General features: G+C 29.9%; 45 protein-coding genes and 2 pseudogenes (2 of these 47 cut by a window edge). 5 read left to right on the forward strand and 42 right to left on the reverse strand.

Annotation, left to right across the window (positions count from 1 at the left end):
* The 5 genes and pseudogenes from era to AB8B23_RS08580 form a co-directional block, all read right to left on the reverse strand.
* Positions 1 to 833: the 5' portion of a GTPase Era gene (gene era, locus AB8B23_RS08560; protein ID WP_369712394.1), read on the reverse strand. The gene continues 52 nt to the left of window position 1, outside the view; the window shows 833 of its 885 coding nt (coding positions 1–833); its start codon is at positions 831 to 833; its stop codon lies beyond the left edge, outside the window.
* Positions 834 to 1,314: 481 nt separating this feature from the next.
* Positions 1,315 to 1,650: a zinc ribbon domain-containing protein YjdM gene (locus tag AB8B23_RS08565; RefSeq protein WP_021744002.1), complete on the reverse strand. Its 336-nt coding sequence runs from the start codon at positions 1,648 to 1,650 to the stop codon at positions 1,315 to 1,317.
* A gap of 133 nt (positions 1,651 to 1,783) precedes the next feature.
* Positions 1,784 to 3,397: a ComEC/Rec2 family competence protein gene (locus AB8B23_RS08570; RefSeq protein ID WP_369712395.1), complete on the reverse strand. Its 1,614-nt coding sequence runs from the start codon at positions 3,395 to 3,397 to the stop codon at positions 1,784 to 1,786.
* Positions 3,398 to 3,943, reverse strand: a complete 546-nt coding sequence (locus AB8B23_RS08575) for a type II secretion system protein (protein ID WP_369712396.1) — start codon at positions 3,941 to 3,943, stop codon at positions 3,398 to 3,400.
* A 314-nt stretch (positions 3,944 to 4,257) separates the two neighbouring features.
* Positions 4,258 to 4,509 (reverse strand): annotated as a pseudogene (locus tag AB8B23_RS08580) (PD-(D/E)XK nuclease domain-containing protein); the annotation flags it as partial.
* A 76-nt stretch (positions 4,510 to 4,585) separates the two neighbouring features.
* Between AB8B23_RS08580 and AB8B23_RS08585 the strand changes: the two are divergent.
* A complete protein-coding gene (locus AB8B23_RS08585; protein WP_369712397.1) occupies positions 4,586 to 5,629 on the forward strand; it encodes an ISAs1 family transposase in 1,044 nt (347 codons plus the stop codon).
* Positions 5,630 to 5,695: 66 nt separating this feature from the next.
* Here AB8B23_RS08585 and AB8B23_RS08590 read toward each other — a convergent pair.
* A pseudogene (locus tag AB8B23_RS08590) lies at positions 5,696 to 7,144 on the reverse strand (AAA family ATPase); the annotation flags it as partial.
* A gap of 108 nt (positions 7,145 to 7,252) precedes the next feature.
* On the opposite strand from AB8B23_RS08590, the gene AB8B23_RS08595 reads away from it, so the two are divergent.
* Positions 7,253 to 8,182 carry an IS30 family transposase gene (locus AB8B23_RS08595; RefSeq protein ID WP_369712398.1) on the forward strand — a complete coding sequence of 310 codons (930 nt, stop codon included), beginning with the start codon at positions 7,253 to 7,255 and terminating at the stop codon, positions 8,180 to 8,182.
* A 121-nt stretch (positions 8,183 to 8,303) separates the two neighbouring features.
* Here the strand turns inward: AB8B23_RS08595 and AB8B23_RS08600 are convergent, their stop codons facing one another.
* The 28 genes from AB8B23_RS08600 to AB8B23_RS08735 form a co-directional block, all read right to left on the reverse strand.
* Entirely contained in the window at positions 8,304 to 9,140 is an 837-nt protein-coding gene (locus AB8B23_RS08600) for an SDR family oxidoreductase (RefSeq protein ID WP_369712399.1), read from the reverse strand.
* Between the two features lie 25 nt (positions 9,141 to 9,165).
* Positions 9,166 to 9,537 (reverse strand): type II toxin-antitoxin system death-on-curing family toxin, encoded by a 372-nt coding sequence (locus tag AB8B23_RS08605; protein ID WP_369712400.1) that lies wholly within the window; start codon positions 9,535 to 9,537, stop codon positions 9,166 to 9,168.
* Positions 9,537 to 9,746: a hypothetical protein gene (locus AB8B23_RS08610; RefSeq protein WP_006805829.1), complete on the reverse strand. Its 210-nt coding sequence runs from the start codon at positions 9,744 to 9,746 to the stop codon at positions 9,537 to 9,539. The genes AB8B23_RS08605 and AB8B23_RS08610 overlap by 1 nt, the downstream gene beginning before the upstream one ends.
* A 57-nt stretch (positions 9,747 to 9,803) precedes the next feature.
* Positions 9,804 to 12,482, reverse strand: coding sequence for a leucine--tRNA ligase (gene leuS / locus AB8B23_RS08615; RefSeq protein ID WP_369712401.1), 2,679 nt, complete (start codon positions 12,480 to 12,482; stop codon positions 9,804 to 9,806).
* 296 nt (positions 12,483 to 12,778) lie between these two features.
* Complete coding sequence (dnaE, locus tag AB8B23_RS08620; RefSeq protein ID WP_369712402.1) at positions 12,779 to 16,336, reverse strand: DNA polymerase III subunit alpha; 3,558 nt, start codon at positions 16,334 to 16,336, stop codon at positions 12,779 to 12,781.
* A gap of 34 nt (positions 16,337 to 16,370) precedes the next feature.
* Positions 16,371 to 17,162, reverse strand: a complete 792-nt coding sequence (locus tag AB8B23_RS08625; RefSeq protein ID WP_369712403.1) for a Cof-type HAD-IIB family hydrolase — start codon at positions 17,160 to 17,162, stop codon at positions 16,371 to 16,373.
* 87 nt (positions 17,163 to 17,249) lie between these two features.
* Complete coding sequence (locus tag AB8B23_RS08630; RefSeq protein WP_369712404.1) at positions 17,250 to 18,386, reverse strand: cysteine desulfurase family protein; 1,137 nt, start codon at positions 18,384 to 18,386, stop codon at positions 17,250 to 17,252.
* A gap of 103 nt (positions 18,387 to 18,489) precedes the next feature.
* Positions 18,490 to 19,533, reverse strand: a complete 1,044-nt coding sequence (locus AB8B23_RS08635; RefSeq protein ID WP_369712405.1) for a DUF2207 family protein — start codon at positions 19,531 to 19,533, stop codon at positions 18,490 to 18,492.
* Between the two features lie 145 nt (positions 19,534 to 19,678).
* Complete coding sequence (locus tag AB8B23_RS08640; RefSeq protein ID WP_369712406.1) at positions 19,679 to 21,571, reverse strand: DUF2207 domain-containing protein; 1,893 nt, start codon at positions 21,569 to 21,571, stop codon at positions 19,679 to 19,681.
* A 106-nt stretch (positions 21,572 to 21,677) separates the two neighbouring features.
* A complete protein-coding gene (locus tag AB8B23_RS08645; protein WP_369712407.1) occupies positions 21,678 to 23,630 on the reverse strand; it encodes a DUF2207 domain-containing protein in 1,953 nt (650 codons plus the stop codon).
* Between the two features lie 34 nt (positions 23,631 to 23,664).
* Positions 23,665 to 24,231 carry a LemA family protein gene (locus AB8B23_RS08650; protein WP_021768382.1) on the reverse strand — a complete coding sequence of 189 codons (567 nt, stop codon included), beginning with the start codon at positions 24,229 to 24,231 and terminating at the stop codon, positions 23,665 to 23,667.
* A 16-nt stretch (positions 24,232 to 24,247) separates the two neighbouring features.
* Positions 24,248 to 25,420, reverse strand: coding sequence for a hypothetical protein (locus tag AB8B23_RS08655; protein WP_369712408.1), 1,173 nt, complete (start codon positions 25,418 to 25,420; stop codon positions 24,248 to 24,250).
* Positions 25,404 to 27,995 carry a DUF2339 domain-containing protein gene (locus AB8B23_RS08660; RefSeq protein ID WP_369712409.1) on the reverse strand — a complete coding sequence of 864 codons (2,592 nt, stop codon included), beginning with the start codon at positions 27,993 to 27,995 and terminating at the stop codon, positions 25,404 to 25,406. The genes AB8B23_RS08655 and AB8B23_RS08660 overlap by 17 nt, the downstream gene beginning before the upstream one ends.
* 198 nt (positions 27,996 to 28,193) lie before the next feature.
* The gene (locus AB8B23_RS08665) at positions 28,194 to 29,888 is read right to left on the reverse strand and encodes an AAA family ATPase (protein ID WP_369712410.1); all 1,695 of its coding nucleotides are present in this window, start codon (positions 29,886 to 29,888) and stop codon (positions 28,194 to 28,196) included.
* Positions 29,889 to 29,929: 41 nt separating this feature from the next.
* A complete protein-coding gene (speB, locus tag AB8B23_RS08670) occupies positions 29,930 to 30,781 on the reverse strand; it encodes an agmatinase (RefSeq protein WP_369712411.1) in 852 nt (283 codons plus the stop codon).
* Between the two features lie 30 nt (positions 30,782 to 30,811).
* Positions 30,812 to 31,654: a polyamine aminopropyltransferase gene (gene speE / locus AB8B23_RS08675; protein ID WP_369712412.1), complete on the reverse strand. Its 843-nt coding sequence runs from the start codon at positions 31,652 to 31,654 to the stop codon at positions 30,812 to 30,814.
* A gap of 137 nt (positions 31,655 to 31,791) precedes the next feature.
* A complete protein-coding gene (locus tag AB8B23_RS08680; protein WP_369712413.1) occupies positions 31,792 to 32,322 on the reverse strand; it encodes a glycoside hydrolase family 108 protein in 531 nt (176 codons plus the stop codon).
* 72 nt (positions 32,323 to 32,394) lie between these two features.
* A complete protein-coding gene (locus tag AB8B23_RS08685) occupies positions 32,395 to 33,858 on the reverse strand; it encodes an aminotransferase class I/II-fold pyridoxal phosphate-dependent enzyme (protein WP_369712414.1) in 1,464 nt (487 codons plus the stop codon).
* A gap of 604 nt (positions 33,859 to 34,462) precedes the next feature.
* Positions 34,463 to 35,326 (reverse strand): adenosylmethionine decarboxylase, encoded by an 864-nt coding sequence (speD, locus tag AB8B23_RS08690; RefSeq protein WP_369712415.1) that lies wholly within the window; start codon positions 35,324 to 35,326, stop codon positions 34,463 to 34,465.
* A gap of 363 nt (positions 35,327 to 35,689) precedes the next feature.
* The gene (locus AB8B23_RS08695) at positions 35,690 to 36,562 is read right to left on the reverse strand and encodes a hypothetical protein (RefSeq protein WP_369712416.1); all 873 of its coding nucleotides are present in this window, start codon (positions 36,560 to 36,562) and stop codon (positions 35,690 to 35,692) included.
* Between the two features lie 12 nt (positions 36,563 to 36,574).
* Positions 36,575 to 37,114, reverse strand: coding sequence for a hypothetical protein (locus AB8B23_RS08700; protein WP_021744026.1), 540 nt, complete (start codon positions 37,112 to 37,114; stop codon positions 36,575 to 36,577).
* Between the two features lie 230 nt (positions 37,115 to 37,344).
* Complete coding sequence (locus AB8B23_RS08705; RefSeq protein ID WP_178936145.1) at positions 37,345 to 38,307, reverse strand: AEC family transporter; 963 nt, start codon at positions 38,305 to 38,307, stop codon at positions 37,345 to 37,347.
* Between the two features lie 157 nt (positions 38,308 to 38,464).
* Positions 38,465 to 40,570 carry a glutamine synthetase III gene (locus AB8B23_RS08710; RefSeq protein WP_369712417.1) on the reverse strand — a complete coding sequence of 702 codons (2,106 nt, stop codon included), beginning with the start codon at positions 40,568 to 40,570 and terminating at the stop codon, positions 38,465 to 38,467.
* A gap of 260 nt (positions 40,571 to 40,830) precedes the next feature.
* Positions 40,831 to 41,220 carry a transposase family protein gene (locus tag AB8B23_RS08715; protein WP_369712418.1) on the reverse strand — a complete coding sequence of 130 codons (390 nt, stop codon included), beginning with the start codon at positions 41,218 to 41,220 and terminating at the stop codon, positions 40,831 to 40,833.
* Positions 41,141 to 41,623 carry a transposase family protein gene (locus tag AB8B23_RS08720; RefSeq protein WP_369712419.1) on the reverse strand — a complete coding sequence of 161 codons (483 nt, stop codon included), beginning with the start codon at positions 41,621 to 41,623 and terminating at the stop codon, positions 41,141 to 41,143. The genes AB8B23_RS08715 and AB8B23_RS08720 overlap by 80 nt, the downstream gene beginning before the upstream one ends.
* 277 nt (positions 41,624 to 41,900) lie before the next feature.
* On the reverse strand, positions 41,901 to 42,299 hold the full coding sequence (gene rpsI, locus AB8B23_RS08725) for a 30S ribosomal protein S9 (protein ID WP_369712420.1): 399 nt from the start codon (positions 42,297 to 42,299) through the stop codon (positions 41,901 to 41,903).
* A 13-nt stretch (positions 42,300 to 42,312) separates the two neighbouring features.
* Positions 42,313 to 42,747 (reverse strand): 50S ribosomal protein L13, encoded by a 435-nt coding sequence (gene rplM, locus AB8B23_RS08730; protein WP_021743094.1) that lies wholly within the window; start codon positions 42,745 to 42,747, stop codon positions 42,313 to 42,315.
* Between the two features lie 195 nt (positions 42,748 to 42,942).
* The gene (locus AB8B23_RS08735) at positions 42,943 to 43,278 is read right to left on the reverse strand and encodes a hypothetical protein (RefSeq protein ID WP_039900873.1); all 336 of its coding nucleotides are present in this window, start codon (positions 43,276 to 43,278) and stop codon (positions 42,943 to 42,945) included.
* A gap of 565 nt (positions 43,279 to 43,843) precedes the next feature.
* Here AB8B23_RS08735 and nagE point away from each other — a divergent pair.
* Positions 43,844 to 45,274: an N-acetylglucosamine-specific PTS transporter subunit IIBC gene (gene nagE, locus AB8B23_RS08740; protein ID WP_021743092.1), complete on the forward strand. Its 1,431-nt coding sequence runs from the start codon at positions 43,844 to 43,846 to the stop codon at positions 45,272 to 45,274.
* Positions 45,275 to 45,368: 94 nt separating this feature from the next.
* Here the strand turns inward: nagE and rlmD are convergent, their stop codons facing one another.
* Positions 45,369 to 46,802, reverse strand: a complete 1,434-nt coding sequence (gene rlmD / locus AB8B23_RS08745) for a 23S rRNA (uracil(1939)-C(5))-methyltransferase RlmD (protein ID WP_369712421.1) — start codon at positions 46,800 to 46,802, stop codon at positions 45,369 to 45,371.
* 30 nt (positions 46,803 to 46,832) lie between these two features.
* Positions 46,833 to 47,981, reverse strand: coding sequence for a pyridoxal phosphate-dependent aminotransferase (locus tag AB8B23_RS08750; RefSeq protein WP_369712422.1), 1,149 nt, complete (start codon positions 47,979 to 47,981; stop codon positions 46,833 to 46,835).
* A 154-nt stretch (positions 47,982 to 48,135) separates the two neighbouring features.
* Between AB8B23_RS08750 and AB8B23_RS08755 the strand changes: the two genes are divergently transcribed.
* Entirely contained in the window at positions 48,136 to 48,888 is a 753-nt protein-coding gene (locus AB8B23_RS08755; RefSeq protein WP_369712423.1) for a lipopolysaccharide biosynthesis protein, read from the forward strand.
* Between the two features lie 51 nt (positions 48,889 to 48,939).
* On the opposite strand, the gene AB8B23_RS08760 is transcribed toward AB8B23_RS08755, so the two are convergent.
* Together AB8B23_RS08760 and AB8B23_RS08765 are read right to left on the reverse strand one after the other, a co-directional pair.
* Positions 48,940 to 49,797, reverse strand: coding sequence for a histidinol-phosphatase HisJ family protein (locus AB8B23_RS08760; RefSeq protein WP_369712424.1), 858 nt, complete (start codon positions 49,795 to 49,797; stop codon positions 48,940 to 48,942).
* 202 nt (positions 49,798 to 49,999) lie between these two features.
* Positions 50,000 to 50,197, reverse strand: coding sequence for a cold-shock protein (locus AB8B23_RS08765; protein WP_015769847.1), 198 nt, complete (start codon positions 50,195 to 50,197; stop codon positions 50,000 to 50,002).
* A 243-nt stretch (positions 50,198 to 50,440) separates the two neighbouring features.
* Between AB8B23_RS08765 and AB8B23_RS08770 the strand changes: the two genes are divergently transcribed.
* The gene (locus AB8B23_RS08770; protein WP_021743086.1) at positions 50,441 to 50,953 is read left to right on the forward strand and encodes a hypothetical protein; all 513 of its coding nucleotides are present in this window, start codon (positions 50,441 to 50,443) and stop codon (positions 50,951 to 50,953) included.
* Between the two features lie 240 nt (positions 50,954 to 51,193).
* Here AB8B23_RS08770 and AB8B23_RS08775 read toward each other — a convergent pair whose 3' ends face one another.
* The 4 genes from AB8B23_RS08775 to AB8B23_RS08790 form a co-directional block, all read right to left on the reverse strand.
* Positions 51,194 to 52,075: a hypothetical protein gene (locus tag AB8B23_RS08775; RefSeq protein ID WP_369712425.1), complete on the reverse strand. Its 882-nt coding sequence runs from the start codon at positions 52,073 to 52,075 to the stop codon at positions 51,194 to 51,196.
* Positions 52,076 to 52,098: 23 nt separating this feature from the next.
* Entirely contained in the window at positions 52,099 to 54,264 is a 2,166-nt protein-coding gene (locus tag AB8B23_RS08780; protein ID WP_369713927.1) for a transcriptional regulator, read from the reverse strand.
* 209 nt (positions 54,265 to 54,473) lie between these two features.
* Entirely contained in the window at positions 54,474 to 54,632 is a 159-nt protein-coding gene (locus AB8B23_RS08785) for a hypothetical protein (protein WP_369712426.1), read from the reverse strand.
* A gap of 152 nt (positions 54,633 to 54,784) precedes the next feature.
* On the reverse strand, positions 54,785 to 57,671 hold the 3' portion of the coding sequence (locus tag AB8B23_RS08790; RefSeq protein WP_369712427.1) for a PAAR-like protein. Its footprint extends 1,112 nt past the window's final position; 2,887 of the gene's 3,999 nt are visible here — the last part of the coding sequence; its start codon lies off the right edge, out of view — the gene reads right to left on this strand; it ends in the stop codon at positions 54,785 to 54,787.

Genomic DNA, 57,671 nt, shown 5'->3' on the forward strand with positions numbered 1-57,671 from the left:
TTCTTCTTAACTTTTACCCACAATTTCAAATTAACCTTTAAATCAATCAGATGCTCAATCTCACGTCTAGCCTCTGTCCCAATTTTCTTAAGCATAGCCCCATCTTTTCCAATAATAATTCCTTTTTGGCTATCTCTTTCAACATAAATATTTATATCATATTTTCTAATTGTAGGCTTTGTTTCCACATTAATAATTTCCACAGCTACACTATGCGGAATTTCATCTTTTGTATGATGTAAAATTTTTTCTCTGACTGTTTCTACAACAATCTTATTTACTGGTAAATCTGTATAGTAATCTTCTGGATAAAACCATACATCATTTGATAAATATTTTTCAGCAACTTCAAATATCTTATGAATTCCAATTGCATATTCCGCTGTAAGAGTTATTATTTCATCAAACTCTCCCAATTTTTCACGAATTTCCTTTTTCTTCTCCTCAATTTCCTCATCCGACATTTTATCAATTTTGTTAATAACAAGTACAATTGGTGTCTTTACACTTCGCACATTTTCATTAACAAACATATCCCCAGTTGAAATTTCCTGTGTCCCATCCAGCATAAACATTATCAAATCCACATTTTCAAGAGCTTCTAATGCTACATTAGTCATGTGTTCCCCAAGCAAATGTTTAGGTTTATGAATCCCTGGCGTATCAACAAATATAAACTGATTTTCTCCAATATTTACAATACCTTTTATCTGATCCCTAGTCGTCCCAGCCTTGTCTGACACAATCGCAACTTTTTCTTTCACAAGCTTATTCATAAGCGTAGACTTCCCAACATTCGGACGCCCAACAATTGTTATAAATCCTGACTTCATTCTTTCTCCAATTCTATTTTTTTAATTTAATTATGATAATAAATTTATTTAACAATTTCAATTCTCAAATATTTAAATTAATCATTTTTCATACTATTTCAACTAATATTTCTTATTAGCATAACTATTTATAATTAAATCAAGACGTCTTGATTTTTTGGAAATAAAATCGACTGTTTGAGCGAAGTTATACGTACCGAGTTTCGATTTTGTTTTCAAAAAATGCTTAGACAAGCTGGGATTAGTGCGTAGCACTTTCGCCAAAATCTTCAGATGTTATAATTTGAAGAAATTGAAATAACTAATATTGCGAAATAAAAGGGGATAGCGATTGTTCCCCTTTGCTCTAAAACAAAGAAAAAAACATAAAAGTTATCAAATAAATATTTATTAGCCAAAAAAATTGAAATTCAAATAAATATTATCTAGTTGTATATTTAAGAAAAAAACTTATAAATTAAGTTATTAAAAAATCTATTTTTTATATTTTTTTAACAAATTCCGATTTTAGTTTCATTGCACCAAAACCATCTATTTTACAATCAATGTTATGAATCCCATCATCAATTAATCTTATATTTTTAACTTTTGTTCCTCTCTTCAAGTCTGACGATGCACCTTTTACTTTCAAATCCTTAATAATTGTAACACTGTCCCCATCCTGCAAAATATTTCCGTTTGAATCTTTCACAACGTTTTCATCACTGCTTTCTTCCCCATTTTCAGCCCATTCATAAAAGCATTCTGGACAAACTAGCATATTTCCATCCTCATAAACATATTCTGATCCACATTTTGGACAATTTGGTAAACTCATATTCTATCTTCCTTTCAAATTTTATTATTTTTTTATCATATCATTATACCACGAAACAGGAACTTATAAAATATGTTTATTATCATAATTTTCATTTATACTGCTAATAACGTTCTTAAATTCATTTCTATAATTATTTTATTGTTTCAGTATTAAAAGAACTTGAATACATATCAATTTTTGCAGTAAACAAGGGCATTACAAAAAATGTTATAAAAAATAACATTCCATAATATGCAAAAACCGTCCATAATGGTGCTTTTCCATTAATATTAAGCTGTAAAAGCGGAATTTTGCTTCCAGCGTAAATGAACCCTTCAAAAGCCTTAAAAATAACTTCTGTAATAAAAACTACTATTCCATTAAATAAAGATAATTTAAAAATATTTAGAAGTACAGCCAAAAATAAACATTGTATAACAACTGTTCCAATCGGTATTCCCACAATGTTTAATAAAAATGAAAATAATGGCAATTTTTCAAAATAATACAAAAATAAAGGAATGCTCGTAATTTGTATTGTTAAACTTAAAAATATCAAATCTACAGTATTTCTCAATACTTCGTTTTTTATTTTATCCAAAATTTTTTCCTGATAAATTTTCTTAAATTCAGGATTTACAAATATTATTGCCACAACTGCCGCATACGAAAGCTGCATTGAAATATCAAAAAGTGAATACGGATTTAGCACAATTATAACAATAAACGACACCAAAAGAGATTTTTTACTGTCTTCCTGTTCAAAAAGAACTCTTGCCAAAATCATCATCGCTCCCATAATATAGGCACGTAAAATTCCTGGAGAAAATCCGATTAATGCACAATAGAAAGTAAGTGCTGCAAGCGCCATCAGATATTTAAACCTATATCCTAGCGACAGCCCATCCAAAATTTTCACAATCCCAATCACAACCAGACTTATATGAGTTCCAGAAATTACAATTAAATGAGCCAGTCCTGTATACTTAAACTTATCCTTCATATCCTTAGAAACCTCCGCCTTTTCTCCCAAAACTGCAGCACGTGAAAAAGCATACAAATTTTCTTCAGTTATAAACAAATTATCAAAAATCTCCAAAATATATTTACGGACTCTATTTAATCGTGATTCTTTATATCCTAACACTTTCCCTTCAATCTTAATATTGCCATTTTTATTTACAACTTTCCTAATTTTGTACCGCATAAGGTAAAATCCATATTCAAGCCCCTTCTTATTCTCTATGCTCGCCTGACTTTTCAAATATTTGTTATTAACCTTCAAGACACTTCCACGATTTCCATCAATCTTCACATAAAGCGTTTTTTCTCCAGAAAGTTCCCCCTTAAAAGTAACAAAATTCAGATAAAACACAAACAAAAAAATCCCTGCCAAAATTAAAATTCCAAATTGCCAAGTTCTTTTCACTTCTTCAATTCCTATTTCTATATTAAAAAACCTTACTAAATTTTGTTTCCTGCGTGAAAGTTCAGATTTTATATACTTTTTTCTAGCTTCTTTTTCTCTGAATTTCTGCATTTCCAAAATATATTTGTCAAATTCCTTATTTTCAAATTTATTTACGTTTTCTTGAGTTTGACTATTGTCATTATTTTTACTCACTTTTATATTTCCATAATTTTTTATATTTTCATTTTTATTAGATTTTTTCACGATTTTACGAAATTTTATATTCTCAAAATCTATTTTTTTATTTCTTTCCTCAATTATCTCATTATTTTCAAAATTTCCCCCATTTTTCATCTAAATTTCCTCCTCCCATAAGTTAGCTTTTGAATAGTCATCCGAAAGATTAATTGGCTTTTTAGCCCTGTAAATACTTATAATCGGATATTTCGCCGCATTTATTGTGTTTGTGGAAATTCTATAATAAATTTTTTCTCCCTTTTTATCCAGCAAATAAACGGAAAATCCTTTTTCAAAATTCCCTTCATTTGTGGTACGTCTTCTAAAATCAGCATTTTTATTAGAATTATTTGTCATATAAGATAAGTTTTTGGAAATCTCCATTTTATCTATAATATCCTTTTTCCCATTTTTTTCATCCAAAAAATAGGCCCTCTTTTCAGATATTTTAAAATCCAGCACATATTCCTTCCTGTTGTGCTGTGCATACTGTTGAATTTTTCTAATAAACTGGCTAATATTCCTCTTCTGAATTGCGAACTCCTGATTCTGCCTCTGTTTCTGTAAATTCACAGAAACCACCATAAACAAAATCGCCATAATTGAAATATATAATAAAACCTCAATGAGTGTAAATCCATTGTTATTCCCCTTTATTCTCATTTTCTCCCCCTTTAAAAAACTATTTTTATGTAAATTTTAATTTTAAATTAATATTATTATACATCATTTTCTGAAAAAATCAAATGTTTTTTAATAAATTAATTTTATATCCTTAATATATCTTCAGTAATAATATTTTACTAAATTTCTTAGACTTTCGAAAAAAATATTTGCTGTTAGAGTTATGGAGCAATGAAGAGAAATAAATTTATAAGTACTTTGATTATTTAAATGGGGGTTAGTATTAGTATAAAAAGTCAGTATTTCTACTGACTTTACAAGTAAACTTATTTTATTTAAACTTCCTAAAAGAATTATACTTCTCTCTTAAATTTAACTTCCATTTCCTTCCCCAAAAACGCCATTCCAACTTTCAGAATATTGTTAATTCCAGCATTTTTAAGTACTGAAGCATACTCTTTTTCTTCAATTTGCTGTAATGCAACTTCACATTCCTTTTCCAGTTTTTCTTTAATTTCATTTTTATTCAAATTATTTCCAAAATCAACAATTTTGAGTTCCAGAATGATTCCTTCTTTTCTTTTTTCAAGATTTTTAGGCTTTAATCATGACAAACGCATGAAAAAAATCTAAAAAAAGGTATAATATTACTGAGATATTTTATGAAAGAAGCTGGTAAAAATGTCGGAAAATAACCAAAATCTAAAAGAATTGTTAATATATATTACTCAAATAGAGGACAAGCGACAGACTTCAAAAATAAAACACAAGTTAAGTGACATTGTTATGATTACTCTTTTTGCTATGCTTGCGAATGTTGAATATTGGGAAGAGATTGAGGAATTTGGGAAACTATATCTTAAAGCATTAAAAAGATACTTGGAGCTGCCAAATAGAGTTCCTTCGCATGATGCTATTCAAAGAGTCATGGCTACAATAGAGCCTGAAGTTACAGAAGTTCTTTTGACAAAATGGATGGAGTTAAAAATTTCCGGGGAATATAAAAAAATAAGAAAAATATTGAATATTGATGGGAAATTTTTAAACGGAATGAAGAATAAAAACAACAGCCCGTTAGACATAGTATCTGCGTATTCCAAAGAAGATGGAATCTGCTATTCACAAGTGGCGCTTGAAGGAAAAGGGAATGATATAGAAGCGATATTACGTCTGCTTGATAAAATCTCAGTAAAGGAATGTATAGTTACAATAGATGCGATAGGAACCCAGAAAGAAATCATAAAAAAGCTAGGAAAGAAGAAGGGTTATTTCTGTCTCCAGGTAAAAGGGAACCAGAAGACTTTAAAAGAAGATATAGAAGATTACTTTGCTGACAAGGGATTCAGAAAAAAATTAAAGGAAGAAGGAATGGAAGGAAGTAAAAGGGATAGGTGCATCATTTTAACAACAGAAGAAAATGGAAAAAAGCAGGAACAGAAAAGGTATTACATAACAAATACAGCAGGGGGAGTGGAAGAATTTGTAAGAGCGGTAAGAGGACATTGGGCAATAGAAAGTTATCATTGGATACTGGATATGACATTCAGAGAAGATGCAAATAAGACATTAAACAAAAATGCGGCAAGAAACTTAAATATTCTAAGGAAATTAGCAATCTCAATACTGGAAGAACTGCCGTTCAGAAAGAAATTTAGCAGAAGGATAAAGAGATATATCATATCATTAGATGTAAGAAGATATTTAAAATTATTTTTTGATATATAGAAATGCTGTTGTTAAAAAAATGGATAAATATAAAGAAATAGTTTAAAATATTCATGCGTTTGTCGTGGGCTTTAATAACACATCATATCTGCCTTTCCCTGCAAAATTATTTGAAGTTATTTCGTATTCTCGTTTTAGCATTAAAACTAATCCAAGCATTAATCAGTGATAAAACTGCTCCTTGTAAATCCCGCTCACATCAAATATTCCAACATTTTCAAGCAAAATTTTCCTTAATTCCAATTTAAATTTGTCAATATCTCCAATTCTCAAAGCATTTATCATACTTAAAAACAAATTATAGTTTTCAAAATACACATCAATAAACATTTTTGAAAACATTTTTAATATTTCCTCATTTGGAATTTTTAAATATGCGTCTTCATCATCTTCATCGTATTTTTGTGCTAGAGTTAAATATCCGCTGTGAAAAAATAAATTCCATATATTTTCCGAAAAGTTTGCTTCCAAATTTTCAAAAGTCATATTCTCATTGATTATTTTTAAAATACTTTTTTTGTTTAAAAGCCTTGAAAAATCATCAAATATTTCATCGCTTAACTTTTTCAAATACAGCTTTATAAGCTCATTTCCACTTGTGTTTACCCAATATGTCTTTAACTTCCCATCAGCTAAAAAGTTAATAATTGACCAAGGGTTATAAACTCTCACATCTCCAAATAAATATCCATTATACCATTTTTGGATATCTGCCAAATCGTATTCAAAATCAAAATCCTTCAACGCCTTTTCCACTTCAGACTCAGTAATTCCAAAATATTCAGTAAATTTATCATTTAGTATAGTATTCACCTTCAAATTATTCAGCCCTGAAAAGATATTTTCTTTTGCAACACGCAATATTCCCGTTATGACCCCCATTTCGAGATATTCATTATCTTTTAAAACTATCCCATAAAAACTTTTGAAAAAGTCTATCGCTTCTTCATAATATCCCTTTATATAGGCATCTATTATCGGCTGATCATATTCATCTATTAGAATTATTACTTTTTTCCCATAATATTCGTACAAACGTTTCGACAAATAAAATAAAGAAGATTTCCAATTTGCTGAGTCCAAGCCTCTTCTCACAGAATTAAATTCTTCAATTTCAATTTCATCCATTTTTTCAGTCAAGAATTTACAATCTGTATATAAATTTCTGATTATTTCTTTAACTCTTTTAAACCCATTTTCCCAATTTTTTTCGCCATAAGTTCTAAATGAAATGGAAATTACGGGATAATTCCCCTGTTTTTCAAAATATCTACTTTCAGAAATATCCAGATTTTCAAACAATTTTTTATTTTCATCTTTTTTCTCGATATCAAAAAAATATTTTAACATCGATATATTAAGCGTTTTCCCAAACCTTCTTGGACGAGTGAATAAATTAACCTTAAACCCGTCTTCCAAAAGATTTTCAATAAATTTTGTCTTATCAAAATAATAATAATTTTTTTTAATTATTTCTTTAAAATCTGATATTCCTATTGGTAATTTTTTTTTCATCATAGATTGTAAAATATATTGCGACAAACTAAAAAAATATAAAAACTCATGATAATTTCGTGTTAAAATGTTAGTAACGACAAAAACATTAACGAAAGGAAATATATCATGAGCCATAAATATTTTACCATAAATGAAAGAAATAAACTAGAGGTTCTGCTAAAGGAAAATTACAAAATTTCTAAAATTGCCAAAATCCTTAACAGGCACAGGGCTACCATTTACCGTGAAATCAAAAGAATTAATGGCGAATACTCTTCTGAGAATGCTCAAGAAAATGCCAATACAAAATCTGCTAATAAAGGAAGAAACTCAAAAATTACTGCTGAATTGAAAAATCTGATAGAGGACAGACTCTGTAAAACCTGGTCTCCTGAACAAATTGCTGGCAGGGAATTAAAGGGGAGACTGTCATTTAAAACTATCTATAACTGGTTGTACAGTAATTTTCTAGATGTTTCCCTGAATGTCTTGAGAAGAAAGGGAAGGAAAGCGAAAACTAAGGAGATGAGAGGAAAATTCAATATTGGGAAGACAATTGGCGATAGACCTGAAGAAGTCAAGAAAAAAGAAGTTTTTGGGCATTGGGAGCTAGACTCGGTAGTTTCATCAAGAGGGGAAAGCAAAGCCTGCTTTGCAACATTTGTGGAATTGAAGACAAGGTTTTATGTGGCAATAAAGATGAAAAATAGAAGTAAAAATTCAGTGTTAGAAGCAATAAAACGGCTGACAGCCAGTATTCCACAAGGAGCATTCAAGACTTTCACATCAGACAGGGGGAAGGAATTTTCATGCTGGGAAGAAGTGGAGAAGCTGGGAATAGAATTCTATTTTGCAGATCCTTACTGCTCATGGGAGAGAGGATGCAACGAAAACAGCAACGGTCTTCTAAGAGAATTTTACCCAAAGAAGACCGACATATCAAAAATAGATACAGAAGACTTGATAAGAACTTTAATGCTGATAAATTCGAGACCAAGAAAATGTTTAAACTATGCAACGCCATTTGAAAAATTTTTACACGAAATTAGTTTTTAAAAAAATTTGGTAAAATGTCGCAATTAATATTGCAATTTATGTCATATTATTTTTCATTAAAAATCCTTCCCCCCTCTTTTATAAAATTTTATTTCACAAAATTTTTTAATCATATTTTTCATTACAATATTTCTAAATACTCCGTCAGGGAAGTTGCTTTACGCCCCAGAACTTTTTTAATATCATTTGAAATACCCGATTGTTCATTTTGGGCAATTGCAGTATAAGTTGAAACCCACGAGTCGTATTCCCATTGTTTAGCTTTCCAGATTTTACGTGATTCATAAGCCTCTTCTACCGTTTCATCAATATACTTAATTTCTTTCCCAAAATATTTACTTACAATTTTTACAATTTCCTCCATTGTGAATTCTTCAGGTCCTGTCATATTCAAAGTCTGATTTTCCCATTTTTCTGGATTTTCCAAAATTTTAGCAGCCACTTCTGACACATCCGAACGCACCACAGCCGAAACTTTACCATTTCCAGCAGGCCCTTTTATTTCTCCATATTCTCTACATAGATTTACAAAGAAATCCGCATAAAAATTATCTCTCAAAAATGTATATTTAAATCCATTTTCTTTAATGTATTCCTCAGTTGCATAATGATCTCTTCCCAATGTAAATATTGAATTTTTTGAAGCATTGTAAAACGAAAGATAAATAATGTGCGAAACTCCTGATATTTTAGCCGCATCAATAAAATCCTTATGTTGCTGAACACGATTAGGATTTTCTGAACCAGACACCATAAAAAGTACCTCAATTCCTTCCAATGATTTTATAGTATCCTCTGATTTATCATAATTTGATTTAAAAACATCAGAAAATCCAATTTTTTCAGCTTTTTCCTTATTTCTAGCCAAATTTCTCACTTTTATTCCATTTTCTTTACATAATCTTGAAACCATGCCACCTAAATTTCCTGTTACTCCAGTTACTGCGATTTTAGCCATTTTATTTTCCCCTACTTTTTTTATTTCAGATATACTTTTTCAATTTTTCTTTAAAATCTTCTCTATTAATCTTATTTTCTACAAATTCAACAACTAAATCTTCCATATCCCTAATATATTCCGTTATTTTTTCATCATACCCATTTTCTATCAAAAAATATGCCCCAACAGCAATAGAAGTCCTTTTATTTCCATCATTAAAAAAATGATTTTTTGATATGCTAAAAATTATATATGTTAACTTATCTAAAAATTCAGGATAATATAAATCATTTTGTACAAAATCACATACTTTTTCTATTCCTGATTTATCCTTATATCCTTCTAAACCACCTGATAACTCTAAAACTTTATTATGTATTTTTAAAATGTCACAAACTTCAAAATATTTAATCATTATTTATCACGCATTCTAATAAAAACATCTTTATTTTCTTCCATTTTATTAAATAAAATATCCATTGAATTCTTTTCAATTTTGTTTTCTTCAACAAATTTAGCCATCAATTGAACTAATACATCACTTTCACTTTTTCCAGTTTTTTTTACAGCTTTTTTAAATTCATTAATTATTTTATTATTTTCTATTTCTGCAATATATGTCATCGTAATCACCCCTAATTTAATTTTTCTTTTTAAAAATTCCTCTCCCTTTATTAAACTTTATCCCTTTACAACAATATTAACTAGCTTATTAGGCACAACAATTACCTTGACAACTTCTTTTCCATCAACAAATTTTTGAACTTTTTCTGAAGAAAATGCTAATTTTTCAGCATCACCTTTTGAAATTCCAATTTGTGCAGGCAACATATCTCTAACTTTTCCATTTACTTGTAAAACCAAGTTAAAGTTGTTTTCCACAGTTAATTTTTCAACGAATGTTGGCCATTCTTGCTCAAAAGTAAGAGTTGTATTTCCTAAATCACTCCATAATTCATCCGCCACGTGCGGTGCAAAAGGTGCAATTAATAAAATCACTTTTTCAAGAACTTCATGCCATACTTTTTTACTTTCTGATGAAATATCATTTTTATCAATTACATTTTGCTTGTAAGTTGTCATATCGTTTAGAAGTTCCATTATTGCGGCTATTGCTGTGTTAAAGTGGAAATCGTCCTCTATGCTGTCTGTAACTTTTTTCACTGTCTGATGTAATTTTTTCTGAATTTCCTTGTCTTTTTCACTTCTTGCATCTAGATTAATTCCATAATTGTTTTCCTTTGAGGCATTTTTATCAGCAAAATCAGCTGTTGATGAAATTAACAGATAAAGTCTGTTTATGAATCTGTAAGCCCCTGCAAGTCCGTTCATATTCCATTCCAGCTCTTTTTCAGGCGGCGCGGCAAACAATGTGAACACTCTTGAAGAGTCAGCTCCGTATTCCTTCACGATTTCTTCAGGATCTACTCCGTTATTTTTAGATTTACTCATTTTTTCAACTTTTGTTGTCAATTCTTCTCCAGTTTCCTTAGAAACAGGCTTTCCATCCTTCATTTCCACTTCTCTTGGGAACAAGTATCTTCTTTCATTTTGAGAATAGTAAGAAGGCCCTAAAACCATTCCTTGTGTCAATAAACGCTTAAATGGCTCATTTGTGTCAACGTATCCTAAATCTCTTAGTGATTTGTGGAAAAATCTTGCATAAAGCAAGTGCATTACTGCATGCTCAATTCCACCGATATATTGATGAACTGGGGTCCAGTTATCTGCATCTTCCTTTTTAAACGGCTCTTTATCATTGTGAGAATCCAAATATCTCAAGTAATACCATGAAGAATCAACGAAAGTATCCATTGTGTCAGTTTCTCTTCTACCTTTTTTCCCATTTGGCAAAATCACATTTTTAAATTCCTCGGAAGTTTCAAGTGGATTTCCCTTTCCGTTAAACTCAATATCTGTAGGCAATTTTACAGGCAAGTTTGCTTCTTCTTCCAAATAAATATTTCCATCTTCATCATAAATCACAGGAATTGGAGTTCCCCAGTATCTTTGTCTGCTGATTAACCAGTCATGAAGCCTATAATTTATAGTTGCCTTACCTTTTCCTAATTTTTCCAGTTTTTCTACAATCTTGATTTTTCCATCTTCATTTGAAATTCCATCAAATTCTCCAGAATTAGTCATAATTCCATTTCCAGTAAAAATATTTTCAAATGTTTCTTCAAGCGTCAATTCATGGACATTCTCATCTTTATCCACAGGATTTACCACAATTTTAATTGGCAAGTCATATTTTTTCGCAAAAGCCAAGTCTCTTGCGTCATGGGCAGGCACAGCCATAACCGCTCCAGTCCCATAATCTATTAATACATAGTTTCCAATCCATAAAGGTACTTTTACATTATTTATTGGATTTATAACATAAAGTCCTGTAAACACACCCTCTTTTTCCTTATCTTCAGCAGTACGGCTAATTTTATCCTCATTAATCATAGCCTCAACTTTTTCCCTAATTTCAGGATTTTGCTTCAAAATAACTTCTTCTACTAACGGATGTTCAGGTGCCAAAGTCAAGTAAGTCGCCCCAAATAGCGTGTCCGCTCTCGTAGTAAACACAGTTATTACAACTTCACCTTTTTCATTTTTTATAATATTCTCATTATTCCCTTTATAATCAAAGTCCAAAATAAAGTCTACTTCCGCTCCTGTTGATTTTCCAATCCAGTTTTTCTGCATAGCAAGCACTTGCTCAGGCCAATGACCTCTAAGTTCTTCATGTCCTTGCAGTAATTCTTCTGCATATTCTGTAATTTTGAAATACCATTGTGAAAGTTCCTTTTGAATTACATCTGTTTTACCGTGTCGCCAGCATTTTCCGCCTTCAACCTGCTCATTTGCAAGTACGGTATTACAGTCTGGACACCAGTTTACATAAGATTTTTTCTTATAAACAAGACCTTTTTTATACATCTCAATAAAAAATTTCTGATTCCATTTATAGTATTCTGGAGTATAAGTACTAAGTTCTCTATCCCAGTCATAAGAAAGTCCCATAAGCTTCATCTGTCTTCTCATATTGTCAATATTAGCCTTTGTCCATTTCCCAGGATGTGCCCCGTTGTCAATTGCGGCATTTTCCGCAGGTAATCCAAAACTGTCCCACCCAAATGGATGCAACACGTTAAACCCCTTCATCTTCTTATATCTAGCAATCGCATCTCCAATCGCATAATTTCTCAAATGCCCAACATGAAGCTTTCCAGATGGATACGCAAACATCTCAAGTACATAATAATTCTCTTTACCATCAACTTTATTTTCTGATTTAAAAACATCTCCTTCAAACCATTTATCTTGCCATTTTTTCTCAATTTCCGACGGTTTGTATTCCTTTATCATTGTTTTCCTCCAATTTTTTTAGTATTTAATTTTATAATTTTATTTTTTAGATCTAGCTTACAATATCTATTATTTTATCATATTTAATAGATTTTTCAAAAGGTAATTTGATTAAGAAAATTTTATTTTACTTAATGAACTTTCAATTATATCTGCTTTATTACAAATTTTTCCTAAATTTATTTTCCCTTCATTAGCTTCTTATCCACAATAACAATAAAAATATTTAAAATTTCCTTCCTTTCCTAAATCTAAGCATTAAACATCCCTATTTCCAAAAATATTTCTTATTTTTTCTATTTCAACTTTATCCTCTCAGCCCCCACCAATTTCGCAACTTTCCTAATAAACTTGAGCGACAAGTTCACATTATATTTTTCAGACAGTTTTACAACTTCTTTTTTCTCATTCGTTTTAAATGCTAAAAATACTTGATTGTCACCTTTATTTTTTAAAATAATCTGCTTCAATTCCTGATTCTTTTCTTTCACTTCTTCATCAATTAAGATGTATAATTTCAGATTCTTGTTTTCTTCCAGATTTTCAATGTTGCAAATGTTGTTTAAAATAAGTGTATTTTTATTTTGCTCGGAATTTACAATTCCTTCCAGCACCATAATCTGCCCTTCCGTAATTTTATAGCCAAAAGTTATGTATTCTCTTGGAAAACAGACAACTTCAATGCTTTTTTGAAAATCTTCCATTTCAAATTTTACCATCGGATCTTTTCCAGCCCGTGTTGCAAATTTTTTTACATTTTTCACTATTCCGATAATTCGTACTTTTTTTAGCTCTTTTTGAGAAATTTCTGATATTTTATTATGGAAAATTATATTTATCAGATTTTTTTTCTCATTTAAAGGATGGCTTGAAACATAGATTCCCAAATATTCCTTTTCATTTTGAAGCAATACTTTTTGAGAAAACTCATCGCTTTTTTCCATCTGGAAGTCAACTGATATCTCCTTTTTCCCTCCGAATAAAATCATTTGCAAATCTTCTTCAGATTCATATTTTTTCTGGCTGTATTCTAGAACTTTGTCAATAGACTTATATTTTTCAAACCTGTTTCCATCAAGTCCATCCAATGCTCCCGATAAAATTAGCGATTCCAGCTGTTTTTTTGTAATTCCATTTTGCTTCATCCGATATCCAAAATCTTTGTAGGAAACAAACTTTCCGTTTTTTCGTTCTTTTTTTATTTCATTAATTAATGCTGCTCCCACGCCCTTTATCGCAAAAAGTCCAAATCTTATTCCAACCTTTCCAAAATTTTCGTTATCCGCCTGATTTTCTTCAATTTCAAAATCATAATCAGACAAATTCACATCTGGCAAAAATATATTAATCCCTTTTTCCTTCGCTTCATTCACAAAAACAACAAATCTATCCAGATTATGCACTTCGGTTGTCATTATCGCAGCAAAAAATTCCAACGGATAATTTGCCTTAAAATACGCTGTCCAGTAAACAATCAAGGCGTAAGCCGCCGAATGCGACTTGTTAAATCCATATCCACCAAATTTTTCAACTAAATCATAAATTTCGTTTGCTTTTTTCGATAAAACTCCGTTTTTTTGAGCATTTGTTACAAATTTTTCACGATTTTTCTTCATTAGTTCAGGATTTTTCTTTCCAATCGCACGCCGCAGCTCATCGGCTTCTCCAAGTGAATAATTTGCCATTTCACTCACAATTTTCATAACCTGCTCCTGATACAAAATTATTCCGTAAGTTTCCTCAAGTATGTATTTTAGGGAATCATCAATATATTTTATCTCAGTCCTGTTATTTTTCACATTGATAAAATCATCCACCATTCCACTTCGCAAAGGTCCTGGACGGTACAGTGCAAGCAATGCGATTATGTCCTCAAATTTTTCAATTTTCATTTTCTTCATAAGGCTTCTGATTCCAGCCGACTCACATTGAAAAACTCCCATTGTATCAGCTTTTGTAAGTAGTTCATAAGTTTTTTCATCATTTAGCGAAATATCATTTAAATCTATTTTTATTTTTCTTCTTTTCTCAATATTTTCCACAGTTTTCCGCAAAATTGTGAGATTTTTCAATCCAAGGAAATCCATTTTTAAAATTCCCAGCTCTTCCAGTTCCTTCATTTGATACTGTGTTGAAACAATCTTTGTTTTCCCATCAGAATAAGTTGGAATCTCATCGCTTAGCACATCTTTGGAAATAACAACTCCAGCCGCATGAACAGAGGCGTGCCGCACTTTACCCTCTAATTTAAGCGAATAATCAATCACTCTTTTTATTTCCCTGTCAGTTTCATACATTTTTCTAAGTTCAGGGATGTTGTTCAGGGCATCTTTCAATTCCGTATTAAACGGTATCATTTTAGCGATTTTATCGACTTTTACAAGCGAAATATTTAACACACGCCCCACATCACGAATCGCAAGCCTTGCTTTTAGCGTTCCAAACGTAATAATATGTGCCACATATTCTGCCCCGTATTTATTTACCACATAATTTATGACAATTTCCCGCTGTTCCTGATCAAAATCTATGTCAATATCTGGCATCGAAATACGTTCAGGATTCAAAAAACGTTCAAAAATCAGATTATACTCAAGCGGATCAATTTCCGTAATATTCAAAGCATATGAAACAATGCTCCCAGCCGCAGAACCCCTTCCAGGCCCAACATAAACCCCATTTTCACGTGAGAATTTTATAAAATCCCAGACAATGATAAAATATCCATTGTATCCCATTTTATCAATAATTTCCAGCTCATACTCTGCACGCTCCAAAACATTTTCCAAATTATTTTTTAATAATTTTTCTCGAATTTTAATTTCTTTCATTTTCTGCCCAGAAATTTCATCTTTTGCAATCTCTTTTTCAATTATCTCAAAATTTTTATCCAGCTGCAATTTTTCAGAATCTGAAACAGATTTTTTCAAATATTTGTGAAAAAGTCCCTCAAATACTAGATTTCGTAAAAACTCCTTTTCACTTATATTTTGTGGCAACGAATATTTTGGAAATTTAAAATGATGAAACTCAAAATCAACATTGCAGTTTTCCACAATTTTTTCCACATTATTAATTCCAGTTTCATAAAACTCGCTATATTCCTTATTTTCAAAACTTTTTTCTATTTCATTTTCAGATTTTAGATATAGGTCATCATACAAAATTTCACTATTTTCCGATTTTTCTGTATCAATTTTACTTCCCTCTTTTATTGATTCCACGATTTTCTGCAAAACCGTATCTTCTCTATTCGGATAATAAACATCATTCGTAATAACAAAATTATCAAATTTATTTTTACGCACAATGTCAAAAAGCATTTTTCTAGCCTTTTCCAGCCTTTCCACAGCAGGAACTTCAATAAAAAAATTATCCCCAAAATCCTTACCAAGTTTCTCAACAACTCTTCTAACCTGAGTATTTTCCAAATCCAGAATACCCTTTATAACCTCACTATTTATGCCACCTGACAAAATATACAAGTCATCTGAATATTTTTTCAATTCATCATACTTAATTTTATTCCTATTCCGTGTAAACCTGCTATATGAAATTGACGACAATTTTGATAAATTTTTATACCCATTCTGATTTTTAGCAAGCAAAGTAAGCGAAAACTCCCCCACTTTCTCCAGTCCGTCAAGAAAGACCTCAAGTCCAATAATAGGCTTTATTCCAGCATTTTTGCACTTCTTAAAAAACTCAATTGCCCCAAACATCGAAGTATCGGTAATTGCAAGTGCTTTTATTCCAATTTCCTTAGCCTTTTCAACATATTCATCTATTTTTCCTACTCCTTCAAGCAGTGAATACTCGGTATGCAATTTCAAATGTACAAATTTATTTCCCATAATTTCTACCTAATTTCTATTTTTATAAAAATACCTAAAGTTCTTTTATCACTTCATAAATCCCATCTTCATCATTTGACAAAGTAATTTTGTCATCTGAAAATTTCTCTTTCAGATCTTCTGTTGCATTCCCCATAAGATACCCATATCTCACAAACTTCAACATTTCCAAATCATTCCACTGATCCCCAAATGCCATTGTTTCTTCTGGAGAAATATTATATTTTTTCAAGAGTTCCTTTATTGCCAAACCTTTATTTACTTCCTTATTCAAGCATTCTAAATAATGTGGCTTTGAAAATACAAAATTAATATGTGGCAATTTTTCTTCCAATTCCTTTTTTAACTCCAGTAAAATCGAATTTTCTGCAATAAATAATGCTTTTGTAGAAGTTTTTCCAATGAATTCGTCAAAATTTTTCACATAATATGGAATTTCCACGCTTTCTGAATATTTTTTACCTTCATCTGTTTCATTTTCAATATATAACTTGTCATCCATATATAAATTTAAGTGAATCCCCTTTTCTCTTGAAACTTTGATAAGTTCCTTAACATCTTGTGCCTCAACAGGTTTTTCAAAGATAACTTCATTATTTAACGGATTTGTAACTCTCCCGCCATTATAATTAATTACTGGATTTTTTATACCCAGCATTTCCACAAAAGGCTTTGATGAAATAAAGGTTCTCCCAGTTGCAATAAATGTTTTCACTCCCTTTTCTTCCAATTCTCTCAATTTTTTTATCAAATTTTCCGAAACTTTATGCTCACTTGTCAGCACTGTTCCATCCAAATCCATAAATATCGCTTTTATATTATTCATTTTAATTTCCTTTCTACTAACAATTTGTTAAATTTCTCTTTCTTATTTTTTTAAAACTATCTGATAATCTTTTTTATAATTCTATATTTAAATAACTTCAATTAAATTTTCTACAAAATAATCTATTTCTTCAATAGTCGTATCTTTACCAATACTCATTCTAAATGAACCTTTCAATTCCTCATCAGTAAGTCCCATAGCCTTCAAAACGTGCGAATTTTCAAGCGAGCCTGACATGCATGCAGAACCGCCGCTTATACAGATTCCTCTTAAATCCAGTGCTACCAGCAGCATTTGAATATCCACTCCTTCTATGTAGACATTCGTTGTTGTTTTTATTCTGTTGGCTTTTTCTCCATTTATCCGTATTTTTTTACCTAATTTTTTAATTTCAGTTATCAGTTTATTTTCTAGATAATTATGTAGTTTATCTTCTTTTTCCGACATTTCTTCCAAATTTTCATAAACTTCCTCAAGTGCCACACCAAGTCCCAAAATTCCGTGAACATTTTCCGTTCCAGCCCGTCTGTTCCTTTCCTGCGAGCCACCCCAGATTTCCTTTTCAACCGAATATTTTTTATCAATAAATACAAATCCTGCTCCCTTAGGCCCATAAAATTTATGAGCGGTTGCTGTCAAAGCATTTATTTTCAAATCTTTTGGCAAAATTTTCAATTTCCCTATTGCCTGAACTGCATCTGTATGAAAAAATATATTTCTCTCTGCCAAAATTTCCCCAATTTCCTTAATTGGCTGAATAACCCCAGTTTCATTATTCACAAACATTATCGAAACAAGAGCCGTATCTTCCCTCAATTCCTGTTTTAACTCCTCAATATCCACAACTCCATTCTCATCAACACTAATGTACGAAACTTCATACCCTTCATTTTCCAGCTGCTCAAAGGTTTTTAAAATCGTAGAATGCTCAATCTTAGATGTTATGATATGTTTTCCTTTATCATTGTTTGCCTTTAAAAATCCCCTTATTGCAAGATTATTCCCTTCGGCTCCGCCAGATGTAAACACAATTTCAGTTGTTTCAACCTTTAAATTCTGCGCTACAATATGTCTTGCCCTTTCCACAGCTGATTTTGCACGTTGTCCCAATGAATGCACAGAAGACGGATTTCCATAATTTTCGCTAAACGATTTTGTCATCTCTTCTATCACTTTGTCCGACATTTTTGTAGTTGCAGCATTATCTAAATACACTATTTTCATTTTTAACTTTCTTCTCCTTTTTTCATTTCATTATTTTATAATTTATAAAATTCTGTTATTTTAATCCTAAAATACATTTTACTTTTCTAATCATCTACTTATCTTACCAAAAAATATATTTTTTTCTAAAAACCGGAAATTTCCTATCTACATACTCATTAACATAACATTGAGCTTCAGCATAACTTCCCATTATATTTAAAAAATCCAAAGAATCCTTAAAAATTCCTATTTTTTCATTTTCCACTTTAAGTGCGATAATATAAGGAAATATTCTATTAAAATAATTAAGTTTTTCTTCTTCTGTTTCAAATTTATCTATTTTATTTTTCTCCGCAGTTTCAAAATACATTTTTAAACCTTCAATATACTCCATTTTTCGCCGTCCTGAAACTGTATATTTTCCTATTGCCTTTTCATAAACCAAAAATATTATTCCCAAAATAAACAGGCTTAATCCCAAATAAATCTCCATATACATCATTACAGCAACAATTATTCCCAACATAACTGCTGCATATAAAAACTTTAAAATTCCTTCAGACATCCCATGTACATACTCAAGCAATATAAATATAAACATTGTACCAATAATAGCACTTTCAAGATTCCCTTGTAATAATTTCAATAATATAAAAACTATAGAAATCGCTATTCCAGATATTACAGGGACAAAAAACAAATAATTATTTTTGTAAATCATCCTTTTATATTTTTTTTCCAAAAAATGTACAATACGGTTTTTAAATCCAATAATCCCTATTTTATTTCCAAACAAATCATTTTCCGAAAGAACATCCAGCAAATTATTTTCCTCTTGAAATAAAGTTTCCTTCCTCAATTTCAAATTATCTCTATTTTTCTTATTCAAAATATACTTTTTATTCCCTGTCCCAGTTTCATCAACTTCAGAAATGTATCCTTTCAGTATTAACGACAATATTCCAATTTTCAATATTTCCTTTGAATCTCTCTCGCCATTAATATAAGCTACAAACATTGCAGAAATATTATCTGGCACATTAAATTCAGGAACAACTGCCTTTCTTTTCGGATCTCTGCCAAAGAAATACCAAGTTGAGATAGAATAAACTGCAACAAGTATAACCATAACAATCTCAATTATAACTATATAAGATTTATTCATTAATAAGCTCCTTAAAATTCAAATTACATTTTTTGTATTCTGTTGGATTTATCTGTATTCTTGCACAAATTTAAAAAAATAATATTTATACCAATATTATAAACTAAAAAACAATACTTTACAACAAGAAAAAAAGCCAGTATTTCTACCAGCTTCCTCCACCTCCTCCGCCGGAACCTCCGCCAGAGAAGCCTCCCCCACTAAAGAAGCCGCCTCCGCCTGAGCCACTTTTAGATGAACTAAATTTTTCACTCATAATTTTCGATTTGCCACTGCTGTAACTTCTTGAAAATGCGTTCGTAAAACTGTGGTTACTATAAGCGTATATATGAGTATGGCTATTTATATAAGATTCATTTATGTCGAAGTTGTATATTTTTATTGTTTTTTTCATTAATTTTATTGCCTCGTTTTTTACTCCAAGTGCTACTGCGAAAGGTAAAATTCCATTAAAATATTCGATTAATTCCTTTACATTGTCAAATTTTCTTATCTGATTCTCTTCCGCTGTTTTTATATACATTTTCATACCTTTCAGATATTCTTTTTTTCTTAAGCCTTCATTTGTATATTTACCAATTAACTTTGCATACACAATAAACAATATTACAAAATATGTTGTAAAAACAAAAATCTCAATTCCCTGATAAAAAGATACACCTAAAATCACTATAATTACTAATCCTATTAACAATTTTTTACTAACTGTTATCCAAATTCTATGAAAAAATGAGCCTAATGTTATAAGTATATACAATATTATAAAAGGATTGAAAATCTCAAAATTTGTCTGTGAAAATATAAAAATCATAAAAACAGGAGCTGCACAATAAAATGGAACTAAAAAACTTCCATTATTTTTATAAATTATTTTATGATACTTATCCTTCAGAATTTCAATGATACTATTTGCCTTATTATAAATTCTTTTTTCACTACCAAAAATATCATTCTTTTCTGAAGAAAGAGCATCAAGCAGCATCCTTTCCTCTTCCGCCAGCTCAGTTTCCTGTGTATACGCAGTTTTGGATTCCTTGTTATATTTAATTTCACCATTAACTCTATTTGCTACTATAAACCCTTTTGTAAGTAATGTAAATATTCCTGCATTTAATATCTCCACTGTGTCTCTTTCACCATTTATATATGCTGCAAACATTGGAGAAATGTCTTTTGGCAAATTAAATTCTGGAATTACAGATTTCCCTTGTGGATCTTTTCCAAAAAACTTCCACGTTACAATAGAATATATTGTTAAAAATAACAATAAAAATGGCAAAATTATTATTGCTGGATTGGAAAGATATACAATTTTTAGCTTATCTACTAAAGTTGGGCTTATTTTATCCGTTTTCAAATTTAGCATAAATGTAAGCCCATTTTTGGCCTCCAGCTCTTTTGTTGAAATGTGTATTTCCTCATCATTTTCTAAAATGTCATAATTTTCACCTTTTTCTCCATAACTTCCAGTATAAACTTCCAACTTTTCAATTTCATTTTTTTTAATTTTTTGCCCATCAGGAAATCTTATAATAACACTTGCCTGTTCAATAGGAACATTCCAAAACTGTCCAATAGCATTGTAATACACTTGATAAATTCCATCTTTTTCAAACACAGCATTATAAATATCGTAATTCAGCTCATATATGGTCTCAGTCTTATACAAATTTACAAGTTCTGTTTCGGAACCTATTCTGTACCTTATTCCTTCATAAAAATGATTTTTTGTATATTCTTCATCCTTTCCGTCCCTCTTTATCCAATTCATTTTGATAAAAGACTTATGAACATCAAATCCAAACCTTTTTGAACGCAAAGGAATATCTCTATAAATCCCGTGCTTAAACTCTTCGCCAAACTGATAATCAATCACTTCATTTACAGTCAGCGTCCCATTTTTATTAATTTGCACTGTAACTTCATAATTTCTTATTTTTTCACTATGCAATATTACTGCATCAAGCCTGCTTGAATTAAATAAAAACATTACCATAAACATAAATAATATTGAAAATTTTTTATTTTGAAATATCATATTTTATCTATCCTTATTTTTAGTTATTCTAAAACTTTTTCAGTATCAAACTTTAACAATTATACAAATTTAAAATTTATGTAAAAATCATAAAAAGCCAGTATTTCTACCAGCTTCCTCCACCTCCCCCGCCAGAACCTCCGCCAGAGAAGCCTCCACCACTTGAGAATCCGCCTCCGCCAAAACCGCTTCCGCTCGAATTTCTAGAGTTTTCTCTCAAAGTGCTAAATCTTTCTTCTGCTATTTCATTGTATGCATTGTTATAACCTCTTGAAATCATATCTGATAAAAAGAAATTATTGTATGAATTAAAATGTACTCCTCTATTTATGTAAGAATATGTACTTTCATCAAAATCATAAAGTTTTATTGTATTCTTCATAAGTTTTACTGCTTCATTTTTTACACCAAGAGCTACTGCATAAGGCAATATTCCTTTAAAATAGGCTACCAGCTCATCTACATCGTTAAATTTCATAATCTGATTTGCTTCAGCAGTCTTTATGTACATTTTCATGCCATCCAAGTATTCTTTTTTTCTCATTCCATCAACAGTATATCTTCCAATTATTTTTGAATAAACAGCATACATTGCCATAATTATTCCAATTACAATGAAATTTAAAACTCCATAGATTACTGAAAAGAATAATACCGCTATCCACTTAATAATTTTTAAAAATATGCTATTATTTCCATAAATATTATTTATAATTGAAAAAATCATATTTAAAAGTATTCCAAAAAAACTAGCAACCATAATTAAAGAGACTACTCCAAAACCGCTGTCAGATACACCTGATGTTCCAGTACTTGCAGTTGCTGAGACCATAAAAACTATTATTATCCCGATAATAAAAACAACATTAAAAATGCTATTATCCCTGTATACTTTCTTTTTATATTTATCTTCAAACAATTTCAATATTCTATTTGAAGCATCGTAAAGGCTTCTTTCTTTTTTGAATATATACCCCGTATCAGAAAGAGCATTAAAAACAATCTTTTCTTCTTCTGCTAATTCAGGCTTGTTTTTTTCACTGTTAGACAATGTATATTCTACATTTCTTCCATTACCTTCCTTATCATCAGCTTCAACATAACCTTTAGAAAGTAATGAAAGCACTCCTATTGTCAATATTCCTCTTGGCTCTCTTTCTCCATTGACATAAGCCGCATACATGGCTGAAATGTCCTTTGGTATATTAAATTCAGGAACAATTGCCTTTTTATCCACATCTCTTCCAAATATATACCACGTTACAAATCCATAAATTGCTAAAAGTATTATTATAATCGGTCCTACAGCAATTAAAGGATGAGCATAATAAAGTGTCTGTAATTTATCCCAAAATGTTGGGCTTATATTATCTGTTTTTAAATTCAGACGAAAACTTAATCCATTATATGCCTCTAAAACCTTATTTGTTTTAATTTCAACAGTTCCATTATTCAAATTTGTAATATAATCTTTCCCACTTTGTCCATATTCACCTGTAAAAATATCTAATTGCCTAATTTCATTTTTTAAAACAGGTTCTCCATTTCCAAATTTTATATTTACTGCAGCTTTTTCGATAGGAACTTGCCAAAATTGACCAATTGCATTAAAGTAAACCTGATAAATTCCATTTTTTTCAAATACTGCATTATAAATCACATAATTAAATTCGTATCTATTTACGCCATTTTCCACAAATCTGTCTGCAGAACCAACCCTATATCTAATACCTTCATCAAAAAGTTTCGTAGAATATTCTTCAGAAATACCGTTTCTCTTTATTGAATTCATTTTTATATAAGATTTGTAAATATCCACGCCGTTTTTCTTTGAACGTAATGGAATATCCCTATAAATCCCGTGCTTTGCCGCACCGTCAAATTCATAGTCAATCACTTCATTTACTGTCAAAGTCCCATTTTTATTCATCTGAACTGTAACTTCATAATTCGTTATTTTTTCAGCAATTAATGATTTCGCACTTAAGAAAAATAATGTGAAAAATACAAACATTATTGAAAAAATACTGTTTAATTTTCGGTTGCTAAAACTCTTCATAATAAGCCCTCTTCTAAAAAATTTACTAAAAAAATTAAAACTTAACTTCTGGAGCTTTTTCTGCTCCTTCCACAGCATTAAAGAACTCAGCTTTTTTAAATCCAAAAATTCCACCAAAAATATTATTTGGAAAAGTTTCCACGAAAGTATTTCTGTCTCTTGCTGTTCCGTTATAATATTTTCTTGAACTTTGAATTTCTGTTTCTATTTGAGTCAATTGAGATTGCAGGCTCAAAAAGTTTTCATTTGCCTTCAAGTCTGGATAATTTTCCTGTAACATCATTATTGATCTTAACGTTTTTGTCATTTCGTTTTCAAGTTTTTGAATTTTTTCAATATTATCAATATCCTTTGTATCAATCGACATCATTTGACTTCTTAATTTTACCACATTTTCCAGCGTTTCTTTTTCATGTGTTGCATAACCTTTAACAGTATTAACAAGATTTGGTATCAAATCCAGTCTTTTTTGCAAATATACGCCTATTCCACTCCAACCTTCCTCATTCAGATTTTTTAGTCTAATATATTTATTATAAATTCCCATTCCGATTACAACCAAAACTACCAAAATTCCTATTAAAATAAATACAATACTCATAATTCATTCTCCTCTTCTATTTTTTATTTTTATTTATTTTATTTACCATAAATCCAATTAATATTACCACAACCACCCCTATAAAAACATTATAATAAACCGTGTAATCTCTTGGCTTTGAAACCTTCTTTTCATCTGATTTTTCCAATTTTCCTACAAAAACTTCATCCCGTTCTTTTATTGAGTCAGCAAATTCGGCAATATCGTATTCCGGCTTATCTAAACTTTCATCTCCAAAGGTTATTTTGTAATTTTCACCTTCTGTAGCCCTAAACACAATTCTGTCTGGAACGTAATTTCCTGTTACTCCTTTTATTTTGAGCGGTGAATTATCTCCATTCTGTATTTCAACGATTATTTCAGACAATTTTGGCACATTTTCTAAGTTTATCATCAAATTTGACTTTTCTCCAACTTTAGAAATTATCCCTTCTGCATAAAGATTATCTCCGCTTCTCACAGTATAATTTCTCTGAAACTCATCATTTACATCTAGAACAATATTTTTTAACGGCAAAAACTTGCTCTTGATTTTCAAAATTGTATTTTTTCCTTCCTGCTCAACTTTATAATCCAATTTTGTCCCTACAGTTTTAAGTTTTCGAGCCTCACTATTTGACAATTTCAAAATTGCTTCACTAAAAATATTCCCTTTATCTAAGGGCGTTACAACTTTATAAAATTCATATCTTTTTTCCGAAAATTCTATTGTCAAGTTTGCCTTATCAGGTGTTTTGTAAATTTCTCCCGAAGTTATCTGTTCCCAATCTATACCGTTATTACTTCCAAGCAAAGTATATTCGGTGTAAAAATTTTTGGAAGCAATCAGCTCGAGCCTGTTTCCAATTATATCCTTTAACGAACTATCAGAATTAAATTTTACAATAAATTCCATTTTATCCTTTTTCGTCAATACTTCATCTATTTTTGCCCTTGCCACAATTTTTTCACTGTGCTTTTCCTGCTCTTTTCCAGTTTCGATAACATAAGGAACTTCCTTCCCACTCTTATCAATTATCCGTATATCCCCAAGATTATTTTTACTGTTCTCATAAATATCCTCTGTTAGAAAAAATTGCTTGTATGCCGACTTTCCTGTTATTTTTATAGTTTTAAAATACTGGCTGGAAAAAAGTTGAACAATTGTCAATAAAAATAAAAACAATATTATTTTAGTTATTTTCTTCATTTTTCTCACCTTTCCCAAAATCCGTGCCACTCAAACTCTCTTTCACTTCCTGCTCCAACTTCTTCAAAGCCGTCTGATAAATATAGGAAGTTCCAATCAAAATAGCCCCCATACTAAAGTAAGCAATCAACTTATAGGAATTATCAAATCGTAAGAAATCCCATAAAAAACTTTTTGCCACAAAAAATATTCCTATTCCAAGCCCAATTCTTCTAACATTCCTATTCGGCACTCTAAATCCTTTCCAGACTAAGTATCCACATAATAGCAATCCAACTATATCCAAAGCTAGTCCAGCTCCTAAAAATAGCATATTTGACTGTTCGTATATTCGTAAAATAATATTTGCTACACAAAGGAAATATATTGATTCTTCGAGTATCCACAATGGTTTTTTCTCATTTTTTTTGAAAAAGCATAAATGAATATCATTTTTAGCAACCATAAATAAATAAAAATTTACAAAAATTAATAAAATTAAAGATAGCGGATAACTTATTGGAATTTTCTCTTCTTGTATATTCCAGCTCCAACCAGAGATATATAAGATAAAATTAATCATATTTATGAATAGTAAATAAATTATTTCAATTATTACTAAAAATTTCAAGCTAAAACTATCCTGCAATCTCTTTATTTTATACGTTACCGTTCTTAAAATAAAAAGTGAAAATAATACGCCAAACAATACATCTTTACCATAATTTATCGCTTCGAATGAAGTGACAATATTAAAAACAACTTTATTTATAAAAAATATTGAATATGTAAAAATCAGATATTTAAATATTCCATTTAAAATCCTAACTTCTGTCTTGTAGCTTTTTTGTTTTATCAGGAAATAAAGCACAAATGAAAATAATATTATCATCAAATCTTGAATATACACAAGCAAATATTTTTCTTCCCGTACAATCAAATTACTTACCAGTGAAACTAGATAAATCGCAATCGTTCCATATCGGATTTCTTTATTTTTATATTTTCTATAAAAGAAATATAAAAGTGCAGTCTCAGCACCCCACGCAACCACAACAAATTTTTCTGGCACAATTAACGGGATAATCAGGATAAAACTTCCTAATGCAACTATATAAAAGATTTTTGCAACTTTGTTGTCCTTGAGCCTGTCGCCAAAAAATCCGTAAATTATTCCGACTGTTCCAACTAATACCGCTTTTAGCCAACTTGGGGTTGTCTTGTCAAACAGGCTGTAAATCAATGAAAATTTTATAATTAGATTTAAACTTAGAAATACATAGTCGATTATGTTGCTTTGACGATTTTCTTTTTTGTGAGAATTTAGGAAAATGAAACTGTATGCTGTTGTGAAAATTACGATGTAGAAAAATGCCATAATCTTATCATGAATACTGTGATTTAAGTAATAAATCAGCCCCGTCATATTCACTACACCTGTAACAAATCCAAAAATCTTGCTGTATATCCAGTCCTTTTTCCAAGAAACTCCAAGCACAATTCCCTGCAAAATCAAAGAATATGCCAAAACATAATAAATCTGGACATTGCTCTTATTCACCCAAATATAAGCTCCGTATGGAAGATAGCCTCCTATCAGCGACAATACTCCAATTATCTGGCTATCATATCGCAATGAAAGAATCACAACCAGCTCTGTCAGTATTACCGATATAAAAAGTCCCGCTGTCATTGGATAAAGTTTGAGATATAACGTAGAAAGAAGCGTAGTCAAATAAAGAATACCAATTCCACCGCCAATCAGCCCAACTGCAAAATGCTTTTTATTTTTCTGATAAAATTTTTCTCCAGCAAAAAGAAAAAACATCCCAAGCAAATACGAAGCCGAACTTTTTACATAATTATTTGCCAAAATTTTTGCAAACTGCGTCCGAAATACCAAAAAAACTCCCAAAAAGATTGATATTATCCCTAAAAAGTTAAATCCTTTAAGTCCAATAAGTTTTTCAAATACAAATCTTTTTTTCTCTCTTTCGAAAAGAAATTTCCCCTCCTTCAAAGCCGTTTCTTCTTTTATCTTATTATGAAAAACTGAAGATTCCTCTTGAAGAAATACCTTATTTTCAAAAGTTTTTCTATTACTTTTCTCTAAAAAATTACCAATTTTTTCATTAATTTTTTTGAGTTCATCTCTTAATGAATCAGCTTCATCTGAAAATTCATGAGAAAGATTTCTTTCCAGCATTTTGACTTTTCTCTTCATTTTCTCTGCATAATTAGAAAGCCTTCTAGTCACTCCACTTTCCAATTCCACATTCATCTTCTCCGCCAAAATATTCTGAAACTTATCAATCTCACCATTTCTCCTAACCTTTTTCGCTTCCTTCAATTCCTCAATAAGCACTGCATTACTATTTTTAAGCCTTCCAATTTCCTCTTCCCTAACTTTCATCTTTTCATGAAATGTCTTTAAATCTTTCGCCAGCCTTTCATTCTCTTCCAATAGTTCCTTTTCCCTGCTTATTCCAACCTCATTTTTTATATTTGCAATTATTGATTCTATCTCCGAATTTATTCTCCCAATTTCCTTATACTTATTCTCAAGATTTTCCAATTCTTTTAGTTTGTTAATCATTGTAAAAACACCTCAAAACTCGCAAATTTTTTATAAATGTATTTTTAATCTGTAAAATAATTTATAACTTTATACTATTCCCCATTTAAATAGTGAATATTTAATAAAACAAATATTCTAAAGCAAGGGGTCTTGACCCCTTGTGGAAATAAAAAAACTTAGGTTAGCGAACACATCTAATATAAATTGGATTTAGCATTAACTATAATTTCTATCAAATTTAACTGCCACTTCTTTTCCAAAAAATGCTATCCCAATTTTCAATACATTCTCAACTCCAGAATTTTTTAATACAGAAGCATATTCTTTCTCTTCAATCTGCTGTAACGCAATATCACACTCATTCTCTAATTTTTCAAAAATTTTATCTTCACTCAAATTTTCCATTGCATTTACAACTTTTAATTCCAAAATAATTCCTTCTTTTCTTTTTTCCAGATTTTTAGGCTTCAAAAGCAAATCATATCTGCCTTTCCCAGCAAAATTATTTGAAGTTATTTCATACTCATTTTTCAAAGTCAAAATTATTCCAAGCATTAAGCCATGATAAAATTGCTCTCTGTAAATTCCACTTACATCAAATATTCCTACATTTTCCAATAAAACTTCTTTCAAATGTTTCTCAAATTCACTTATATTTCCTTCTCTCAAAGCATTTGACATATACAAAAATTTCTCATAATCTTCAAAATAAATTTCTATAAACATTTCTGAGAACATTTTCAATATTTCTTCATTCGGTATTTTTAAATAGCACATTCCATCATCTTCGATTTTCTTTGCCAGTGTTAAATATCCGCTGTGAAAAAATAAATTCCATATATTTTTACTATAATTTGACTCAAGATTTGAAAAAGTCATATTTTCGTTTATTCGTTTATAAATCTCTTCTCTATTCAAAAGTTTTGAAAAATCATCAAAAATCTCATTTTTCAGCTTTTTTAAATATAATTTTATCAATTCATTTCCACTCGTATTTACCCAGTACGACTTTAATTTTTCATCATTCAGAAAATTAATAATCGACCACGGATTATAAACTTTTATATCTCCAAACAAATATCCATTGTACCAACGTTGAACATCTTTAAGTTCAAATTCTAAATCAAAATCCTTTAAAGCATGCTCAACTTCACTTTCTGTAATCCCAAAATATTCTGTAAATCTATTGTCTAAAATTGTATGAACTCTTAAATTATTCAATCCAGAAAATATATTTTCCTTTGCAACTCTTAAAATCCCAGTCATAATTCCCATTTCGAGATAATTATTATCCTTTAGGACAACTCCATAAAATGTTTTAAAAAAGCTAATTGCTTCTTGATAATAGCCTTTCACGTATGAATCAATTATCGGCTGATCATACTCATCTATCAGCACCACAACCTTTTTTCCATAATATTCATATAGATATTTTGTTAAATCCAGCAAGGATAATTTCCATGTTGCTTCAGTTGCTCTGTTAAATAAAATCGAATCGTATTTTTCTTTTTTTCTAACACTTAAATTTTCCTTTACAAATTCAAATTCATCATATAAATCCGAAATTGTATTTTTTATCATCTCAAACCCATTTTCCCAGCTACTTTCATCATAATTTCTGAATGAAATTGAAATAACTGGAGCTGTCCCCTGCTTTTCAAAATACTCATTTTCAGAAATTTTTAAATTCTCAAACAGTTTTTTATTTCCATCTTTATTTTCAATATCAAAAAAATATTTTATCATCGACATATTAAGTGTTTTTCCAAATCTTCTCGGACGTGTAAACAGCTTAACTTCGCCAGGTTCTCCTATAATACTTTTTATCAATTCTGTTTTATCAAAATAATAGTAATTTCCGTCTATTATTTTTTTAAAATCTGATATTCCTATTGGCAGTTTTTTCTTCATTTAACATTCCTCCCTTTTTACTTGGTCAGTACCAAATTAAACTATTTATAAATAAACAACAGAATTTCCCTAAGCAGTTTGCAAGCTAATGCCGTAGATTGTCCAGACTGATCGTATACAGGCGATAATTCATTCATGTCAAGCCCCACAATATTTAATTGTGAAATTTTTTCTATTGCCTTATGAAGTTCCACAAAAGTAACTCCTCCAGCTTCAGGCGTTCCAGTTCCAGGAAATTCCGATGGATCAAGTACATCTAGATCCAATGTAAAATACACAGGTTTCCCTTTTAATTTTTCTACAACTTCATCAAGTTCATCAAAATTAAATTTTGTTGTATGAAGATGTTCCTTTGCAAATTTCCATTCATCTCTTTCCCCACTTCTTATTCCAAACTGAAAAATTCTGTCATCTCCAACAATATCCCAACATCTTCTAATTACAGAAGCATGTGAATAATACTGCCCTAAATACTCATCTCGCAAATCTGTATGTGCGTCAAACTGAATAATATGCAAATCTGGATATTTCTCAGCAACCGCTCTTACAGCTCCCAATGTAACAGAATGCTCTCCACCAATCATAAACGGAATTTTCCCATCCTTCAAAATTTTTGCCGTTTCATCCTGAATATCCTGCAATGTACTTTCTGAATTTCCAAACGAAAGTTCCAAATCTCCTCCATCAAAAACCTTAATATCCTCCAAATCCTTATCTTGATAAGGGCTGTAAGTTTCTATACCAAAACTCTCATTTCTCATAACCGCTGAAGCAAATCTAGTCCCTGGTCTAAACGAAGTCGTACTATCAAATGGTGCTCCAAAAATAGCAATTTTACTCTCATTGTATTCATTGTCACAACCTATAAATGTATGTATATTTTTATTTCTCATATAAATTCTCCTTCTAGTTTTTATTCTAAATTATTTTATTAAATCTTTCACATAATTTGGCAAAGCAAAAGCCCCTTTATGCAATTCTGTATTATAATATCTTGTCTCTATCCCAAACTTATTCCATTCATCAGCCTTCAAATCTTCTACAGGATTATATTTTTTTGAAGCAAATCCAAATAGCCAATGTCCTGACGGATATGTTGGTATATGCAGCTGATAAACTGTTGCAAAGGGGAAAACTGCTCTTAACTGTTTATTTGCCCTTGCTGTCGCTTTGGCATCTGCCTCATAATATGGGCTTTCGTGCTGATTTACAAGAATTCCATCCTCTTTTAGTGCATTAAAGCAATTTCCATAAAATTCTCTTGTAAATAAATCTTCTCCAGGCCCAAACGGATCTGTCGAATCCACAATTACAATATCATATTCATCAGTTTTTGAACGTACGAATTTTAGTCCATCCTCATAATAAATATGTACCCTTTCATTATCCAATTTATTTGCCGTCTTAGGCAAGTATTCTCGACAAATATCGACAACCATCTTGTCAATTTCCACCATATCAATTCTCTCAATATGTTCATATTTTACAAGTTCACGAACAGTACCTCCATCTCCAGCACCAATTACCAATATTTTATTAGCCTTAGGATTTACAGCCATAGGAACGTGAGTTATCATCTCATGGTAAATAAACTCATCCTTTTCTGTCAACATCATAAATCCATCCAATGTCAAAAACCGCCCAAACTCTGGCGATTCAAAAATATCAATTCTCTGAAAATCACTTTTTGCACTGACTAACTGCTTATCAATCTTTATAGAAAAACGAACATTTTTTGTATGTTCTTCTGTGTACCATAATTCCATCTGCTACACTCCTTTCAATTTGTATTACCTTTTTTTAATATCTAACCTTTTATTTCCAATATTTTGTACTTTAAAATTTTTTTATAAATTCCTCAACTTTTCCATTGTTTATAATTTTATTCTATTTCTTACACTCATTAAACATTTCTCAAATAATTTTCCTTAACCTTAACTCTGTTCAGCCATCCAGCTAGAAAATCATTCTGAGTTACATTATTCTTAGCAAGAGACTTGTAATATTCACGCTGTAAACTGTGATATACAGCCAAAAATTTAACTGGATTAACATCATTTAAATATTTTAGTGTCTGAGATCCAATTGCTCCATCCACACTCACAACATTTTTGCCATAAACCTTGTTCAAAGCCTCCTGAGCCTTTTTAATTCCATATCTCCCAGCATTTACTGAAAAATCAAATATGCTTAGTGCCACTTTATCATTTTTCACTTGATCCAATTTTCTAGCCTTATAATATTTTTCCTCATAAATTTTTTGTGCCATTGCTTTTGTTAAATCTTTCATACTACCTTTGTATCCACATTCTCTAGCTCGCTCCTTAGTAATGCCATATTTTGTTTCCCCGCCTTTATCATTTTTATCATTAGAGTAGCTTCCTTCAACTAATAAAATATAATTAAAAAATTTCAAAAATCTGTTGTCAGCCATTTTTGTTTCCTTCTTTCATTTATTTTAATTGGAATTTCGCAAACACTGTCTACGTTTTTACATCAAAAATTTTCACTCCAAAACAACATTTATCTTTTCAACATGCATATCCTCAGTTCCTGTTAATAAACATCCTTTTTCCTTTGCATATTCGATATAGTTTATGATTTCCTCAGTAATTCGCTCTCCTGGTGCTAATATCGGTATTCCTGGCGGATAAGCCATAACAAATTCTCCACTTATTTTACCCGCACTATCTTTTATGGGGATCATTTCCTTTTCTGAATAAAAGGCTTTTTGTGGCGGAAGCACAACATCAGGATTTATATATTCATGATCAAACATTCCTGTAGAGTCTTTTGAGTAAAGCCGTTTAATTTCTGCAAGCGAAGATATTAGCCGTTCTATTTCCAAGCCTCTGTCTCCCGCCGAAATTATCGCTAAAATATTTCCCAAATCTCCAAATTCAATCTGAATTTCATAATCATCCCGCAAAATATCATAAACTTCAATTCCAGCAAGTCCAATATCTTTTGTATACACAGATAATTTTGTCGTATCAAAGTCATAAACCGAATCTCCATCAATCAGTTCTTTCCCATACGCATAATACCCACCTAGTTTATTAATTTCATTTCTGGCATATTCTGCAAATTTAACTGTCTTTTCAAAAAGTTCCCTTCCATTTATTGCCAAATTTTTTCTTGCCACATCAAGTGAAGTCATAAGTAAATACGATGCACTCGTAGTTTGAGTCAAGTTTATAACTTGCCGAACATAATCAGCGTTTATTCTCTCACCACTTAACAAAATCGAACTTTGTGTTAAAGAACCGCCTGTCTTATGCATACTAATTGCCGCCATATCTGCTCCAGCTTCCATCGCTGAAATTGGTAAATTTTCATCAAAGTAAAAATGTGCTCCATGTGCCTCATCAACTAGCACAAACATATCATTTTCATGTGCCATTTTTACAATAGATTTTAAATCTGAACAAATTCCGTAATAAGTAGGATTATTCACTAATATTGCTTTTGCATCAGGATTTTCCTGAATTGCCTTTTTCACATCATTAATCGACATCCCAAGTGATATTCCCAATTTTTTGTTAAGTCCAGGGTTAATATAAACTGGAATTGCTCCACAAATTACCATTGCATTAATGGCACTTCTATGCACATTTCTCGGTATAATAATTTTATCTCCAGCCTTGCAAGTTGCCATAATCATAGCCTGTACAGCCCCAGTTGTTCCACTTACCATAAAATAAGCCTCTTTTGCCCCAAAAGCCTCTGCCGCTATATCCTGAGCCTCTTTTATAACCGAAGTTGGATGGCATAAATTATCAAGCGGCTTCATCGAATTAACATCCATCTGCATCGCTTCCAGCCCAATAAAATCCCGAAATTCCTTATTTCCACGCCCTCCTTTATGCCCTGGCACATCAAATCTCACAACCCTGTTAGAAAGATAATTTTTTAAAGCATCAAAAAGAACTGTCTTATTCTGTCTATCTTTATCAATATTTTTCCCCATTTCTTCAACTCCTTTCATATTTTTTAATTTATTTATAATTTTAAATTCTGTTTTTTTTTAACATTTAAACAAGTTACATTGACATTTTGATTAGTAACTATTTTTTGTAATTTATATGTTTTTTCTTTTTCTTAAAAGCAAAGGGGAACAATCACCATCCCCTTTTATTTCGCAATATTAGTTATTTCAATTTCTTCAAATTATAATATCTGAAGATTTTGGCGAAAGAAACACATAAATGTGTTTAGTAATTTTTATTTCCAAAAAATCACGACATTTTCAATTCAATTATAATAGGTAATTTGATGAAAATAGATACCAAGCAAAATTTCGTTAGAAGAAAAATAGCTGTTTGAGCTTTTGTAATTTATTTTAAAGTTAAATATATTTATTTGTATTAAAACAATTTATACTCAAAAGCGAGTTCTATTTTTCTTTTATAAGAAAGTTTTGCGTTAAGCGGGGTTGTAAGGGCATGGCGTTTGATGCCCTTACGTTAAAATAAATAATATAAAAAAAGAAAAAATAACTATTAACTAGACAAATCTAAAATAAAATTTATAAAATAGTTAATTTGAAGACTTAATTTAAGTATAAAATATTCTTAATAAATATTCATTCCACTATAAATTTCAATCATTTCCTTCCTAAGTCTATCCGTAATTTCCAGCCGTTTTTTAGGTGCGATTTCATAAACATCTTGATTAAATAGATAATTTTGTAATCTAATTTCCTTTATTAGCATTTTTGTATGGAAAATATTAGACTGATATACATTTACGTCAATTGCATCGTATATTTTTAATTTTTCAGGCTCAATATAATCTTGAATAGAAGTTATATTATGATCTGTAAAAAATTTCTTTCCTGAAATATCTCTTGTAAATCCACGTATTCTGTAGTCAATTGTAATTATATCAGAATCAAAGCTGTCTATCAGATAGTTTAACGTATTTAATGGCGAAATTTCCCCACAAGTTGCAATATCAATATCCACTCTGAAAGTGGAAATTGAATTATCTGGATGGTATTCTGGGAAAGTATGCACTGTTATATGGCTTTTATCCAAATGAGCGTGAACTGTATCTGTATCCTGACTTGCCCCACTTTTTTTTATACTGTTTTCATCCATTCCAATTTCCTCAAAAAATGGCTTTCCTCTATTACAAGACTTGTCGATATTTTCTGGACTTATTCTTTCTTCTGCAATTAAAACATTTACAGAGGCTCCTTGCGGCTCGTAATCCTGCTTTGATATGTTCAAGACTTGTGCTCCAATCATTTCTGCTACACGAATAAGTATTTTTGTAAGTCTTTCTGAATTATATTGCTCATCAATGTATGCAATATAGTCCTTCTGCTCCCTCTCTGTTTCCGCATAGCAAATATCATAAATATTAAAACTTAATGTTTTTGTTAAATTGTTAAATCCATATAACTTAATTTTATTATTTTCCAACTCATTCATCACTTCCTCTCCCATTTCTTCACATTACACTAAAAATTCTTTTAAAAATCAAATAAACCTTTAATTTGAACATTATAGTAAAACTGCTTTAAAACTAAACTCAAAAGGCTATGACTATTTTACTCAAAGCCTAAATTTATATAATTTTTAGTAGTTTAATTTTAAATAGGTTTGAGTGTATTTCAAAACATTACTGACTCAGTCTTAAAAATTTATTTATTTTTTACATATTTTTATTTATTTTTTATTTTATTTTTTCGCCAAATTATATCATTTATACACAATTTTTACAATTAAAATTACAAAATGAATTTTCAAAAAAAATCACAGCTAAATTACTAACTGTGATTATAATAAAATATTTCAAATCATCCTATACTTTACTATCCTATTTTCACCCCCCATAACATAAATTTCATCTTCAATTACACAAATTTTCACAATTCCTTCCTTCAACACTTTTTCCTGTTTTAAAATATGAAATTTACTATCTGTAATTACCAATTCTCCACTTTCCAAACCAATAAAATACTTTCCTTCAAATTCTTCAATATATGTTATTTTTCTGTCAGAAATTTTTATCGAATTATAAAGTTCCTGATCCAAAATATTCCATATTTCAATTTCTCCATCTTCTGTTCCTGCAAAATATTGGAGTCCAACTATTTTTGAATAAGTGTGATTTGTTTCAGTTTTTACTTCAAATATTTTTTTTAATTTATTTTCAAAAATACTTATAATATTTATATGTTTGTAATCTTCCCTAAATTTGATTATGACATTTTCTCCACTTGTAAATATTTTATAATTTCCATTTTTTATATTTTTTGTGAGCTTAGTGGAAATTAATTCTTTTGTATCAACATCGTATGAAAAAAGATTATTATTTTCAATATATACGATTCTGCCACTTGTTATAAAGTTCATAACTCTGATTGTGTCTTCAATATCAAATACGAGTTCAACTATTTTCTTTTTATTTCCGTCACATTTATAAACTTTACCATTAGGAGTAGAAACGAAAAACATGCTTGAGACAAATAACTGATTTTTTTCCTTTATATATTTTATGATTTCACAGTTTTTTACCTTTCCGCCACTTTCCTTCTCAAACTTTTCTTTATTAAAATATATAAGCTTTTCTCCTGTTGTTATAATTCTCTTATTAATTGGTTCAACTCCAAAATCATTGATTTTAGTTCTATATACTATATCTTCTTCTAAAATTAATTTCATTTTTCCTCTCAATTAGTACATGATATCTTCAGTAGGGCTGTATCCGCTGTCTTTTAATGTTTTTAACATTTTTTCCCCTGTCTTTGAAAATATTTCATTATTATAGTAAGTTTTCCAGTCTCCATCTATCTTTTTTGTATCCAGAATATACTTAAATAACATAAAAGTATCTTTTTTAGCTGCATCATAGGTATAAAGTCTGAAAGTATAATATCTTGGCTTTTTGGGTTCATCTTTTTTAGGGATATTTTTGGGAATCAATTTTGCTATATCATTCTCAAAATCAATTAATATTCTAAAAATATTTTCATATGTCAGTTCTTTTCTTTCATATGTGTTGTACACAAGTCCCACTTCCAAGTTATCTATTCCAACATAATATGTCATAAAATCATGTTCTACATCACAATAGATATTTCCTTTCAAATGAGATTTATTTATGAGCTCTATTTCCTTTGTTACATATATATTTGGATTTTTTATCCATTTGCAGGTATCTGAAAAAGAAATCCCTGTTACCAATAAAACAAGCAATATGATTATTTTTTTCACTTTTCCTCCTAAAATTTACAATTATTATAATAAATTTGAAAAAAATATATTTTAATCTTATAAATTTTTATATCAAATACTTTAAAATAATTTATATATTTCTTTGTTTATCTTTTATTTTCATTATTTAAGATATTTAATAAAAGTTTACCATATTTTTTTATTAATTTCAAGATTTACTCCATCTTCAAATTTAAAAAAAGAAAATCAAATTAATGATTTTCTGAATCTTAGATGTGAATTATATTCAAAATACTCATCAGAATTGGAACAACCAATATAAATAAAATTGTACTTGTTGTAACTACATTTGTGGAATATCCAATATCTCCATTAGTTTCATTAACTAAAATTGGTAATGCTGCAAACACTGGTGCTGCTGACTGTATCACAAACGTTTTTATTTCCAAATCATTTAACTGCACAAAATGTCCAGCAATTTTCAATAACACGATCATGACAATTGACGAAAATACAAATCTTCCAAGTAAAGCCAAGTTCGTATCCAAATCAAACCGGATACTGTGAAGTCCCGCATCTGCCAGCACTATTCCAATATAAAGCAATGCAAGAGGTGTTACAACGCTTCCAAGATATTTTGTAGTTTCCACAATCGGAGTTATTACTTTTATGCCTGACAAAAGTACAATAAAGGCTATTACAAAAGCAATAAGTGGAGGTGATAACAACTTTTTTAGATTAAACCCACTTTTCTCATCTTCATTACCTTCCAACGAATCACCTGCCAGAAGCATATACCCTAAAGTCCAAATTGATACAGTATTTGTAATGTAATACATTAAATAATATTTGGAAGCTGCTTCTCCAAAAAGTGCCATATTTAACGGAAGTCCAATAAATATTGTATTTGCATTGACTACCGCATTATAAAAGACTCCACGCCGTCCTTCTCTCATCTTCACCAGCTTTATTACAAAAAAAGCTGCAACATATCCGATAATAACCGAAGCAAATGTAAAAATCAAACGATTTGACACTTCCTTCAAAGCATCCATATTTAAATATTTCAAGACTGAATAGAATATTGAACAAGGCAAAGCCACATTTGTAATAAGTTTTGACACATTTTCACTAAATGTGTGATGAAACCAGTGCCTTTTTTTCAAAATATATCCAATCGCAATCATAACAATAATAGGGAAAATACTTCCCAGTGATTTCAAAAAAATCATTTTTAAACTTTCCTTTCTTTACTATACCCATTTCTTTCAAAATCAAATCTAATAATTCCATAACATTTAAAGTTGATTTTACAATAATTCACTACAAAAATATTATTTTAAACAAACAAAGCAAGGACTCGTTAAAGTCCCTGCACTTTTATCAATATTATAACTTAAACAATAAATCCGTGTAAGTTGGGAAACTCCAATATTCTTGATCAATAACTTTTTCCAAATTATCACAAGGAATTCTTAATGCCTCAAGTCCTGTTACCAATTTTTCTTTTACTAAATCTGTCTGTTTTCCTAAATCTTTTTCATTTTTTACTCTGTTAATTTCTTTTTCAAGCGATTTTACTTCTTTTCTTAAAGTTGTAATATTTGCAAGCACATCTTTTAATATTTCTTCCTGCTCTTTTATAAACGCCTTTCCGTATTTTGAATTTTTTTCAATATGATCAGCTAATAAATTGGCATATTTTAATCCAGATGGCAAGATATTTTTATTTGCAATGTCAATCAATGTTCTTGACTCTATGCTTAATTGTGTTACATATCTGTCTGCATAGGCATTGTATCTTGCGATAGATTCCTGTTCAGAAAGCATTCCAATTTCCTGAGTTAATTCTAGCACATCTTTATCTATCATTTTTCTAAGCGCAGTATTTGAAGCTACTTCGTTTGTAAGTCCACGTTTTTTAGCTTCTTTTGCCCATTCTTCACTATATCCATTTCCATTGAAAATTATTCTATGGTGTTTTTTATAGGCATTTGCAATAATTTCATTTGCCACTTTTGGCAGAGATTTTTCAGTTGCTTTTTCAAGTTTATCTGCATATTCAGACAGCACTTTTCCTACCATAGCATTTATTACAGCCGCAGAAGTTGCAGGTGTAGAGCTTGACCCCGGCATTCTAAACTCGAATTTATTTCCAGTAAATGCAAATGGCGAAGTTCTATTTCTATCTCCAGCATCCATGCTAAATGTTGGTAATACATCAACTGATAAGTTTACTTTTGATGATTCTGACACAGGCGCATCTTTTTTGTATGCAATATTATTCAAAACCGTTGTCAATTCATCTCCTAAGAATACTGAAATAATTGCAGGTGGCGCTTCGTGTCCACCAAGTCTATGATCATTTGTCGCAGTTGCAGTCGCATATCTTAACATTGGATAATATCTGTCAACAGCTTCTATTACCGCAGCTACAAAAATTAAAAATTGTGTGTTTGATTTGATATCTTTTCCAGGACTGAAAAGATTTTTACCGTCATCAGTTCCTAGTGACCAGTTATTATGTTTCCCTGAACCATTTACTCCTGCAAATGGCTTCTCGTGAAGCAATGCTACCAAATCGTGTCTTAATGCCGTTTTTTCAATGGTTTCCATTATTATCTGATTCTGATCTGATGCCAAGTTTGCTACTGAAAATAGTGGTGCTACTTCAAATTGGTTTGGAGCTACTTCATTATGTCTTGTTTTTGACGGAATTCCTAATTTCCAAAGTTCAACATCAACATCACTCATAAAGTTTATTACTTTTTCTTTGATTTTTCCGTAATAGTGATCACTTAGTTCCTGCCCTTTAGGTGCAGATGCCCCAAATAATGTTCTTCCAGTAAGCAATAAGTCATCTCTCGCTTCAAACATATCTTTTTTTACAAGAAAATACTCCTGTTCCACTCCTAAAGTGTTAAATACGTGATTAGCCGTAGTATTTCCTAAAGCCCGTAAAACTCTTAATGCTTGTTCACTTATATATTTCATTGTTCTTAATAAAGGTACCTTTTTGTCCAACGCTTCACCAGTAAATGAAATAAAGGCTGTAGGAATATACAACGTAACTCCATTTTTATTTTCTCTTATGAATGGATATGAACTTGTATCCCAAATTGTATAACCTCTTGCCTCAAATGTACTACGAAGTCCCCCATTTGGAAATGAAGAGGCGTCAGATTCACCTTTTATCAAATTACTTCCAGAAAATTTGTAAATAACTTCCTCATTTTCAACAGGTTCCAAAAATGAATCATGTTTTTCTGCTGTCAAATCATTTAACGGCTGAAACCAATGACAGAAGTGAGTAGCCCCTCTTTTAGTCGCCCAATCCTTAATTGCATTCGCAATAACTTCGGCAGCTTCCTTCGATAACTCAGTTTCACCTAATTGAGACGCTTTAAACTCTTTAAAAACAGCTTTGGAAACTCTTTTTTTCAAATTACTATCCCTAAAGACATTTTCTCCAAAGCTTTTCATAGCGTTTTCCATAAAATTTAACCTCTTTTCCGTATCAATTTCTTATGGAACAGTGCATTCCCACTTTCCATTTTTCTAACTATATTTTATTATACAATGCGAAAAAATATAAGTCAAACAAAAATTTTTTTATACTTTTTTATTTTTATAATAAATATATAGCAATCTCAGTTTAAAATTAATTTATTAATTTTTAAATATTTTTTCTTCTTTTTTTAGGTGCATTGACTATACTTACAAAAAAGTATGTTATAATAGACTTATTCGACAACTTATAGTTCAAAATTATAAATTACACAAATCAACGAGAATCTCATAGAAAATTTTCTTTCCTTGTTTCTGTAACATGTAGACACTATCCTGAATTTCTTGATATGACTATTCACATGCTCTATGTAAATTCTACGTCTTGAAATAATTGAATTGTATTTCTTGTCCTCTTTAGTTAATTTATACTTTTTTGTCGATTTTTTAGGCACCAAGCTGTTGCCGTGTATCTTATCTATGCCTATGTATCCCTTGTCGGCAATTAAAAGAACATCTTTTGAAAAATATACACGACTTCTACAGAACAGCCTGAAGTCATGAACGCTCCCGTGTGAAAACGAGACGTTGAGTATCCTTAAATCCTTTTCGTCTGCAACTATCTGAGTCTTTATCATATGTTTTTTCCTTTTTCCTGAGTAATATCTCCACTGTTTTTTTAGGACGCTCAATCTCGCATTCCGTAGTGTCAACCAGTACAACCTCTATCTCAGTGTCCCTGACAAGCTCCCTCTTTTTAGGCAAGGAAAGCTCCCCGCTTTTCTCAGCCCATTTAACACACTCACAGATAGTGCTTTTTGCAACGCCGTATTCAAAGGCAATGTTTTCCATAGTTCTATAGTTATGATAATATGAAAGCATAATTACAAGCCTGTTAAGAACGGACAGTTTTCGCGGATGTCTGCCTCTTAAGTGCCCAATTCTGTATGCCTCATTCAAAAGTTTCAGCATTTTATGAATACCAAAAATTTTCTGATAGTTCTCTTCCTTAAGTTTTTTTTTTTCAACATTATTTATCATTTTCATCACCAATATTATTGTACCCTGATATTATTCTTTATACAAGGTTGTCGAATAGGTCTAATAATAAAGATTGATCGGACACAACCGTTATACAACGACTGAAAAATTTTATACTCATAAGGACATTGAAGAACTGAGAAAAGCGGTGGAAAAGATATAGTATTTTGTATATTGCTTGTATATTGTAGGCATACATTTCTCTACTTTTCCATACTTTTTCCAAAATAAAAACCCCTGAAAACCAGTGTTTCCAAGGGTATATAAAATAATACAATTATCTTTTTGAGAATTGTGGGCTTCTTCTTGCTTTCTTTTTCCCGTATTTTTTTCTTTCAACCATTCTTGAATCTCTTGTTAAGAATCCAGCTTCTTTTAAAGCTCCTCTTAATTCAGCATCAGCTACTAATAATGCTCTTGAAACACCATGTCTAATTGCTCCTGCTTGTCCTGTGTTTCCACCACCATTTACGCTAACTTTTACTCCGTATTTGTTTAAAGTTTCTGTTAATTCTAATGGTTGTTCTACTATTTTAGCCAAGATTTCTCTTCCACCAAAATATTCTCTCATATCTTTTCCATTTATTGTTACTCCAGTTTCACCTGGTACTAATCTTACTCTTGCTACTGAAGTTTTTCTTCTTCCAGTTCCTAAATATTGAATTTTTTCTGCCACGAAAATTTACCTCCTATAACTCTATTCTTTCTGGTTTTTGTGCTGTATGTGTATGCTCAGATCCTGTGAATAATCTCAATCTGTTAATCATTTGGCTTCCTAATTTATTTTTAGGTAACATTCTTTCTACAGCTTTTCTGATTACTTCAGTAGGTTGTTTTTGTAACATTTCTTCTAAACTTCTTACTCTCAATCCACCTGGATATCCACTATGTCTGTAATATTTCTTGTCTAATAATTTATTTCCTGTTACAGCGATTTTATCAGCATTTGTAATGATAACAAAATCTCCTCCATCAACGTGTGGTGTATAGCTTGGTTTGTGTTTACCCATTAATCTTACTGCGATTTCAGTGGCTAATTTTCCAAGCACTTTTCCTTCTGCATCTATCTCATACCAATTTCTTACAACTTCTTCTTTTTTTTGCATTACAGTGTATTTACTCACTTTGTTTCCTCCTGTTTTTATTCTCTATTTTATAGAATAACGGTCCTTTGTGGGAAAGGCTCATATTAGTTAATTATATATCATTTCCTCCCACTTGTCAAGAGAATTTCCTTGATATTTTTCCATTTGAAGAAATTTAAAAGATTTTATTAATAAAAAATGCTCTTTTTACTTTTAATCCTTATAAAAATCTGCTCATTTCTTTTTCTCAAGATTTTTAGTCATCTCTTTTTTTATTTGTTTTCTAAATTCATCTGATAGCAAAAACTCATATCCATGTTTCTTAATAAGTTTCATCTCTTTTTCTGTTATTTCCTCTGGAGTTTTTGAACTGGCAATTTTATATGCTAACGAATCCTCCATGCGACATTTTTTAATAAGTTTCATTTCTTCTTTTGTTATGTTTTCCAGTTCTTTTGAACGAATAATTTTATCAGCCATTATATTCTCAATCATACTATTACCAAAACAAGCAAATACATTTGTACTAATTCCTAAAGCCATTATAGCTAATATTAATATTTTTTTCATATTTATCATTCCTTCCATTTATTTTTACTGAAAATATAATTCTTACATATTTTATCTATTTAATTTAAAGTAGTGTTCAAATCTAAAATATACTTTTTAATACAATATCATTGTACCACACATGTATTATAATGTCAATTTTTAGAGTAAAGTTTTTTCTGTATTTTTGGATAAACTTAAAAAAAAATAAGGAAATAATAAATTTATAAACAAAATTGCAGATGGTAACATTTTTTCAAATATATTTGAAATAGAATTTAGATTGATTATTTAAATTTTTGAGGTATCCTTATTATAGAAAGGTGAATAATATGTTAAATTATAGGGAAACTGAAATATTAAATAGTCTTATTAGATTTGTTATAAACATATATTGATAGAAAAAATAACATAAAAAATTTCAAACAAAATAAAAATACTTAGAAAAAAAATAGAAAAACATTAAGATTTTTTTCTTTAAATATTGACATAGTATAAAAATAAGATATAATAATAATGAAAAAAAATTATATTCCTATGTGATAGAAGAATATGAACAAAAAAATAGAAAGAGAGTTGGTTAAAAATGATGAAGTATTTACAGAAAATTGGTAAATCACTTATGTTGCCAGTTGCAGTATTACCAGCTGCAGCAATACTTTTAGGAATAGGTTACAGACTTGATCCTGTTGGTTGGGGAGCAAACAGTCCTACAGCAGCTTTCCTAATAAAATCAGGAGCTTCCATATTGGAGAATATTCCTATATTATTTGCAGTCGGAATAGCAGTTGGAATGTCTAAAGAGAAGGATGGTTCTGCGGCATTATCAGGATTAGTAGGCTTCTTAGTAATAACTACATTATTATCAAAAGATTCCGTTGCAGTTTTGACAAAAGTGGATGTAGACAAAGTTCCTTTAGCTTTTGGAAAAATAAATAATGCATTTATAGGAATATTATCAGGAATAATAGCTGCTGAAATATTCAACAGATTCCATAAGACACAGTTGCCAATGGCTTTTGCATTTTTCAGTGGTAAAAGACTAGTTCCAATATTGACATCAGCCGTAATGCTTATCTTATCTCCTGTATTATTCTTTGTATGGCCTATAATATTTGGAGCATTAGTAACTTTAGGAGAAACATTTTTAAAACTAGGACCTTTAGGAGCTGGAATATTTGGATTCTTTAACAGACTATTAATTCCTCTAGGATTACACCACGCATTAAATGCAGTTTTCTGGTTTGATATAGCAGGAATAAACGATATTAAAAACTTCCTTGGCGGAACAGGAGTAAAAGGTATAACAGGAATGTATCAGGCAGGATTCTTCCCTATTATGATGTTTGGACTGCCAGCAGCCGCATTTGCAATGTATCAGGAAGCTAAACCTGAGAGAAAGAAACAAATTGCATCTTTAATGTTAGCAGCAGGAGTTACTTCGTTTGTAACAGGAGTGACAGAACCTCTTGAATTTGCATTTATGTTTGTAGCACCTTTATTGTATGGAGTTCATGCACTTTTAACAGGATTAAGCTTATTTATAGCATCAATGTTCCACTGGACAGCTGGATTTGGATTTAGTGCAGGACTTATTGACTTTTCACTAACTTCAGGAATGCCAATGGCTAACAATCCATTTATGTTATTAGTTCTAGGACTTGGATTTGGAGTAGCTTATTATCTGTTGTTTAAAGTACTGATAAAAACCTTTAATTTAAAAACACCTGGAAGAGAAGAAGAGGATAATGAAGAAGAATTAAAAATAGAAACTTCAAATAATAGTCATACAGAAGTAGCTACAATCATATATGAAGCATTAGGTGGAAAAGATAATGTAGTTTCCATAGATAACTGTGCTACACGATTAAGACTAGAAGTAAAAGATTCAACTTTAGTAGATGATAAAAAAATTAAAAAAGTTGCAGCAGGAATTATAAAACCTTCTAAAACAGATGTTCAGGTAATTATTGGTCCATTGGTTGAATTTGTTGCAAATGAAATGAAAAAATTATAAAAATATATTATTATAAATATAAAAACTGCACTTAAACTTTAAATACAAGATTAAAAGTGCAGTTTTAAAATATTTTTATTTTATTTACTTCTTATCATTGCTGTTCTACTTTTTCCAGCAAGCAAACAACCTCTAAATGCGGTGTAACCGGGAACATATCCACCACCGAACACCTAACCAGCCTGTATCCAAATTCCCCAAACTTTATCAGATTTGTCATCAAAGTTTTTGGATTACAAGACACATAAATTATATTTTTAGTATTGTATTTTACCAGCTTTGTGATAGTTTTTTCACCTACACCAGCACGTGGCGGATCCAAAATTAAAATATCTGGCTTGATTCCATCATTATCAAATTCATCCAATTTTACAAAAACATCTCCTGCGATAAAATGTGCATTCTGGATATTATTTAATTTTGTATTTTCATTAGCCTTTTCTACGGCTTCTGGCACTAATTCGATTCCATAAACCTGCTTTGCCTTTTTTGAAACAATTTGCCCGATTGTACCAGTACCACTGAATAAATCAAAAACTGTTGCTTCATCAATTTTAATATTTTCAATTTCTTCAAGATATGTTAAGACTTTTCCGTATAATTTTTCGACTGTCTGGGAATTTGTCTGAAAAAAACTGTATGGGCTGATTTTAAATTTTAATCCAAAAATCTTCTCTGTCAAATCACGTTTTCCATACAAAATCGTTTCACTTTCGGAAATAACCATATCCGAAAAATTATCATTAAATGTGTGTAAAATTCCAGTAATTTTAAAATCATCATCTAAATTTAAGGCTAACAATCCTTCCTTAAACTCTTTTTGAAATTTTTTCTTTTCTATCTCACTAATTTGAGTCGTTGTTACAATATTTACCAAAATCTGTTTTGTAAATTCTGCCTTTCTAATTACAAGATTTCTAAAAAAACCTATATGATCTAACCTGTGATAAAAATCAAAACCTGTCTTTTTACAAAATTCATTACAAAAAACATAAATTTTATTAAAATTATCATCCATTAATTTTAACCCATCAACTTCTACAATATCGTGAAAACTGTTCTGCTTATGAAGCCCTAAAATTATAGGCCCTCCTTTTATAGCATTTCCAAAGCTAAATTCCATCTTGTTTCTATATTTATCAGGCTTTACACTTCTGACAGGCTCTTCAAAAATATAGTCATACTTAATAATCTTGTCTAATTCTTTTTTTATATGCCCTGACTTTATTTCAAGCTGCTCATCATAGGTGTAATACTGATAGTTACAGCCTCCATTTTGTCTTGCAATATCATCATATATCACATTTTGCCTTCCAGCAAAGTCAATAATTTTACAATGTATCAGCTCATACTTTCTCCGTCTTTTTACAAAAATTCCCTCAACAACTTGATTTTCTGCAGCATTAATATTCACATAAATTTTATTTTGATCAAAAAAGCCATAGGCTCTGCCCTTAGTATCGAGATTTACAATTTTTAACTGTATCAAGTCTCCTTTTTTCAAACTTTTCTTTTCCGTTTTTTCCATTAATTTCTCCAATTTTCTAAATTATCATTTTTACTTCTCTTTTATATACTTTTCCAACCTCTTTATAGCCTCTTCCAATACTGGAATATCATGCACAATTGAAAATCTTACATACCCCTCCACTTGAAATGTAATTCCAGGTACAATCGCAAGTTCCGTCTTTTCCAGTAAATCAAGAACAAAATCAAATGATTTCATATTTTTAAACTTCTCAATATTCTTGTAAGTTGCAAAAACATAAAATGCCCCTTTAGGTTTTAAACATTCAAAACCTAATTTTTCTAGTCTGTTTACAAAATATTCCACTCTTTTTTTATAAATTTCAGAAATTTTCGTTGTATCAGAACATTTGTCAAGAGCAGCAATTGCTCCATATTGTGACAATGTTGAGGCACTTGTCACGTTGTACTGACTGACTTTCTTCACTTGATTCTGTAATTTTTCATCGGCAATAATATAGCCTAGTCTGTAGCCTGTCATTGAATGCGATTTTGAAAATCCATTAATTATAATTAGCTGTTCCTTAAATTCATCAAAAAATTTTGCAAAGGAAGTAAATTTCTCAAAAGTAATCGCTGCATAAATTTCATCACTTATCAAATAAATATTTTTATCTTTCAAAAATTTCACAATTTTAACCATTTCTTCTTCTTCAAGCGTAATTCCAGATGGATTATTCGGATATGTCAAAATTATTAATTTAGTCTTATCAGTAATTTTTTTTTCTAAAATTTCTTTTGTCAACACAAAATTATTTTCTTCCAAGTCAATAAATTTAGTTTTCGCCTCAGAAATCGTAATCAATGGCTCATATCCCACATACGCAGGTGTTGGAATAATCACTTCATCATCTTTTGCCAAAATTGTTTTCAAAACCGAAGCAAGCCCTTCCGTAGAACCGACTGTCACCAAAACATTTTGAGCGTTATAGTTTCCTGAAAAATTCTCGTTATAATATTTGGCAATCTTTTCTCTTAATTCTGGCATACCTCCCACAGGAGAATATTTTATTCTGCTATTTAAGGCATGATACGCCACAGTTTCCTTCACTTCCTGCGGAACATCGATATCAGGCTCCCCAATTGTCATATTTATCACATTTTTATAATTTACTAATCTTTCATGAATTTTTCTAATATCAGAAATTTCAATTCCTTCAATAATTGGATTTATATACATTTAAAAACCTTCTTTCTTACTTTATATTTTCAAATTTTATAACCAATTATATCATATTTTCGGTTTATTTTATAATTTTTATTAAATTCCCCATTGTCATTTTGTACTTTTTTTGATAGAATTAAGATATAGATTTAATTTGAAAGGAAATAAAATGGATAATAAAAATCAACAAATAATTGACGCCAGTATGATAATTAAAATTATTTATAAAAATAAATTTTTAATCGCTTTAACTACGATAATAGTTGTGATACTATCTACAGCTTTTGTTTTTGTGAACAAATCCTTTAAATCAGACATTACACTTTATGGAAATGATAAAGTACTTACTGAAATTGGAGAAAACTCACAATTTTCACTAAATTCCTTTGACTTTTACTCATACTTGAAAAAAAATTCAAAAACTTTGAGAAATGTGAATTTTCCAGAGGATAAATTCTTTAAGGAAATGACAACAAGATTAACAGCACAGTCAGAAAATAATGATCCAACAGTAAAAGTAAAATTCACTACAAATAACAAGGCTGAAGGAGAAAATTTTGCAAAAGAGTATCCAATACTTGCACAAGGCTATCTGCTTGAAAGAAAAAACAATTTTTTGGATAAACAAATAAAATTATTAGAGCAACAATATAGCTTTTTAACAAAAAACATTGATGTGCGGACTACAAAAGACTCTTTAACAGACACATTAGTATCAAGATTAGCATATTACCGTCTATTAAAAAATGACTCAAATCCAGTTGTTAAATATGTAAATTCTGTAACAAAACCTGCATTAAATAAAAAGCTGGTTATAGCTGGTTCATTATTCTTAGGATTATTTTTAGGAATTCTGATTGCATTTATGAAAGAATTTTCTACTACATTAGACTGGGAAGACATTAAAAAAAGAAAAAATTAATAAAATTAAAGGGATTATCTCGCATTCTGAGGCAATCCCTATTTTTTATTTTTAACCTATTTCAACCATTCTTCTCTTTCTTTTATCAAAAGTTACCATTTCAGTAATTCCAAATTCCTTTGCATATTCACCAGCTTCCTTTATTTTCATTCCAACATGTTCAGAATAATGTGAATCACTTGACAAAATCACAGGAATATCATATTTTTTCACATATTCCATAAAATCTCTATATGGAGTAATTTCTTTGATTGGATAACGATAAAATGTTCCTGTGTTTATATCCACAATCATATTATTTTTTTTCAAGCATTTAGCAGTACTTTCAAGCAAGTTATCAACATCTTTTTTTTCTGGAATATTCTTAAATAATCTCAAGTTAAACGGATGCCCCAGGATGTCATACATCCCTGTATTTGCCACATTCTCAATCTCTTTTGCATAATCCTTCCAAATCTGCACCAAATTCTCATCTGTAAATTTATGCTTCAAAGCACTAAAATCAAATCCCCATCCTTTAATAAAATGTATTGAAACAATCAGATAGTCAAAATCATATTTAGACAATATTTCCTTAACTTTCTCCTGATTTTTAAAATTACACACTTCTATTCCAAATTTTACTGGGTATCCTTTTGATTTTAACTTATCTATAAAATCTCTGTATTCATCCAATGTATGTACGAATTTTGTTTTCTGCTCAAGCCATTTTTTCTGGAAATTCCCAGTTTCACTATTATCCAAAATCAGCTCCTCATAATATAAATCCTTAAATTCCTTAAATCCGTGAGTATGTTCCGTTATTCCAATTTCTGAAAGCCCCATTTCCTTTGCTTTTTCAAAGAACGGATTCACATAATCCTCATCATAACTTCCATACTCAAAGTGCATATGATAATCCACTAACATGATATTCCCTCTCTTTCTATACAATTAATTTCTTTAATTTTGAACTTATACAGTTAAGTTTAATTGACAAATTGTAACATTTAAGTACACATTTAAAGAGTTTTATTATATTTTAAAATAAAATCATATATAAAGGAAAAAGCCATTCCAAAATTTATCATTTTGAAACAGCCTTCCTTTAAACAAAAAGTTAATTAATCGATTATTGAGAAATTACATTTGTTGCTTGAGGTCCTTTTGGTCCTTCTTCTACATCAAAGCTTACTTCTTCACCTTCGTTAACTGTTTTGAATCCTTCTTTATTAATTTTTGAGAAATGCAAGAAATAATCATTTCCATCTTCTCCTGAAATAAATCCGAATCCTTTTTTGTCGTTAAACCATTTTACTTTACCTAACAAAGTATTACCTCCTAAAATTTTATACCTCAAACAACTGTTACTGTTACAAATATATATTTTTTGTTACACTTACTTGCTTTTGGTTATCTATTGTTATTATACCACACTTTTCTAAAAAAGAATAGCTTTTTTTCTCAAAAATTTAATTATTTTTAAGAATTTATTATAACAAAACTCTTGTAATTTCCTAAAAAACAATATAAAATATACACTGAGAATAAACTTAAAAGGATGTGGTAATTTATGAATTTAAAAAAACAAATGTTAATTAGTACATTTTTAATATTAGCAATAATGAGCTGTGGAAAAAAAGAAGCGGCTCAAAATGAAGATCAGGATGAAATTCAAATTGAACAGCAAAGTGCCGACACTACAAATAATAATTCTCAATCCAACCCACAGGAAGCACAACCAGTTGTAGAATCTTCTGAAAATATTAATGAAAATGCTAACAATCAACCTCCTTCTCAAGTAAAACCAGAAGAAGTGAAATCTAGCCAGACTTTACAGCATGTAGATAGACTTATTGGTAAAGAAATCCCAATGGAAGATAGAATTTTAGTATTTTCTAAAGAAAATAACCAATACAAGATAACTTATAAAGGTGAATCTGAAAATGGAATGCAAGTTGATACTAAAAACTTGACTTTCAATGAAAAAAATGACAGCTTAACAGACGGCACTTATACATTTAAGCTAAATAAAAATAAATTAGGCCTATACGCTGGAAATCAATTCATATTTACAGTTGATTAATTACATTAAGTTAATCTTTAAAAATTTACTCAAGCAGTTAAATTATATATTTTTTATAACTGCCTGAGTTTTTTTATACTAATAATAAATCTTATTTAAATAATGAAGATATTAAAAATCTTTTTTATCAAAGTATTAAAACCTAATATTTATGTAATTTCCTTAAAAAGTAGTTCTAATTGGTTTCAACTACTTAAATAATAAATGTATGAAATTAGAAAATTAATAAATCTCAATTTTTTATTCAATTGTAATTTTTCTTGGAATTACTCTTTTTTTCTGAGAAATTTCTCTATCTTTTCCTAAATTTTCTAAAATTTTAACTAGATATTGGTAAAGCTCTTCATTACTATAATTTTCATTTTCCATCTGTAACTTTAAATTAATATACGCTATTATAATATCTCTTTCCACATTTCCATTTAAGCAATTTACATAAAAATTAACATCATAAATATCCAAATTTTCCTTTTTAGAAGCCTCTTTCCCAAACAATTTCAAGATTTTAGGGTGAAGTGTTCCTAATTCATGTCTTGAAGAATATTTTGTATTTATCAGCTCCAGCAAATTAAAATCACGTCTTAAATCTATAAAACTATTATAATCATTTCTAAGTTCTGCTCCAACTCTTGTAATAAATCTCGTTATCTCAATTTCTCCGATTTTTTTTCTTCCAGTATTTTCAAAATTCTCATAGTTTATTTCTAATTGATTGTCTAAATCAAATCCAATTTCAACATCATCTTCATTTTTTATTTCAATATTTTTTCGATTATTTAAAACTTCTAACGAAAAATCAGCACTTCTAACATAAAATTTTCTTTCTTCAAAACCTGAAAATAGTTTTAATTTTAAAATATATCTATTCTCGATTTCAGGCATATCAAATTTATAATCCTCATTCATCCAAAAAATTTTTCCACTGCATTTCACAATTCCTTTTGTTATTATCACTCGTTTGCTTTCTGCATCCGTAATAAGATTAAATCCTAAAATTATTCCGTCTTTTCTATCCAAATACAATAGTTCTGTCAATTCTGCTGGATTATCCCTCAACAAATCAAGCGCCTGCTTGCTTATCACTTGCCCATGCCCAAATATAGGATATTTATTCTCAATCATCTTTCCCCCATTTTTTTATTTTACTAATTTTTATTAATTTCAACTTGTAAATTTTTCAGGTTTCCGGCAAAAGTTATATTTAATTGGCAAATACCATTATCTACATCAATTATATGGGATAAGTCATCTCCTTTTTGCATGATTCCATTTACAAATTTTGTATCTTTTAACCAGACTGATTTCTGACTTTCAGGATTTGTACTGAAAAACATATTTAACTTATCTTCTTTAAAGTCTGTCGTTGTAAATCTTAACGTTCTTTCAATATATGTTGTTGTAAGTGTCTTATAAAGCGGCTCATACCCTCCATCCAGATTTTTTAACAAAGTTCTTGCCTTATACACAACTATATTCCGTATTTTTTCACGTGACACATTTGCATTATCTGATGAAAATACAAATCCATAGTTAAACTGATTTATTCTATCCTTTATTGTATTTGTAAATCCTGATATTTCCTTGGACATTGTTGTTTTTGCATGATAAGAATTGTCTTTTTCCTCAATGTCAAAACGTACTCCCGGATATTGTGGCGATACATTTGAAAATCTTTCCTTTAGATAATTTGGACATTGTGTGGCACCAATTATCCCTGCTGCCACATAAGCCGCATCAATATACACTCCTTCTATCCAGAATTTTAACAAATCCTCCTGTTCTTTTGAAAGTGATACCCCTGTTTCTTCTTCAAATTTCATTTTATAATCCAGCATAACACCCGATTTATCCTTTGGAATTATCGTAAAATTAGGGATTACTGGGATCAAATATTCAGAATATCTCTGATTTTCAAGAATTTGAGTTTTTTCAATATATTTATCTACACCTGTTGTAGCAAGATTATCAAACGAAGTTTCAGGCTTCCCTTCAAAACTAAAAAATACTTGAACTCTATATTCTGCTAATACAGTCATTAAGTTTGTCAATACTTCAATTGTATTTTTTTCAGTTTTCTCTTCATTCTTCGTTCCCATAAATCTTTCACGAACTTTTTTCTCAGATTTTTTCGTATCCAAATCAACATTCGGATAAATTCCAAACCATACCGTGTTATCAAAATCATTTTTTTCATTAGTTGTGTTCAAAAACGCACGTAATTTATCTTTATTTCCAGCTTTTACGACCATTTCAGGCTTTACATTTGTAATTAAAAGAGTCGGTTTCATAAGTCCCATTCTTACATCATACTGTTCAAAAAACATTTTTACACCTAATATTTTTTCAATCAAAGGTTTTGCAATTTTTATAAAATCTTCCTGTGCCGATTTATAAAATGCCAAATAATTATTATAATTTTCAACTTCCTGTTCAGGATCAACATCTACAAATGTCTTTGCAAGCGGTACAAATGTTCTGACAACTAAATCGCTGATATATTTATTCGGCTCATCTGTCACATTTTCATAGTCATCCCTAAAAGCCTCAACTAAAGCTGTTGTATTTTTTTCTTCAATCAGTGCAAGAGCCGTCTGATTTTCCTGCTTATACTCAATTACTTCAAGTTCCCCTTTTTCTCCCACTTGTAACATTCCAAGTTTTATTTTCTCAGACTTAAAATTATTGGTATCACTTCCAATTAAAAGTCGAGTTTTTATGTCTTCAATCGCAAGTGGCAACATTCCAAGTACATTGCTGTAATTTTCTGAAGCTTCTTCAAACTTTGAATTAAGTTTATCCCCTAATTCCAGTTTTTTAGGATTTTCATCATCTAGTTCTTCATATTTCTGATAAATATAAGCAATCTCTTTTCTTGTCTGCTTAATATCCTCAATAACTTTTTTTGGTGAAATTAGCTCCAAAATATTTTCAAACTTAAAATCTACATTCCTGTTCCCTTGCGACTTTCTAGCCTCAATCAATGTACTAAGCATTTTAAAAAACGTATTCCCATTATTAATCTTAATTTCTGTCACCAAATCCTCAGGTACTCCCTCCGGCTTTTTCAAAATATACTTAATACTCTGACTCTCTGCATCAAAATAACTGTACACCTTTGGATCAAATTTTTCCAAAAATTCCTCAAAACTCCCAACTAAAAGGTGCTTGTTAATCTCAATAACATTCTCATCATCCAGCGAATCCATATCCCTCGCATCATTAATAAGCGTCAAGATATCCATTTTCTCTGGATTAATTTCCTCAAATAAAATCGTTCGATTAGTCTGATTTATAACATTTTTATTCCCCATTTTCATTTTAAAATTATTCTTAGCATCATATAAAAATTAATTACTGGCTATCAACTTTTTGCAATCCGTTTAAACTACTTTTATACAATATTTCAAATAACTTTATTTTCCCCCTTCTTTATTATTTTTAATTTAATTTTAATTAATATAATGATACACTATAATCAAGATTTTGTCAATATCATTATTTTCAATTTTATTTTTAAATTTTATTCTGTATAATAAACATTTTCTCCTTCACCACTTATATCCCCATTTTCATGAAATGTCAAAGAGCCCTTTATTTTCCCGTTTTCATAATATTCAACATATTTTCTTTTCCTCTTCTTGTAAATTATTTCAAAATGTATTCTAAATTTATCATTCATTTTAGCACCTCTCCTTAATCTTTTTTAGAGCCATCTTTATAATCTAGACATTTTTCTTCTTCTCTTATATCGGAATTTATTTTTTATCAGTTTTGCTATCTTCTATTCAGAAATATCTTAAAAAGCACAAAATAACCTAATTATTATATTTTTTAAAGCATATAACTTAATTTGTTTCCTCTATTTTTATAATCTTGATAATGTTGACTTGCTGTCTTACCAAATCTAAATTGAAAATGTGGTTTGTCTTTAAACTTAATTCCCCATTCTGCACCAAATTTTACAGCTTCATTATTAAATAACTTATAATCTTTTTCTCTCCAATATGCTTTTCCATTTTCTATTGTACAGACATCAACAGCTAAACCATAATTATGATAACTATACCCTGCTTTAACCCATGTTACTACAGGCCCTTTTGTTGTTCTTCCTTTTTTATAAAGTTCATTTTGCTGAGCGTGACTCCTATATCCATCTGTGACTCTCATTCTTATTTTATATTTATCTTCCATAAAATTTATCAAATGTTTTACTGTACATCTTATTCTAGGATCTAGTTTTTCTATTCTTTCGTTAGTAACCTTATCCCAAGTATCTCTACAATCCAATTTCTGATTTTCATGCGGACAAGTTAAACAATTTTTCTTTTCACTTTCTTTTGGATTTAAAGTTGGAATCTGTTTTGAAGTTGAAATATTTGAAATATTATTTTTACCCTTAACATTATTTTTTTGTTCCGCAGGTTTAATATCAGGAACCTTCTCTAATCCGCTTTTTATAGTTTGTGTATTATTTTGTAAATTTTTACTTTCATTTCCATTAATCTTAGTTTCAGAATTATTCTCCACTTTTTTATCAACACTATTACTCGCACTTATTCTACTTGATGAACTATGAGTATCATCCCACACTCCTTGGCTAAACGGACACACTGCCACACTTTTTCCATTTTTTCTTATAGCATTTAATATATCTCTTGCAGTTGGAACGTGTTTTGTAGAAGTATAAAGCATTTTCCCTATTCCAATCCAGTTTGATATATCTGATGATTTTATTCTTTGTTTTGGAACTGCTTTTGCCTGTTTTACATTATTTTTTATTTTGTAGTTTTGTAATTTTATTTGTTCTGTATTTGTAGTGTTTATATCACTATTTAATTCTGATTCAATCAATTTTTTTGCATTTTCTGTTATAGTTAGATTTCCAGCTCGCATTAAATAACCATAAGTTATTACTGGGAGCATTTTTGCAGAATAGAAATTTTTCCTTTCATAATCACATAGGCTTAATCCGTGATTTTTTACTACTCCTTTCGTATCAAATTTAGGCTCTGACTTTTGTTTTACATTTTTATAAGCTTCTTTGAATACGGTATAGATTCTTTTTCTTAGATATTTTTCTTTTTCTGTAGTAACTTCTTGATTTGCAATTTGCATTTTTGCTTTGTTTATCTTTATAAAATTTTCTTTATTTTTCTTTTGAGACTCACTTAATTTTCTCATTCCAAGCATATTTTTTACATCTTTTGAAAAGTAAGAACGCATATTGTCCATTACTCCAGCTTTATATTTTTTCCATTTAGCATATTTTTGTGCCTCTTTTTTCAGCTGTGTCTGCATAAAATTATTATTTATATCGCTACAAATATTTATTAACAGTTTATATTGACAATCTGCATCTCTCTCAGCTTCCTTAACTTCTTCCGTTTTGGTAACTGCTGTTCCTACTTCTTTTTGTCCAGCATCATCAATACTTATTATTCCACCGTGCATACATTGTATAGTTGAAATATCCAGTAATGCAGGCCTGTCTCTTACTTTCACATCTGTATTTTTCTCCCATGTCCCTATTAATGCTGGCTGACAAATCCCGATAGCACTACATGATTTAAAAGGCTGAATATTTGTATCATTTATATTTGCCTGCTTTGCTCCTCTAAGCATAACTCTATCTTCATTTATTATTAGCCTGCTTATATCCTTTCCAAGCGTGCATTTTAACATGCAGTTAGTATTTACAAATAATTCTCCAGTAGGATTTATAATATTCTGCAAATCATAAAATGATTTATAAAACGAATACAAGTCCATAGAATCAATATTTGATGCATAATCTCGCAATTCTTTGCTATCTTTAAATAATCCCAAAATAATGCTTTTATCTTTCTCAAAATCTGAATCATCCCTATAATTTTCATAGACTTCATCAATCAAATTACTTATTTGTCTAATATTTCGTACTTTTATTGCTGATTTTGAAGTTATCCAGTTATTAAGAACAGTAGTTACCCTTATATCTTTTCCAATTTTTTGAAGCCTGTCAAATAGTCCCATTTCACTTTTCGAAGGTAAATCTATTCCCTTGTGTTTTTTTATATACCATAACAGATAATTTCTAACTATATTACTATCTCTATATTTATGATTATCAAAATACTTAATTTCATTTTCTTCCTTAAATCCAGTCTGAACCTTCAAAAATTCAATTATTATATTGTCAATTAACCTTCTTGATAAAGGAAACTGTCTGACTCCATTTTCATCTATAGAATATGTTTTTTCGTATTCTAATACATTTTCTCCAAGTTCTCTTATCAAATTTTCACATCTTGATTTTTGCAATTCTGATGGCTGTTTTTTACTGACTTTTATAATAATTTCATCAATATCCTTTATTCCTTGTATATATTTATCATATTTTTCAGGTAATTGATTTTTTTCAATCTTAACTTCCTCATCTTTTACATGTATCTGAATCACACCTTGTATTTTATCCACATAATCATTTTGCTTCTTAAATTTATTTACAGGCTTTTTATCAGGAAATTTAATGTATTTTGCTGAATATTGGCTAATTACGTATTCCAGCGACTCTATGCTAGTTTTATTTGGAATAGGGTACGAATAAATATAATAAACTATATCCTGTATCCGCAAAACTTCATTATTCTCTTCTCTTCCTCTCAAAATATCGAATCCATGCTGTCTTATTACATTCCCAATATTTTCGTTGCCTTTTGTTGCCTCATCATACATTTTC

The sequence above is a fragment of the Leptotrichia sp. HSP-342 genome, from assembly GCF_041199995.1.
GTDB classification, from domain to species: domain Bacteria; phylum Fusobacteriota; class Fusobacteriia; order Fusobacteriales; family Leptotrichiaceae; genus Leptotrichia; species Leptotrichia mesophila.

Coding starts and splice junctions, on each gene's coding strand:
- AB8B23_RS08565 (WP_021744002.1), bottom strand. CDS start 1,650: ATGAGTTTACCAAATTGTCCAAAATGTGGATCAGAATATGTTTATGAG.
- AB8B23_RS08570 (WP_369712395.1), bottom strand. CDS start 3,397: ATGAAAAATGGGGGAAATTTTGAAAATAATGAGATAATTGAGGAAAGA.
- AB8B23_RS08575 (WP_369712396.1), bottom strand. CDS start 3,943: ATGAGAATAAAGGGGAATAACAATGGATTTACACTCATTGAGGTTTTA.
- AB8B23_RS08585 (WP_369712397.1), top strand. CDS start 4,586: ATGTCGGAAAATAACCAAAATCTAAAAGAATTGTTAATATATATTACT.
- AB8B23_RS08595 (WP_369712398.1), top strand. CDS start 7,253: ATGAGCCATAAATATTTTACCATAAATGAAAGAAATAAACTAGAGGTT.
- AB8B23_RS08600 (WP_369712399.1), bottom strand. CDS start 9,140: ATGGCTAAAATCGCAGTAACTGGAGTAACAGGAAATTTAGGTGGCATG.
- AB8B23_RS08605 (WP_369712400.1), bottom strand. CDS start 9,537: ATGATTAAATATTTTGAAGTTTGTGACATTTTAAAAATACATAATAAA.
- AB8B23_RS08610 (WP_006805829.1), bottom strand. CDS start 9,746: ATGACATATATTGCAGAAATAGAAAATAATAAAATAATTAATGAATTT.
- leuS (WP_369712401.1), bottom strand. CDS start 12,482: ATGATAAAGGAATACAAACCGTCGGAAATTGAGAAAAAATGGCAAGAT.
- dnaE (WP_369712402.1), bottom strand. CDS start 16,336: ATGGGAAATAAATTTGTACATTTGAAATTGCATACCGAGTATTCACTG.
- AB8B23_RS08625 (WP_369712403.1), bottom strand. CDS start 17,162: ATGAATAATATAAAAGCGATATTTATGGATTTGGATGGAACAGTGCTG.
- AB8B23_RS08630 (WP_369712404.1), bottom strand. CDS start 18,386: ATGAAAATAGTGTATTTAGATAATGCTGCAACTACAAAAATGTCGGAC.
- AB8B23_RS08635 (WP_369712405.1), bottom strand. CDS start 19,533: ATGAATAAATCTTATATAGTTATAATTGAGATTGTTATGGTTATACTT.
- AB8B23_RS08640 (WP_369712406.1), bottom strand. CDS start 21,571: ATGATATTTCAAAATAAAAAATTTTCAATATTATTTATGTTTATGGTA.
- AB8B23_RS08645 (WP_369712407.1), bottom strand. CDS start 23,630: ATGAAGAGTTTTAGCAACCGAAAATTAAACAGTATTTTTTCAATAATG.
- AB8B23_RS08650 (WP_021768382.1), bottom strand. CDS start 24,231: ATGAGTATTGTATTTATTTTAATAGGAATTTTGGTAGTTTTGGTTGTA.
- AB8B23_RS08655 (WP_369712408.1), bottom strand. CDS start 25,420: ATGAAGAAAATAACTAAAATAATATTGTTTTTATTTTTATTGACAATT.
- AB8B23_RS08660 (WP_369712409.1), bottom strand. CDS start 27,995: ATGATTAACAAACTAAAAGAATTGGAAAATCTTGAGAATAAGTATAAG.
- AB8B23_RS08665 (WP_369712410.1), bottom strand. CDS start 29,888: ATGAAGAAAAAACTGCCAATAGGAATATCAGATTTTAAAAAAATAATA.
- speB (WP_369712411.1), bottom strand. CDS start 30,781: ATGAGAAATAAAAATATACATACATTTATAGGTTGTGACAATGAATAC.
- speE (WP_369712412.1), bottom strand. CDS start 31,654: ATGGAATTATGGTACACAGAAGAACATACAAAAAATGTTCGTTTTTCT.
- AB8B23_RS08680 (WP_369712413.1), bottom strand. CDS start 32,322: ATGGCTGACAACAGATTTTTGAAATTTTTTAATTATATTTTATTAGTT.
- AB8B23_RS08685 (WP_369712414.1), bottom strand. CDS start 33,858: ATGGGGAAAAATATTGATAAAGATAGACAGAATAAGACAGTTCTTTTT.
- speD (WP_369712415.1), bottom strand. CDS start 35,326: ATGAATGAGTTGGAAAATAATAAAATTAAGTTATATGGATTTAACAAT.
- AB8B23_RS08695 (WP_369712416.1), bottom strand. CDS start 36,562: ATGAAATTAATTTTAGAAGAAGATATAGTATATAGAACTAAAATCAAT.
- AB8B23_RS08705 (WP_178936145.1), bottom strand. CDS start 38,307: ATGATTTTTTTGAAATCACTGGGAAGTATTTTCCCTATTATTGTTATG.
- AB8B23_RS08710 (WP_369712417.1), bottom strand. CDS start 40,570: ATGGAAAACGCTATGAAAAGCTTTGGAGAAAATGTCTTTAGGGATAGT.
- AB8B23_RS08715 (WP_369712418.1), bottom strand. CDS start 41,220: ATGATAAAGACTCAGATAGTTGCAGACGAAAAGGATTTAAGGATACTC.
- AB8B23_RS08720 (WP_369712419.1), bottom strand. CDS start 41,623: ATGATAAATAATGTTGAAAAAAAAAAACTTAAGGAAGAGAACTATCAG.
- AB8B23_RS08735 (WP_039900873.1), bottom strand. CDS start 43,278: ATGAAAAAAATATTAATATTAGCTATAATGGCTTTAGGAATTAGTACA.
- nagE (WP_021743092.1), top strand. CDS start 43,844: ATGATGAAGTATTTACAGAAAATTGGTAAATCACTTATGTTGCCAGTT.
- rlmD (WP_369712421.1), bottom strand. CDS start 46,802: ATGGAAAAAACGGAAAAGAAAAGTTTGAAAAAAGGAGACTTGATACAG.
- AB8B23_RS08750 (WP_369712422.1), bottom strand. CDS start 47,981: ATGTATATAAATCCAATTATTGAAGGAATTGAAATTTCTGATATTAGA.
- AB8B23_RS08755 (WP_369712423.1), top strand. CDS start 48,136: ATGGATAATAAAAATCAACAAATAATTGACGCCAGTATGATAATTAAA.
- AB8B23_RS08760 (WP_369712424.1), bottom strand. CDS start 49,797: ATGTTAGTGGATTATCATATGCACTTTGAGTATGGAAGTTATGATGAG.
- AB8B23_RS08770 (WP_021743086.1), top strand. CDS start 50,441: ATGAATTTAAAAAAACAAATGTTAATTAGTACATTTTTAATATTAGCA.
- AB8B23_RS08775 (WP_369712425.1), bottom strand. CDS start 52,075: ATGATTGAGAATAAATATCCTATATTTGGGCATGGGCAAGTGATAAGC.
- AB8B23_RS08780 (WP_369713927.1), bottom strand. CDS start 54,264: ATGGGGAATAAAAATGTTATAAATCAGACTAATCGAACGATTTTATTT.
- AB8B23_RS08785 (WP_369712426.1), bottom strand. CDS start 54,632: ATGAATGATAAATTTAGAATACATTTTGAAATAATTTACAAGAAGAGG.